This window comes from Spirulina sp. 06S082, assembly GCF_034932145.1.
Taxonomy (GTDB): Bacteria; Cyanobacteriota; Cyanobacteriia; order Cyanobacteriales; family Spirulinaceae; genus CCY15215.
Map to the genome: position 1 here is coordinate 1 of NZ_JAYGHV010000001.1, position 55857 is coordinate 55857.

Annotated in this window: 51 protein-coding genes and 3 pseudogenes; 19 read left to right on the forward strand and 35 right to left on the reverse strand. The window is 43.3% G+C overall.

Annotated elements, in window-relative coordinates:
* Positions 1-26: 26 nt before the first annotated feature.
* Together acsF and VB714_RS00010 are read right to left on the reverse strand one after the other, a co-directional pair.
* Positions 27-1103 carry a magnesium-protoporphyrin IX monomethyl ester (oxidative) cyclase gene (gene acsF, locus VB714_RS00005; protein WP_323219906.1) on the reverse strand — a complete coding sequence of 359 codons (1077 nt, stop codon included), beginning with the start codon at positions 1101-1103 and terminating at the stop codon, positions 27-29.
* Between the two features lie 22 nt (positions 1104-1125).
* Positions 1126-1356 (reverse strand): hypothetical protein, encoded by a 231-nt coding sequence (locus tag VB714_RS00010; RefSeq protein ID WP_323219908.1) that lies wholly within the window; start codon positions 1354-1356, stop codon positions 1126-1128.
* On the opposite strand from VB714_RS00010, the gene VB714_RS00015 reads away from it, so the two are divergent.
* Positions 1356-1886 carry a TM2 domain-containing protein gene (locus VB714_RS00015; RefSeq protein WP_323219910.1) on the forward strand — a complete coding sequence of 177 codons (531 nt, stop codon included), beginning with the start codon at positions 1356-1358 and terminating at the stop codon, positions 1884-1886. The genes VB714_RS00010 and VB714_RS00015 overlap by 1 nt on opposite strands.
* 72 nt (positions 1887-1958) lie before the next feature.
* Here the strand turns inward: VB714_RS00015 and VB714_RS00020 are convergent, their stop codons facing one another.
* The 5 genes from VB714_RS00020 to VB714_RS00040 form a co-directional block, all read right to left on the reverse strand.
* Positions 1959-2381, reverse strand: a complete 423-nt coding sequence (locus tag VB714_RS00020) for a DUF2996 domain-containing protein (protein WP_323219912.1) — start codon at positions 2379-2381, stop codon at positions 1959-1961.
* A gap of 155 nt (positions 2382-2536) precedes the next feature.
* Positions 2537-2932, reverse strand: coding sequence for a DNA sulfur modification protein DndE (gene dndE / locus VB714_RS00025; protein WP_323219913.1), 396 nt, complete (start codon positions 2930-2932; stop codon positions 2537-2539).
* A 10-nt stretch (positions 2933-2942) separates the two neighbouring features.
* Entirely contained in the window at positions 2943-3422 is a 480-nt protein-coding gene (locus tag VB714_RS00030) for a CRR6 family NdhI maturation factor (protein ID WP_323219915.1), read from the reverse strand.
* A gap of 2 nt (positions 3423-3424) precedes the next feature.
* Positions 3425-3661, reverse strand: a complete 237-nt coding sequence (locus tag VB714_RS00035; protein ID WP_323219917.1) for a hypothetical protein — start codon at positions 3659-3661, stop codon at positions 3425-3427.
* Between the two features lie 12 nt (positions 3662-3673).
* Positions 3674-4822: a hypothetical protein gene (locus VB714_RS00040; protein WP_323219919.1), complete on the reverse strand. Its 1149-nt coding sequence runs from the start codon at positions 4820-4822 to the stop codon at positions 3674-3676.
* Between the two features lie 206 nt (positions 4823-5028).
* Here VB714_RS00040 and VB714_RS00045 point away from each other — a divergent pair, with 206 nt between their 5' ends.
* On the forward strand, positions 5029-5535 hold the full coding sequence (locus VB714_RS00045) for a Fur family transcriptional regulator (protein ID WP_323219921.1): 507 nt from the start codon (positions 5029-5031) through the stop codon (positions 5533-5535).
* A 104-nt stretch (positions 5536-5639) separates the two neighbouring features.
* Here the strand turns inward: VB714_RS00045 and VB714_RS00050 are convergent, their stop codons facing one another.
* The 3 genes from VB714_RS00050 to VB714_RS00060 all read right to left on the reverse strand — a co-directional run bounded on the left by VB714_RS00050 (position 5640) and on the right by VB714_RS00060 (position 7717).
* The gene (locus VB714_RS00050; protein ID WP_323219922.1) at positions 5640-6077 is read right to left on the reverse strand and encodes a hypothetical protein; all 438 of its coding nucleotides are present in this window, start codon (positions 6075-6077) and stop codon (positions 5640-5642) included.
* Between the two features lie 17 nt (positions 6078-6094).
* Entirely contained in the window at positions 6095-6634 is a 540-nt protein-coding gene (locus VB714_RS00055) for a hypothetical protein (protein ID WP_323219924.1), read from the reverse strand.
* A gap of 156 nt (positions 6635-6790) precedes the next feature.
* Positions 6791-7717 carry a phosphorylase gene (locus tag VB714_RS00060; RefSeq protein ID WP_323219926.1) on the reverse strand — a complete coding sequence of 309 codons (927 nt, stop codon included), beginning with the start codon at positions 7715-7717 and terminating at the stop codon, positions 6791-6793.
* Between the two features lie 131 nt (positions 7718-7848).
* Here VB714_RS00060 and VB714_RS00065 point away from each other — a divergent pair, with 131 nt between their 5' ends.
* Positions 7849-8238 carry a RidA family protein gene (locus VB714_RS00065; RefSeq protein WP_323219927.1) on the forward strand — a complete coding sequence of 130 codons (390 nt, stop codon included), beginning with the start codon at positions 7849-7851 and terminating at the stop codon, positions 8236-8238.
* Between the two features lie 121 nt (positions 8239-8359).
* Here the strand turns inward: VB714_RS00065 and VB714_RS00070 are convergent, their stop codons facing one another.
* The 10 genes from VB714_RS00070 to VB714_RS00115 all read right to left on the reverse strand — a co-directional run bounded on the left by VB714_RS00070 (position 8360) and on the right by VB714_RS00115 (position 23886).
* On the reverse strand, positions 8360-10015 hold the full coding sequence (locus VB714_RS00070) for a mechanosensitive ion channel (RefSeq protein ID WP_323219929.1): 1656 nt from the start codon (positions 10013-10015) through the stop codon (positions 8360-8362).
* A 128-nt stretch (positions 10016-10143) separates the two neighbouring features.
* Positions 10144-10785 (reverse strand): methyltransferase domain-containing protein, encoded by a 642-nt coding sequence (locus VB714_RS00075; protein ID WP_416309565.1) that lies wholly within the window; start codon positions 10783-10785, stop codon positions 10144-10146.
* 66 nt (positions 10786-10851) lie between these two features.
* On the reverse strand, positions 10852-11304 hold the full coding sequence (ndk, locus tag VB714_RS00080) for a nucleoside-diphosphate kinase (protein ID WP_323219932.1): 453 nt from the start codon (positions 11302-11304) through the stop codon (positions 10852-10854).
* Between the two features lie 92 nt (positions 11305-11396).
* Positions 11397-11723, reverse strand: a complete 327-nt coding sequence (locus VB714_RS00085; RefSeq protein ID WP_323219934.1) for a Nif11-like leader peptide family natural product precursor — start codon at positions 11721-11723, stop codon at positions 11397-11399.
* Positions 11724-11936: 213 nt separating this feature from the next.
* The gene (locus tag VB714_RS00090) at positions 11937-13157 is read right to left on the reverse strand and encodes a sensor histidine kinase (RefSeq protein WP_323219936.1); all 1221 of its coding nucleotides are present in this window, start codon (positions 13155-13157) and stop codon (positions 11937-11939) included.
* Positions 13147-15909 carry an ATP-binding protein gene (locus tag VB714_RS00095; protein WP_323219938.1) on the reverse strand — a complete coding sequence of 921 codons (2763 nt, stop codon included), beginning with the start codon at positions 15907-15909 and terminating at the stop codon, positions 13147-13149. The genes VB714_RS00090 and VB714_RS00095 overlap by 11 nt, the downstream gene beginning before the upstream one ends.
* A gap of 88 nt (positions 15910-15997) precedes the next feature.
* Positions 15998-18238 carry an ATP-binding protein gene (locus tag VB714_RS00100; RefSeq protein WP_323219940.1) on the reverse strand — a complete coding sequence of 747 codons (2241 nt, stop codon included), beginning with the start codon at positions 18236-18238 and terminating at the stop codon, positions 15998-16000.
* Complete coding sequence (locus tag VB714_RS00105; protein ID WP_323219941.1) at positions 18232-18636, reverse strand: hypothetical protein; 405 nt, start codon at positions 18634-18636, stop codon at positions 18232-18234. Before VB714_RS00105 ends, VB714_RS00100 begins: the two co-directional genes overlap by 7 nt.
* Positions 18637-18782: 146 nt before the next feature.
* Entirely contained in the window at positions 18783-23378 is a 4596-nt protein-coding gene (locus VB714_RS00110) for an ATP-binding protein (protein WP_323219943.1), read from the reverse strand.
* A 172-nt stretch (positions 23379-23550) separates the two neighbouring features.
* On the reverse strand, positions 23551-23886 hold the full coding sequence (locus tag VB714_RS00115) for a HAMP domain-containing sensor histidine kinase (protein WP_323219945.1): 336 nt from the start codon (positions 23884-23886) through the stop codon (positions 23551-23553).
* Positions 23887-23972: 86 nt separating this feature from the next.
* On the opposite strand from VB714_RS00115, the gene VB714_RS00120 reads away from it, so the two are divergent.
* Positions 23973-24701 carry a hypothetical protein gene (locus VB714_RS00120; RefSeq protein ID WP_323219947.1) on the forward strand — a complete coding sequence of 243 codons (729 nt, stop codon included), beginning with the start codon at positions 23973-23975 and terminating at the stop codon, positions 24699-24701.
* A 231-nt stretch (positions 24702-24932) separates the two neighbouring features.
* Here the strand turns inward: VB714_RS00120 and VB714_RS00125 are convergent, their stop codons facing one another.
* Positions 24933-26069 (reverse strand): CHAT domain-containing protein, encoded by a 1137-nt coding sequence (locus VB714_RS00125; RefSeq protein WP_323219949.1) that lies wholly within the window; start codon positions 26067-26069, stop codon positions 24933-24935.
* A 182-nt stretch (positions 26070-26251) separates the two neighbouring features.
* Between VB714_RS00125 and VB714_RS00130 the strand changes: the two genes are divergently transcribed.
* From VB714_RS00130 to VB714_RS00150, 5 genes are all read left to right on the forward strand, one after another.
* Positions 26252-26377: a hypothetical protein gene (locus VB714_RS00130; protein ID WP_323219951.1), complete on the forward strand. Its 126-nt coding sequence runs from the start codon at positions 26252-26254 to the stop codon at positions 26375-26377.
* A complete protein-coding gene (locus tag VB714_RS00135) occupies positions 26371-27030 on the forward strand; it encodes a hypothetical protein (protein WP_323219953.1) in 660 nt (219 codons plus the stop codon). Before VB714_RS00130 ends, VB714_RS00135 begins: the two co-directional genes overlap by 7 nt.
* A gap of 12 nt (positions 27031-27042) precedes the next feature.
* Entirely contained in the window at positions 27043-28215 is a 1173-nt protein-coding gene (locus VB714_RS00140) for an AAA family ATPase (protein WP_323219956.1), read from the forward strand.
* Between the two features lie 115 nt (positions 28216-28330).
* Positions 28331-28951, forward strand: coding sequence for a Uma2 family endonuclease (locus VB714_RS00145; protein WP_323219958.1), 621 nt, complete (start codon positions 28331-28333; stop codon positions 28949-28951).
* Positions 28952-28958: 7 nt separating this feature from the next.
* Positions 28959-30272, forward strand: coding sequence for a DUF2201 family putative metallopeptidase (locus VB714_RS00150; RefSeq protein WP_323219960.1), 1314 nt, complete (start codon positions 28959-28961; stop codon positions 30270-30272).
* 103 nt (positions 30273-30375) lie between these two features.
* Here VB714_RS00150 and dut read toward each other — a convergent pair whose 3' ends face one another.
* From dut to VB714_RS00165, 3 genes are all read right to left on the reverse strand, one after another.
* Entirely contained in the window at positions 30376-30831 is a 456-nt protein-coding gene (gene dut / locus VB714_RS00155) for a dUTP diphosphatase (protein ID WP_323219962.1), read from the reverse strand.
* A 62-nt stretch (positions 30832-30893) separates the two neighbouring features.
* Positions 30894-31691 (reverse strand): dCTP deaminase domain-containing protein, encoded by a 798-nt coding sequence (locus tag VB714_RS00160; protein WP_323219964.1) that lies wholly within the window; start codon positions 31689-31691, stop codon positions 30894-30896.
* A gap of 254 nt (positions 31692-31945) precedes the next feature.
* The gene (locus VB714_RS00165; protein ID WP_323219966.1) at positions 31946-32164 is read right to left on the reverse strand and encodes a hypothetical protein; all 219 of its coding nucleotides are present in this window, start codon (positions 32162-32164) and stop codon (positions 31946-31948) included.
* Between the two features lie 34 nt (positions 32165-32198).
* Here VB714_RS00165 and VB714_RS00170 point away from each other — a divergent pair, with 34 nt between their 5' ends.
* The 6 genes from VB714_RS00170 to VB714_RS00195 are packed head-to-tail and all read left to right on the forward strand — an operon-like array spanning position 32199 to position 34488.
* On the forward strand, positions 32199-32600 hold the full coding sequence (locus VB714_RS00170) for an addiction module protein (RefSeq protein WP_323219968.1): 402 nt from the start codon (positions 32199-32201) through the stop codon (positions 32598-32600).
* Between the two features lie 54 nt (positions 32601-32654).
* Positions 32655-33245 (forward strand): Uma2 family endonuclease, encoded by a 591-nt coding sequence (locus VB714_RS00175; RefSeq protein ID WP_323219970.1) that lies wholly within the window; start codon positions 32655-32657, stop codon positions 33243-33245.
* Positions 33246-33280: 35 nt separating this feature from the next.
* On the forward strand, positions 33281-33463 hold the full coding sequence (locus tag VB714_RS00180; RefSeq protein WP_416309564.1) for a DUF5615 family PIN-like protein: 183 nt from the start codon (positions 33281-33283) through the stop codon (positions 33461-33463).
* 26 nt (positions 33464-33489) lie between these two features.
* On the forward strand, positions 33490-33648 hold the full coding sequence (locus tag VB714_RS00185) for a hypothetical protein (RefSeq protein WP_323219972.1): 159 nt from the start codon (positions 33490-33492) through the stop codon (positions 33646-33648).
* 34 nt (positions 33649-33682) lie between these two features.
* Entirely contained in the window at positions 33683-34279 is a 597-nt protein-coding gene (locus VB714_RS00190; RefSeq protein WP_323219975.1) for a Uma2 family endonuclease, read from the forward strand.
* A gap of 47 nt (positions 34280-34326) precedes the next feature.
* Entirely contained in the window at positions 34327-34488 is a 162-nt protein-coding gene (locus VB714_RS00195; RefSeq protein ID WP_323219977.1) for a hypothetical protein, read from the forward strand.
* On the opposite strand, the gene VB714_RS00200 is transcribed toward VB714_RS00195, so the two are convergent.
* The 4 genes and pseudogenes from VB714_RS00200 to VB714_RS00215 form a co-directional block, all read right to left on the reverse strand.
* On the reverse strand, positions 34463-35737 hold the full coding sequence (locus tag VB714_RS00200) for a sensor histidine kinase (protein WP_323219979.1): 1275 nt from the start codon (positions 35735-35737) through the stop codon (positions 34463-34465). The two genes, VB714_RS00195 and VB714_RS00200, sit on opposite strands and share 26 nt — an antisense overlap.
* Positions 35738-35743: 6 nt before the next feature.
* Positions 35744-38479 carry an ATP-binding protein gene (locus VB714_RS00205; protein WP_323219981.1) on the reverse strand — a complete coding sequence of 912 codons (2736 nt, stop codon included), beginning with the start codon at positions 38477-38479 and terminating at the stop codon, positions 35744-35746.
* 173 nt (positions 38480-38652) lie between these two features.
* A pseudogene (locus VB714_RS00210) lies at positions 38653-38817 on the reverse strand (ATP-binding protein); the annotation flags it as partial.
* A gap of 34 nt (positions 38818-38851) precedes the next feature.
* Positions 38852-42757 carry an NACHT domain-containing protein gene (locus tag VB714_RS00215; RefSeq protein WP_323219986.1) on the reverse strand — a complete coding sequence of 1302 codons (3906 nt, stop codon included), beginning with the start codon at positions 42755-42757 and terminating at the stop codon, positions 38852-38854.
* 122 nt (positions 42758-42879) lie between these two features.
* Between VB714_RS00215 and VB714_RS00220 the strand changes: the two genes are divergently transcribed.
* Complete coding sequence (locus VB714_RS00220) at positions 42880-43125, forward strand: hypothetical protein (protein WP_323219988.1); 246 nt, start codon at positions 42880-42882, stop codon at positions 43123-43125.
* On the opposite strand, the pseudogene VB714_RS00225 reads toward VB714_RS00220, so the two are convergent.
* Positions 43103-48523: pseudogene (locus tag VB714_RS00225) on the reverse strand (AAA family ATPase). The gene VB714_RS00220 and the pseudogene VB714_RS00225 sit on opposite strands and share 23 nt — an antisense overlap.
* A gap of 248 nt (positions 48524-48771) precedes the next feature.
* Positions 48772-48939, reverse strand: a pseudogene (locus VB714_RS00235) (ATP-binding protein); the annotation flags it as partial.
* 63 nt (positions 48940-49002) lie between these two features.
* Here VB714_RS00235 and VB714_RS00240 point away from each other — a divergent pair.
* Positions 49003-49953 carry a class I SAM-dependent methyltransferase gene (locus VB714_RS00240; protein ID WP_323219996.1) on the forward strand — a complete coding sequence of 317 codons (951 nt, stop codon included), beginning with the start codon at positions 49003-49005 and terminating at the stop codon, positions 49951-49953.
* Here the strand turns inward: VB714_RS00240 and VB714_RS00245 are convergent.
* From VB714_RS00245 to VB714_RS00260, 4 genes are all read right to left on the reverse strand, one after another.
* Positions 49947-50150: a hypothetical protein gene (locus VB714_RS00245; RefSeq protein ID WP_323219998.1), complete on the reverse strand. Its 204-nt coding sequence runs from the start codon at positions 50148-50150 to the stop codon at positions 49947-49949. The genes VB714_RS00240 and VB714_RS00245 overlap by 7 nt on opposite strands.
* 251 nt (positions 50151-50401) lie before the next feature.
* A complete protein-coding gene (locus VB714_RS00250) occupies positions 50402-50605 on the reverse strand; it encodes a hypothetical protein (RefSeq protein ID WP_323220000.1) in 204 nt (67 codons plus the stop codon).
* Positions 50598-50780: a hypothetical protein gene (locus tag VB714_RS00255; RefSeq protein ID WP_323220002.1), complete on the reverse strand. Its 183-nt coding sequence runs from the start codon at positions 50778-50780 to the stop codon at positions 50598-50600. Before VB714_RS00255 ends, VB714_RS00250 begins: the two co-directional genes overlap by 8 nt.
* Positions 50752-51420 carry a hypothetical protein gene (locus VB714_RS00260; protein ID WP_323220004.1) on the reverse strand — a complete coding sequence of 223 codons (669 nt, stop codon included), beginning with the start codon at positions 51418-51420 and terminating at the stop codon, positions 50752-50754. Before VB714_RS00260 ends, VB714_RS00255 begins: the two co-directional genes overlap by 29 nt.
* 219 nt (positions 51421-51639) lie before the next feature.
* Between VB714_RS00260 and VB714_RS00265 the strand changes: the two genes are divergently transcribed.
* On the forward strand, positions 51640-53091 hold the full coding sequence (locus VB714_RS00265) for a dihydrolipoyl dehydrogenase family protein (protein ID WP_416309566.1): 1452 nt from the start codon (positions 51640-51642) through the stop codon (positions 53089-53091).
* Between the two features lie 116 nt (positions 53092-53207).
* Here VB714_RS00265 and nfi read toward each other — a convergent pair whose 3' ends face one another.
* Positions 53208-53864 (reverse strand): deoxyribonuclease V, encoded by a 657-nt coding sequence (gene nfi, locus VB714_RS00270; RefSeq protein ID WP_323220008.1) that lies wholly within the window; start codon positions 53862-53864, stop codon positions 53208-53210.
* A gap of 136 nt (positions 53865-54000) precedes the next feature.
* On the opposite strand from nfi, the gene VB714_RS00275 reads away from it, so the two are divergent.
* On the forward strand, positions 54001-55857 hold a 1857-nt coding region (locus tag VB714_RS00275; RefSeq protein ID WP_323220010.1), incomplete at its 3' end, for a glycoside hydrolase family 10 protein.

A 55857-nucleotide genomic window follows, 5' to 3' on the forward strand; every position in this document is an offset into this window, starting at 1 on the left:
AATCTAGGAAATGAGGAAGACTTGTTTTAGCGTACTGTGCCTTCTAATTGAGTCACTTCAATTGGTTTCATCAGGAACAGTTTTAAGAATTGTACGCCATTGGAAAGATAATGAGGCAATTTTTGCAAGAATTTAATCGGTGCAAAAGTATTGGAATTTGCAATTTCCGTTAGTTTTTCGTTGGTTTTAATGCAGGTTTCCAAAGACTCATAAAATGTGGGATTTTCAACATCAATCACGATGGGGAAAACTCGTCCTGCGGTATCGTTGGTCTTATCGATCACGTAACTGTCGTATTCCCGCGCATCCAAGCCGATCGCGGCATAAAAGTCAGATCGTTGAATATCATTGAGATACATGGTAGCGAAGACAGACAAGAGGAAGAAACGACACCATAATTTCGCTTTCCAATCATTGAGGATATCCGGTTGCGCCCGCATAATAGCATCGAAGAAGTCCCCGTGACGGTTTTCATCTTGACACCAGTTTTCAAAGAAGCGGAAAATCGGATAAATGCGATCTTCAGGATGCTGCTCTAAGTGACGATAAATTGTGATATAGCGCCAGTAGCCGATTTTCTCGGAGAGATAAGTGGCGTAGAAAATAAACTTGGGTTGGAAGAAAGTATATTTCCGACTCTTTGTGAGGAATCCTAAGTCAAGAGAGAGATTAAAATCGCTCATGGCTTTGTTTAAAAAGCCCGCATGACGCGCTTCATCTCGAGACATGAGGTTAAAGCATTCTGCTAAGACGGGGTTTTTTCCTTTTAAGCGCCGTCCTAATTCTTTGTAAAGTAAGAAACCGGAAAATTCTGCGGTACAAGAACGCTCTAAAAACTCGATAAATACGCGACGTTTATCGCCAGTAATACTATCCCAAGATTGGTCGAATTCTTCATCCCGGACAAAGTGAGTTTTATTATAATCGGCGCGGAATTCTTCGAGAATGGCGCGAAGTTCGTCTTCGTTGACGGAAATATCCATCTTCGCCACCGCTTCAAAGTCGGTGGTATAGAAGCGAGGGGTTAAAATAGTTTCTTTAGAAGGGACTTTGACCCCCGGACGAATCTCGGCAAATGCTGGTTTTTCGGCGGTACTGACCATAATTTTCGTTAGAGTTTTCGTTTTAGCGGTTTTTATGAACGGCGATCGCTTTCGCGGTTAGTAGGAATTGAGAAAACCACCGTTTGAAGTTGCTCTCTAGTTTACAACGTCTTAGAGAGTGTTTCTGTCTTCCCATATTAAGAGTTACAACAGGTTTGTAATATTGTGTAACAATTTCAGCAGGATGGGGAATGCGATCGCGATCGCTTGTAGTTCTGTCTGAATGGCAAAGTATTTCGCTAAGATAGAACAATGAAAAGTAGTTTAGTTGGTCGTGCTAGTGAGGTTATGAATAGCAAGCATGTTGAGCGTCTTCTCGTTTCTTATGTGTTGATGGCGGGAGGTTTGTGCGGTTTGTGCGGGCTTCATCGCTTCTACAATGGGAAAATTGGTACGGGACTTCTTTGGTTCTTTACTTTGGGCATTTTTGGAATTGGTCAGTTTATCGACATCTTTTTCGTCCCCAATATGGTAGAGGAATACGAAGGGAAGTTACTCATTAAACAGGGTGTGTCCCCTTATGGAAGCCCCAGTCAATATCCTAGGGCTACTGCAACTGCGGTTGAACTTCCCAAGGTTCCAGAAGAAAAGTTGATGTTGCGAGTCTTAAAATCTGCACGCGATCGCGGTGGGCAAATTACGGTTACTCAAGCGGTGTTAGATACGGGGGCTGATTTTCCAGAAGTTGAGCTTGTTCTCAAGGAAATGGTAAAACAAGGGTACGCCCATATTGATAACGATCCGGTTAAGGGAACCGTAGTTTACGATTTTGTTGAATTATAAAAGTGCGATCGCGATCGAACCAGACTTATAACAATAATGTTCGGGCGATCGGGCGATCGCTTTTTTTTGGCTTTAATTTCGCCCCAGCCATTTTTCGCCGTTAATGCGCTGTAAGGTATATAAAACCATCAAATCGAGGGTGATTTTCCGCTCGTCAATCATAAACGATTCGAGGGTGCTGGGGTTTGCACCGTGAGTTGCTGAGGAAAAGCCTTTATTTCCCTTCAGGTCTTCATCAAAATAATAAAGGTTAAATTGGCGGGTTCCTTGTTGCCATGTCCCTTCAATTTGCCAGCAATCTTCCCCAGAGTCAAATCCAGCTAGGGAAACTGGTTTTTTCGTGAAGGCAATTTTCATATCGGAAAGACCAGCTTTACCAAATGCTTCCTGTAAAGTTGGCGTAAAATGCTGCTCCATAAACTCGGTAAAGGGTTTATCTTCAAGAGCAGGGGGTTTGGCTTTTTTCTTAGCTGCGGGTTTGGTTTCTTCTGCCATGTTGCGCCCTCGGAATCCTTGCTTGAGACGTTTGCTCTCTTACTTTACAGGGTTTGGCTTATCGGTTCAAGGGAAAGGCAATTTTTTCTAGGGAGTTTTAAGGTTATAAGCGCGATCGCCTTCTTGTTTGAGTTCATCAGATGACAACAAAAGACTCATTTTGAGATTTGAGATAGGGGAATTGCAATTAAATCCTCAATAGTTTTTAAGCTAGGATTTCCCGCTAGATAACCAATACCGCGATGTAGGTGCAGGCGAAATTGTTCGGTTAAAATGGTTTTATTCGTTTCTAAACCATCTTGATAACAGCGCTGTTTGAGGGCAATAATTAGAACATCTGAGAGTTCCCCCCCAAAGACGCGCCAAGTTAATTCAACATTACTATCGGCTGGAATAGGAACGGGAGAAGGTTTACTGGGTTCTGCAAGAGATAAACAAAAAGCCCAACGACAAAGAATATTCCATTGCTCAATTTTGGTATAGCGTTTGATTTTAGAAAGTTGCTCTTTTGCTGTTTGAGAGAGTCTAAATCGTTCGATGGGAGATTCCATATTTTAATGATTAATTATGCTTAAACAGGTCAAAGAAACTATCATCAAGATTGTAACCGACAGTCATCCACATAGATTTTAATTTTTCTTGGGCTGGAATGCCGCGATCGCGCAACCAATCAGAAATAATAAAGGTTTTTTGCGCGATCGCTATTTCTAAAGCCTCGGGATTATATTGTATGCCATCAGTACGATGGAACTGATGGGGAACCAGCATCGCAATATAGCGAGGGAGTTCGCTTTTCCAATCTAACAGAAAAGGAAGCCAAGGATAGCGGGTATCCAAGCGTAAAAACCACAAGCGAATTTCAGGAATTTCCGACAATTCTCGGGGATCGGTTTCTTCCCTCGGATAGTCGATCTCAAAAGTAATTAATGATTCTGGGAAAGATGTTTTGATATCTAACAAGATTTTTTCAACGATCGCACTTGCGGGGGAGAGATCGAGTTTGTGAAGGCGATCGACATCTAACTTGATTTGATGATTCATATTTACTCTTCTAGTTTTTCAAAGACAACCCCATCAATTATTTCATAACCCCACCGCGAATTGCGAGATGCAAGGTGTTTTGCTGCATCAATTTCTCCCAAACGACAGAGTTCCGTTAATTGTGTATATCCTCTTTGCTTTTCCTGCTCTAAATTTGCTTGTATTTGTTGTTTTCGTTCTGCGGATGAGAGTTTGGGGGGATTTGATTGGGTAAAATTAACCTGGAATAGTTTTTTCATTTTTTGACTCCTTTAAAAAGGATAAATATCAACTATTTTTCCGTCAACTATTTTATAGCCCCATTCTGGATGTATAGCAATTTGTCTGCTAATAAAAGTTCGACCGATAGGAGTATTATAGGCTTTTTGGAGAATAGGTAATGAGGGAGAATGCGGTTCTTTTTTAGATGCTTTTGCAGATTGAAGGGAGTCAGTTTCAGAAGAAGATGCGTTTAAAGTATGGCGATCGCGAATCGATAATAGTTTTTCGACAACTTGTTGCTTATTCACTCCATCTTTGACACTAAAAGAGGGGGGGAGATAAGGAGTTTGTACCCCCGATTTTTGAGCCTTTATTGCTTCATCTGCAAAGCGATCGCTTTTTCTTAAGAAACCTTCCCACCAACTTTTAGCGCGATCGATGTCTCTAAGTTCGCGATTTGCTCTTGCAGTAGCAGCATCAATAGGTTCTCCTTTATGAATATAATACTGTATTATTTCTTCAATGAATGCCGGATAAGGAACACCAGGTTTAATTTCCCATTCTTGTTGTATTTTTTGACTCGATCCTAAAGGTTGTCCGGCGATAAATTCTTCCCAAAAGGGAGAGATGATTCCTTTTGTAATTCCATCAACAATTTTAAAAACATAGGCCATGGGATTATCGAAGCCTTGAATCTTACAATATTCTAATAACGCTTTTTGAAAGTCTTCAAATTGTTCTTGAGAATGCCAAGGACCGCGAAGAAGTTTTTGATTGATCGGAAAAAAACGATCTCTCAATCTGTTTTCCAAAGCAGAATTAGCCAGACTTTCATCATCACTAGAATTGGTTGCTATTGTTGGTTCTGAAAAAATAAACTTTGCAAATATTTCTAATTTATCTGAAAATTGTTGCAGATCCAAAGATAAATTCAAGGAATTATCAATCATTCTTTCTTTCACTAGATTTCTAGCTTTTAATTGCTTTCTAGCTGTTCGTTGTTCCTCTAAAGATAGTCCAGTATCCCGTTCAATATCTTGATGATTAATACCAATCCATTCCAGAGATTCACTTTGTTCTAATAAATAGCCTAAAAATATCCCCGCAGCAATTCCTCCCGCAATTTTCGCTAGTTTAGGATAGTAAGAACAAGGTTTTCCTAATTTTTCTGTTGCGATTTTTAACTGTTGTCCTGACATGAAAAATAAGATATTTAGCTCTAATTAAACTTAGTAATTCTTAAGATAGAGTGCGATCGCCTTTTGCATCTCTCTCTAGGTAGACATTTGTACAGGTTTTAAGTTAAAGTGGTAACGACTATGAATTAGGGCGATCGCCTCAGATGCGCGATCGCTTTGAAAGAGTTAGCTTTCTGCAATACTAGGATATCGGAAAATCAATACCAATGACCGAAATCAAGCCCTCAACAAGTCCTCTTTGTCCAACAGAGCAAAGTCTACTTAAACCCATTTCTTCCCTAGCAGAGGCTTATAATCGCTGTCAAACCTTGGGAATGCGTTTGAGTCGCCAGCGTAAGTACATCTTAGAGTTATTATGGACTATTGAGGAACATCTTGCAGCACGGGAAATTTACGATCGCCTCAACCAACAAGGCAAAGAAATTGGCTATACTTCTGTTTATCAAAACCTAGAAGCGCTTTCGAGTCAAGGGATTATTGAATGTGTAGAACGTTGCGATGGGAGACTGTATGGGAATAACAACGAGATACACAGTCATGTTAACTGTTTGGATACCCGACAAATTATCGATGTTCATGTTCAATTACCTCCTGAAATTATTGAACAAATAGAAGCACAAACAGGGGTTCAAATTAGTGAATATCGCGTTGATTTTTACGGGTATCGAGGCGATCGCCAAGAACAAGATAGATTAGGACTTACGCAAAAATGATGTTAAGAGAAGGAGATTTGAGTTGCTGGTGAAGGTAATCATCAAGTAATCCATGCTTAAACGGAATTTGCCACGGGTCACGAAATTCAAATCGAGTTAGCAAGTTAACCACTTCCTTTTCTCTGCTGCTTGAGTTTTTCCACCCTCTCTCGATTTCCTCCCTTTGCCAATGCGATCGCTTCCCTTGTTTTCTCCTCTCGCACTGCTTTCTCGTCGCTTTCTATCGCCGCTTCGAGGATATTCTGAATCTCCGGCCTTGGTGTTTTAAAATGTTCTAATAAGAAAGCCTTTGCATCGGCAATGGTTGCGTCGGTTTGAACTTGCGATCGCAAAAAATCTTGCACTTCCTCAATGCGATCGGCGGTTTTGGGACCGTATCGCAGTAAGTTGCGGAAGTAATGAGGGCGATCGCCATAGCGCCCGACTCCAAAATCGCCGCCACAAGCGTCCTCGGCTTCGAGAAGTTCTTTGATTACCTCGGGGTCCCTTGGGTTTTTGCAGTAGCGATCGAACAGAGATTCTGTTGTTGTTTGGGTTGTCATCACTTTCTCCTTTTTTTTCATTCTAAGCGACCGAACTCGAAATAAATCAAGTTATCGAAATCCGGATCGCTGCCAAGTTCTAGCATTCTGGCTTTGCGATAGAATTCAATGGCATTGGGGAGCGAGTGCAGTCCAACACGCCCCGAATATCCTAAAGCCGTGCTGCGTTGCCGAGCAAATCTTAGCATACTCAAGCCTACAAACTTATAACGTTGCATTCTCAATCTTCCTCGATTCCAAGGAGCGCTGACGATGAATTTCACGTAGATAATGCGCTCTTGTTCATCAAACCAAGAACGGTATCCCAAGGTTTCGATCGCGATGAAACCTTGAGCAATATTATCGCATTCGAGGGCGTACACCTCAAAATCATCATATTTACGGGATAGACGCTTTTTGAGGGCTAAATCTAAATCTTTATCCTCCTCGCTTAATTCCGTCAATTGCGGAACCCAAATCTCCTCAAAATCCCGAAGGTGTCGGTCTTGAATTTCGAGAATTGTTGCTTCGATGAGGCATTTTTCTTCAGTGTTAAAAATTTCTACAACTTCTCTCATTTTACATCAAATTGTCTCCTGTTGTCTCTTGATTTTTCTATTTTTTCACGCTCATTGGTGATTTTTATTACTTTTTGAACGATGGGTATGAAATTAAATTTGCCGATGTACTTATTTTAATACTGGTGGCGCTTGGGCGATCGGTCTTTAGCTCAATTAAAAGGAAACATTTTTCAATATTTTTAAGGGAGTTAATTTTTTGAGTAAACTAAGTTGCTCGGTATCGCGCACAAAAAACGTCCCAGCAAAACCGAGAGAATTAACACCAATGGATTGAAATTCCCCCTGCGATCGCGCCACAATTAAGAGCCATTCTCTTGTCGCCAAAAGATTATAAGCATGGGTTTGTTGTCCCCGCTCTTCCCCATTATGAAATATACCGATTTTATTTAATAAATCTTGATATAAATTCAGCGTTCTTTGTGATTTATCCCAAATCGAAAGATTATCTTTAAAATCAAATCTCATTATAGCATGATTAAAAGAAAAAGAATCAATTTTCCCTATCTTTTCTTGCCATTTAACTGTAGAGATTAACGGCGAGATGGGCATATTTTCTCCTGCCGGAATGAGAGGAAAAGGAACAATTTGTAAATGCTTGTGCATCTGACTTGCTCCGGCTTTCTCTCCCCCATTATAGAAGGCTAAACCATCAATTTCTGTTAAACAAGCCCACATCGCTGTAAAATCTTCTAGAGTCAACCATGTTTCTTGATGTTCAAATTCTCGAGTAACAATGAGAAGATGGCGATCCACGACATTAAACTTATTGAATAAACATAAATGCGTTGTGGAAATATCAGTCACAAAAAGTTCTGATTCGTAAGGTAGAAAAGGATTAAAAACTTTTCCGGTTGATTTGGTTTTATTTTCTTTTTGTTGTCGATCTTTTTCTTTACGCTGAAGATTTAAAGATATTCTCACGAGAAAATTAATCCCCGCTTGCTCGATAAATTCGTATTCCGTGGGGATAGATTGTAATGCGCCTGAAGCGATCGCACTTTGGGTTCGTTCCGTCGTTTTCTGCCATAATGTACCGGGTTCGAGCAGAAGTTTTTGAGTATTGGCTTGTCCCCTTGTCATGCAAAAAACCTCCGATGAGTTGCCACAATGCTAGATTTACCATTTAATGCGATCGCGAAAATATTAAAATTTGTAAAATCACCTTCACCTACTCCTACAATGAAATTTATCTCTTGTAATTTACAGAAACAATGACCAAAAAGATTATTAAAACTCCCGCAGCACCGGCTCCCGTCGGTCCTTATAACCAGGCGATCGCCGCAACAGGACAAATGATTTTTGTGGCGGGGCAAATTTCCCTCGATCCCGAAACAGGAGAAATTGTTGGTACAGGAGATATTGCTCAACAAACTCATCAAGTCCTGAAAAATATCGATGCAATTCTCCAAGCCGCCGAAGCCAGTTTAGAAAATGTAGTGAAAACTTCGATTTTTTTAACAAATTTAGATGATTTTGCCACGATGAATCGAGTCTATGGAGAATATTTTAACGAAGAAACAGCCCCGGCTCGTGCCACAGTGGAAGTATCTCGTTTACCTAAAGGGGTGTTAGTTGAAATTGAATGTATTGCTATTGTTTAAAAGAGAGTCAAAAATCGCACTCGCCACTCCAACAAAATTAGGGAGGGAAAGTGCGATCGATCGGGTTATTAAGCAAAGATTATTAAACAAATCAAGGGGAGAATAAAACCCTATTTATCAGCTAATCATTCTTTTTGAAATCATCGATCCAGCTTCGGATTTGTTCCGCCGCAATATCTCGGCCGCCCCAACCAAAGGCGATCGCGATCGCCACAGCAATACCGCCTAATAGCAAGCCAAAAGCCAAATTGACAATATCACTGGCAATCCCGATTTGGCGCAAGGACATCGCCGAAACGAGGGCAATGACGGCGATCCTGGCAGCATGACCGACAATGCGTGCCTGACGGTTGCCAGAACTAGAAATTAAATTAAAAGCCCAATTCGCCAAATATAAACCCACGGCGAAAATAATCATCGCCACTAAAACTTGGCCGCCAACTTGCATTGTTCCCTGGACGAACTCCGTCAGAGCAGGGATTTGCAAAATATCCACTGCTGCTAAAGTAGCAACCAGCATAATCGCAATTAACACAACTGTCCCAGCCAATTCCGAAGGGGTGCGGGTGGGAATTTTCGTTTCGGGAGTTTCCGGGGTTTCCGAAGGGGTTGCACCTTCAACATCTGCGGTCGTCGTCGCTACAATACCCGATAAACCCAACCACTGTAAAACATTATTAAAGCCAAATCCCACTAACAAACTCGTGACCAACTCGGACACATAATTGCCCCCCAAATAAGCCAAAACGAGAATTAAGGCGGCGGTAAAGACTTGAGGTAAAATAACGAGAACTTGCTCTAACATGGCGATCGCAGGTTCGGAAATCGCATCGATCTGTAAAGCATTCAGTGCCGAAATAGAAACAGGAATCAAAACCAATACATAGACAACTGTTCCTAAAACCCAAGAGAGAGAGCGTTGTTCCCCGATTCCTGTCAAGCCAAAACGAGCGCCCAAGCGATCGGCTCCCGAAGCAGCCAGTAAATTCGTAACAATCCGACGAATTACTTGCGCGATCGACCACCCCACAAAAGCAATTAAGATTCCCGCTAAAATATTAGGGAGAATTGCCAGAATTTGATTGAGTAAATCCTGAACGGGTTCGAGAGTTCCCTCTAATTGCAAGGTGCTGAGGATCGAAGGCAGAAACAGGAGAAAAATAAACCAGTAAAGAGTATTACCAATTGTGTCTGAAAGGGAAAATTGAGGGGTTGGAGTTTCTCCTACTTGCTGTCCCAAACGCTCGTCAAGATTTACCGTTCGCAATGTTCGCGTCACGATCAATTTAACCAAAGTTGCTAACAGCCAAGCCAACCCCACAAGAATTGCTGCACCGCCAATCTGAGGTAGAAAGCCCGTCACAGACTCGAGCAGAACTCGCAAGGGTTGGGAAACCTGTTGCAATTTCAAGGTTTCTAATGCGGCAATTACCGTAAAGAGAATCACTAACCAATAAGCTATCTCTGCTATCCATTGCTCAATGGGAACAGTAGAATCGCCTGGTTGACCGGTGATCCAAGAGGCAATTTTGTTGTCGATGTCAGTTCGCTTTAGCAATCCGTAAATCATTTTACGAATGATTCCCGCAACAATCCAACCCACAAGAAGGATCAAGATCGCCTGTACGAGTCCGATCGCCGACGTTCCCAAGTTTTGACCGACACTGCTTAAAATCTCTTCCACCCAAGATGGTTTTGGGGGAAGTTGTATCAGAAGGGGAACATTCTCGATCGCCAAAGTTGTTTCTAATAGAGGTGTCATAAGATATGCAATCATTTTGTTATACCTTGAGGTATACAGTAAATAACTTGAAACTTCAAACTTCGATTGGGATAAGTTGTTCTCGTCTTTCTCATCCTTAAGGAAGAGTTAGGCTGTGGGATTTGTTAATAATCAATAACGATTTACTGTTTAGAGGCGATCGCCGCATAAAAAGGGTCGGAGCCTCCCATTCCTAGCATTTGCAGAAAACTGCCCAATTCGGAGCGATGGGCGATAATTTCTGGGTCGCTAAAACCGGGAACCGACTGAAAATAACTTTGCACCAGATCGAGACGGCTGTTTTCTGTCCCTTCTCGCCAAACGGCGATCGCCTTCTCATAAAACATCCGGTTAGAAAAACTGATAATGGCGATACCACCAGGCTTTAAAATGCGATGAATTTCCGTAAATATCGCCTCGGGATATTGGATATATTGAACAGAAACGCAATTGAGAACCGCAGCAAATTCATTATCGGGGAGTGGGAATTTGGGGTTTTCATTAATATCTTGGATAAAGTAGCGATCGAGACGAGGATTTTTAGCCAATTCTTCCTCATTCATGCCGTGACCCTCAACATGGGCAAATTCCATCTCATCGGGTAGATGAGACACCCAACTGCTCATCATATCGAAAATACGGCTATTGGGTTCGAGGCGTTCTCGATAAAGATTCGTTAACCGTGCTAAAAAATACTTGTCCGCGTGGGTGACAAAACGAGGAAATGTATAAAAGAAAGTATCTTCCGTGCGATCGAGTTTGCTGCGTTGTTCTGGACTAAGCATGGGAATATCGGTTTTAGGTTGTGGGGATGTAGGATGTAACACCCACACCCCCTTCCCCTAAAATTATTACTTCTCGTAGAGCCAAGATTTCGTATGAGACTCCCAAGACACTAATTCATCTTCTGGAAACCATAACGCGATTTCTCGTTGAGCCGTTTCGATCGCATCGGAACCATGAATGAGATTTCGTCCTACATCAATGCCATAATCGCCGCGAATCGTGCCAGGATCGGAGGCTAAAGGATTGGTTGCGCCGATGATTTTGCGAGCAGAAGCAACAACGCCATCTCCTTCCCAAACCATTGCTACAACAGGGCTTGAAGTGATGAATTTCACTAATCCCGCAAAAAAAGGACGCTCTTTATGAACGTCATAATGTTGTTCTGCCAGTTCCTGAGAAACGGCAACTAATTTCATCCCAACCAAAGTGAAGCCTTTAGTTTCAAATCGCTTGACAATTTCGCCAATTAAACCGCGCTGTACGCCGTCAGGTTTAATCATAATGAAGGTGCGTTCCAATATACCCTCCCGTTCGTGAACAAATTAATACAAAGGTCAGATTAGCTTAGAACGGGGACAATAAAACAAAGAACATGAGAGCAAAACTTACATTAGATGAAACGCTTAATTGTGTCATAGCGATCGTCCAGGGGATCGTCTGAAAATTTCCTCAGGTGTTTTTCCCACTGATTGAGCCAGTCTGGTAAGGTTTCCTTTCCAGCTTGGTGTCGTTCGATTGCCCGTTGAAATTCCGTGTAAAATTGATAGAACCTTACATAGTTATCAAGATCCGCACCGCTAAGGTCGTAGCCGCACTCTTGGGCAACATTAGCAAATCCCTGACGATTTGCGGGACAAGGGGCTTTGAGTTTATTTTGAATTGATGGATCGTCACAGACTTTCTGAAAAAAGTCAAGTACCCTTTCTCGCTGAGACATTGGCCGCACACTTGTATCTGAACTAGAGTTAAATTTAATCGTAATGAAAGTCAATTGTTACATACTCGCCCATACGACGGCAAGCAATTCGATCTGGGAATTTGAAATTTATTAAGAAAAATATCAAGTTTCGATTTTTGTGGCAATATTGTGATAGGGATATGGCGAGGAAAAACCAATGGCAATATTATCTGGATTGACACGATGCGATCGCTAGAGGGGCAAAAAAATAATAAATTCTGTGCCTGTGCCTAATTCTGAGCGACAAGCGATCGCGCCGCCGTGTTTTTCTGTTACGATTTGATGTGCGATCGCTAATCCTAAACCCGTCCCTTTTCCCGTTGATTTCGTCGTAAAAAATTGCTCGAATATTCGCGGTTGAATTTCCTCCGGTATGCCTACGCCATTATCTTGAATGTGAATGCCAATAAACTTTTCTCCATTTCTCATTTCTATTGCAGTAGAAATGATTAATTGCGGTGGTTCTAGATTGTCCTTAACATTGTCTTGTTCATGCCAATATTTGGCATCGATCGCTTCGAGAGCATTCACCAGTAAATTCATAAAAACCTGATTCAATTGAGCGGGATTGCAATAAATTAATGGTAATTCTCCGTAGTTTTTATCGATTTTAATGCGTTCGCGATAGGAGTTCGCTTGCAAGCGATAAGACAATAATGTTAGTGTATTGTTCAAATCTTCATGAATATCTGAGGTTTTCCATTCGGATTCATCGAGCTTGGAAAAAGAACGCAAGGAAACCACAATACCTTTAATCCGCTCGGTTCCCGTTTTCATCGACTCCAACAAAGCGAAATAATCTTTTTTGAGAAAGGCTAAATCGATTTGTTCTCGCCAATCTGTAATCGCCTGCGGCGGATCGGGATATTGATTTTCGTATAGTTCTAAAAGATGCAACATATCTTGATGATATTGAGCGGCGTGTTTGAGATTGCCATAGATAAAATTAATGGGATTGTTAACTTCATGGGCAATTCCCGCAACCAACTCGCCTAATGTCGAGAGTTTGGATTCTTGGATTAATTGTAGTTGTGCTTTTTTGAGATTGATGTGAACTTGAATTCGTGCCAAAAGTTCGGCACAATCGAAAGGTTTGGTAATATAATCGACTCCCCCGATTTGCAGCCCCTTGACTTTATTGATGGTATCCGAGAGCGCCGTGATAAAAATAACGGGAATGTGTTGGGTATTGGGAGCAGCTTTGAGACGGCGACAGGTTTCAAAACCATCGATACCGGGCATTTGGATATCCAGAAGAACTAAATCGGGTTGATAGCGTTGCAAGCGTTTGAGAGCGCGTTCGCCATCAATAGCCGTCGCAACGGTGTATCCCGCATTGCGTAAGGTTTCGCCAATCACTTGTAAATTGGCGGGGGTATCGTCAACGGCTAAAATTTGTCCCTTATTTGACATTGTCGTTCTCCGGGTTTAAGTTCGCTCGGTTTAAATGTTGTTGCAATAACTCTTCAATTTCTTCTATTTTAAACTCTCGGGCAAGTTCGAGAAGAGGAGTGGCAAACTTTTGATAGCGACTATCCCACTGGGCAATTTTATCGCAAATTCCATCGGAATCGGCTTGACAGGCGATCTCCAGCAACGCTTCAAGTTCTTCAACGGGAGGAACGGACATATCATTCCTTTCTGCCCCTTGTCCATTTTCGTCTGATTCTTCCCGTTCTTCGTAAAGCCATTCCAAATCCAGACATTCGGAAATAATCGCAAATAGCTCTTTCGCATCGACAGGTTTAGCTAAGAAGTGATCGCCGCCTCCGTCAAAAGCCTTTTGTTGGTCGGCTTGGGATACAGATGCGGAAGAAACCACAATCTGATAATGTTGTAAATCCGACTCAGTGCGAATGCGTTGAATGAATTCAAAGCCATCCATTACGGGCATTGCTAGGTCAGTAATGACTAAATCTGGCTGGTGCTCCCGCAGGACTTTTAACCCCTCTTCCCCATTTTCTGCCTCAAAGGTTTTTAGTCCAAGGGGTTCGAGGAGGTTGGAGACCACGGCGCGATTTTCCCAACGGTCATCGACAATCAGGATGATACGGCGTTCTCCTTCATAGCCGATAATGCGATCGCTTCCTTCCATCTCTCTCTGTTGTTTTACCCAATCTTTGACTAAAGGGAGTTTAAGAGTGAAAGAAAACTCACTCCCTTGACCCATTTCGCTTTTAACTTCGATCTCTCCTCCCATAAGATTGACAATACGTTGAGAGATAGCCAGTCCCAATCCAGTACCTTCAGATTGTTTTTGTACATCACCTAACTGCTCGAAGGCTTCAAATAGTTTGGCTATATCTTCTTTAGCGATCCCCACTCCCGTATCTCTTGCTTGAAAGAGCAACATTGCCTCGGTTTCAGATAAATCTACCACGTCTACCGAGAAGATTACTGAGCCGCGATCGGTAAATTTGATGGCATTTCCCAGCAGATTGAGCAAAACCTGTCGCAGTCGCTTTTCATCAGCAGACACCCCGACTGGGAGACGAGAACTGGTTTGATAGATAAATTTCAGTCCTTTGACTTCGGCGCGGACTTTGCACATTTCCACGACACTTTGCAACAAAGAGGGCAAATGCAGGGGTTTCTGCACTAACTCTAGTTTGCGTGCTTCGATTTTCGAGAGGTCTAAAACATCATTAATCAGACCGAGTAAGTGAGTTCCGCATTGATGAATGATGTTGATTCCATCTCGTTGTTTTTGGGTGGGGAGTTCGGTGCGTGCTAAAATTTGGGCATAGCCGAGAATACCGTTGAGGGGCGTTCGTAGTTCGTGACTCATACTGGCGAGAAAGTCGCTTTTCGCTTCGTTAGCATAATCAGCTTGTTCTTTGGCCAGAGCAAGTTCAGATGTACGTTCTTGCACTTTCTGCTCGAGGGTTGTAAAAGAAGTCTGTAACTGTTTGGCCATACTATTGAATGCTAGAGCCAGTTGACCCACTTCGTCAGTTCGATTGAGGGATACCGTTTGTTCCCATTGTCCGGCTGCTATGTTTTGTGCGGCCAAGCTCAGTTTGAGCAGGGGTTTTGTGACCCAACGCGCTGTTAAAATTCCGACTCCTGCTGCGATCGCTAAGGCCAGCAGACATAACAATATCGTAATCCGTCTCTGAGCATTGATCTCTGCCATGAAATCTGATTCAGGCACGGTAATAAAGATCAACCAATCAATTCCACGTTCATCCTGAAAAGGAATCACTTGAGCAAACTGTTTTTGCTTCTCGAGAACAAAGTTGAAGTTCTGAACTGTTTGCATCTCCTCAAAATTGACAATCTGAGTTTGTGCTTCTACAAAAGCAGTACGAATCAAAGGGGAGGAACTATCGATCGCCATTGATAAACTACTATCATCCGTTGAATCTGACAAAGAACTCGAAAGGACTTCTCCCGTGCGTTGAGTAATAAAAATTTCCCCAGACTGACCGATCGCGAGACTTTCGAGCAGTTTGGCAAATTCTTCAAAGAACAATATATCTGCACTTAAAACTCCTAAAAGTTTCCCTTGTTTATCGTATACGGGAAGAACTGCCGAACAGATGGGGGTTTTAAGAGCAAATTCACTATAAATTTCACTCCAAACGGCTTTTTTGGCCTCAACTGCCGCTTTATACCAAGGCCGAACTGTTGCATCAAAAGGGCCGAAATTTTCGACGAGGGTTGTGGGTTTGTCAAACGGGTCAAGGTTATAAATCAGGTAATCATTTTTAACAAAACCGGGGGTTAGCGCAAGTCTTGATTTCTGGTTGTGAAACTGTTCGGCAACGATTATTCCCCCTTGAGGATTGCCCAAATACACATAAACAATATTGGGAAACTGTCGAACTTGTTGGAGAAAATGACGACCGAGCATTTCTAGATCGTCGATTTGCAGTAAACCCAAATTAATCAGATTGAGATTGGTTTGATTAATTTGATGGGGAATGTCTAATTTGGCTTGGAGATTATCTTGGATGCGATCGCCTACTTCACCCATTAATTGATTGGCCAGTGCTTCTACTGCTTTTTGACCATTACGGACAGCCAGCCAACCCGTTACCCCCACGGCTGCAAAAATTTGCAGGACAAACGGAATCACTAATACTAGAAATAAGGATGAATGCTGTTGCTTCTGATTGAACTTTTTCAAGGAAGTTGGCTTATTTGAATGACTTAGATTCATGAGAAAAGTATCCTCAAAGTTAGTTGGAATTTGATAGACTGCATTCCGATAATTCACTAATCATACAAAGAAAATATCCATTAATTCTCTAGGTTAAATGTTGTTGCAATAACTCTTCAATTTCTTCTATTTTAAACTCTCGGGCAAGTTCGAGAAGAGGAGTAGCAAACTTTTGATAGCGACTATCCCACTGGGCAATTTTATCGCAGATTTCATCCGGATCGGCTCGGTGGGCGATCGCGAGTAGGGCTTCGAGGTCTTTGGTGGGAGGAATGGGTATATCGTCCTTGTTTGTCCCGCGTCCATTCCCGTCCGATGCCGATGCTTCTCGCTCTTTGTAAAGCCATTCTAAATCCAGACAGTCCGCGAGTAGGGCAAAAAGAGCTTTAGCATCGACGGGTTTGGCCAAGAAGCGATCGCCGCCACCATCGAGGGATTTTTGTTGGTCGGCTTGGGATACGGATGCAGAGGAAACCACGATCTTATAATGTTGTAAGTCTTCCGCCGCGCGAATGCGTTTAATGAATTCAAAGCCATCCATCACAGGCATTGCGAGGTCAGTAATCACTAAATCCGGTTGCCGCCCCCGCAGGATTTTTAACCCTTCTTCCCCATTTTCTGCCTCAACGACCGTTAATCCAAGGGGTTCGAGGAGGTTGGAGACAACGGCGCGATTTTCCCAACGGTCATCGACGATCGCGATAGTACGGCGTTCTCCTTCATAGCCGATCATGCGATCGCTGTCTTGGAGTCCGCCTTGTTGTTGCGCCCAATCATCCACCAAGGGAAGTTCGAGGGTGAAGAAGAACTCGCTACCTCGACCCAGTTCGCTTTTAACTTCGATCTCGCCTCCCATGAAGCTGACAATGCGTTGAGAGATGGCCAGTCCCAGTCCCGTCCCTTCTCCTTGTTTTTGGACATCCCCCACCTGCTCGAAGGCTTCAAACAGTTTCGCGATATCTTCTTTGGCGATCCCCACCCCCGTATCCCTTGCTTGAAAGAGTAGCGTTGCCTTCGTCTCGGATAAATCCACCACATCCACCGAGAGTGTCACCGAACCGCGATCGGTAAATTTGATAGCATTCCCGAGCAGATTGAGCAAGACCTGTCGCAGTCGCTTTTCGTCGGCAGACACGCCTTCGGGAAGGCGAGAACTCCCTTGATAGATAAATTCCAGTCCTTTCGCTTCGGCACGGACTTTGCACATTTCCACCACGCTTTGCAACAAGGAGGGGAGATGAAGGGGTTTCGGCACTAACTCCAATTTGCGAGCTTCAATTTTAGAGAGATCCAAGACATCATTAATCAAGCCGAGCAAGTGGGTGCCGCATTGGTGAATGATATTGACCCCATCGCGCTGTTTTTTGGTAGGGAGTTGGGTGCGAGCCAAAATTTGCGCGTAGCCGAGAATGCCGTTGAGGGGCGTTCGCAGTTCGTGGCTCATGCTGGCGAAAAAGTCACTCTTGGCGCGATCGGCTTCTTCGGCAATTTCTTTGGCTTGCTGTAATTCTACCGTGCGTTCGGCGACGCGATCTTCGAGTTCGGTGAAGGAAGATTTGAGTTGCGCCGCCATTTGGTTGAACGATCGCCCTAACTTTTCCAGTTCGTCAATGCCTCCCACCTCAACGTTGCGATTGAGTTCTCCTTTGGAGATCGCTTCGCTGGCTTCCTGTAGTTCGAGAATGGGTCGGGTAATCCAACGCGAGGTATACAGTCCCAAAATGATCGCAACGCCTAAAGCCGCCAGACAGAGCAGAATGGTGGTGCGGGTATTGGCATTAATTTGGGCGGTAAAGTCCGATTCTGGAATGGCAACGACAACCAACCAATCTAACCCGTATTCGTCCTGCCAGGGCTTGACGGCGACGTAATGGCGTTCTCCATCAATAGTAAGGTCGAAATCTCCTGCGGTTTTAATCGATGGGAGTTCTCCAAAATGCTGCTTCATTCCCTCAGCGATCGCCCCCAGGACTGGCTCGGGATAATCGAAAACGCTATAGCGCTCGTATTTCTCATTCACGATGGACTGTTTGTTAGAACTGCCGATCAAAAGACCATCTCGCTCGAGGACGAAGAGTTGAGCGGAGGGACTGAGTTCGATTTCCTGTAAGAACTTGCTGACATCGGCAAGGAGCAAGTCGATATTCATCACTCCAAGCAGTTCGCGATCGCCGCCAAACAACGGTACGCCAACGGAAATGGGGATATAACCTTCAAAGTCTTCCAAGACAAAAACATCGCTCCAAACCGTTTTGCCGGCTTTGGCTGCATCGATATACACGCCAGCCGTTTTGGGATCGAAGTCTGTCACATCGAGAAGTTCTACCATATTGCCCTGTTCATCGGCACGATGGGTATAGTCTTTAATATCCCCCCCGGATGTTGTGTAATAACGATATCGTAGCCTTTGAACCAGCGCCCTGCCCCCGCTCCCGTGTTATCTTGCAGGTAATAACCCGTAAAGCTAAACTGCGGGAACACTTGTGATTGTTTCCAAAAATAGCGTCCGGTGCTTTCGATATCCCTCAGATCGAGCAATCCTCGTTCGATGGCATCCAAATTCAGTTGTAGGATTTGATGGGGCAAAGCTAAATAGCTGTCGAGGCGGCGATCGACGCGGGAGACTGCTTCTCTTTGCAGGCGTTTGGCAAGGTCGTTGACGGCTTTTTGACCATTGCGAAGGGAGAGGTAGCCCGTTAGTCCAACTGCTGCGAAAATTTGTAACACGAATGGAATAACCAGTACCAATCGCAAAGGTACGCGATGGATAAATCGGTTAAGCAAGGGAGGAGAATGCGAACTTTCAGATAGTTTCTTCACCGACATTAATTAAAAATTAAAAGTGTTTGGTTTTGGCGTTGCAATCGTGTGCGCTAAGATCCTAGCAAAAAAATTTGCACTTGCCAAAGTTGCGTTTCGGGGGATACTATAAAATTCAGTATATATGCGGCTTGGGAACAGAGGAGATTGAGGATTTCGGCGCGATCGCTTGTAAAGGCTCCAGCACATTGATTATTTTCTAGATAAAGAATCCCAATCAGTTGACCGCGAGCAACTAAGGGGAGACATAAAACCGATTGAGGTTGATGCTTTTGGATGTAAATATCTCCCCCATAAACAGTTTCCTGCCTGGCATTTTCCAATAGTAATAGTTTGCGGCGGCGCTTGACTTGATTAATGATGCTCAACGGTACAGCATTACTGGTTTCCACTGGTATCGGATTCATGGGGAGGCTACCTTCTGTTGTCCCTCGGGCATTGAGCATTAAAACTTGCTCTTGGAAGAGCATCAATGCCACCGTTTCGGCCCCCGCATTTTCCCGAACAACCTGCATTAAATTGGCGATCGCTCCCTCCAGTTCGATTTCTTCGGAAAGCAGCCGAGAGGCTTTCATTAATGAGGCTAAGTCTAATATTTCTCCGACTCCCGTGGTCGTTTGGGAAATTGTTCCCATTGTGGGAGTCGCAAAGGTGCTACTCGCAGTCAAGCCCAGTTTTTTCTGTTCGAGAATAGGGGAGAGGAGTTGAGGATAACGGGTTTCTAAGTCTTCAACCTTGGCTTTTGCTCCCCAACGTGCGTAACCGTAGTACGCTTCCTGCATATATAAGCCCGCTATTTTCTCTTTCCCGTTCGGACTTCGGTGTTGCTCAGTCGAGGGTTGAGCGCAGTCGAAACCCCAGTCTAGGTAGAATTTGGCAGCCAGTTCATTGGCCAAGGCTTCTTCTTGGATGTATTCATTGACTTTTGCTCCGGCTATGGCGCGATCGTAAAGTTCCATAGCCTCTAATTTTTGTCCAAGAACTCGACATTTTTCCGCCTCCACTAAGTCAACTTTATGTTGATGATTCATTGGGGCATAATGCGCCCAATGTTGTTGCAATTTGGTTTGGTTTTGGTCTACCTTTTCCAATCCATCTAATGTTGGCTCTGACTGCAAATTTAAAGAAGCTAAAATAATCAAAGAATCGTAGAAATAAAACCCAGGTTCTGCCACAGTTCCTAGACCAGCCATAAAATAACGTTCAACCTCAACAGCATAGTTTTTCGCAGTCTCAAATTCCTCGAATAAGTAGCACAGCATTAACTTATAGGACGAAAAAATATAGAGTCCAAATAAGTCGCGAGATTCAAGGAGTTGGGGTAGCAATTCTGTTTCTTTAAAAGCCTCTCCAGACAACAAAGTAGGCTGTTCACTCCTGCCGAGTAAATTTAAAATTCCTTGCCAATAAATCCGACAGTAATTAGCCGTTGTCAATTGCTTGAATTGCAGTAATCCATTATAATAAGCACGGGTTTCTTTTTCCAATGTTATTAAAGGCTGACCGCACCAAAAAGAACTGAGACAAAAGTTATGAGCATTATGTCCGGCCATGTCCCGATCGCCAACTGCGAGTGCCGTTGTATATCCTTCTTGCAGAAGGGACAAACAGTCTTTCACAGGGGATTTGCGATATAAAATAAATATCCCCATGATGGCTAAAACTGCCGGTTTAACTGCTTTAGCCTCTGGTTGGGACACGATTTGGAGTGCCAACTGACCGAACTTTACCCCAGCATCCACATCTTGCAAAGGGTTACAAGCAATAAAACCATAACCAACATAGCAAAAAGCGGAAGCCGGGGTATTACCGTATTGAATGGATATTTTGACCGACAAAGCAATTAGTAATGGATGCAAAGGAGATCCTACAAAATAAGCGGCTGGCGTGATACTATTAGCAATCTGGATAATAGAAATTTTTTCCTCATCCGTTGCGATCGGGAGGTTTACCAAGTCTTCAATATCGCGATCGCCAATTAAGTTAACAATCTCAGCAATAGCCTGCTGAATATCGTTAGGGGTAGGAGTTTCAGGAAAGGTGACTCCCAATTGTTGCAAAAGTTCTTGAGCAATGGCAATAGCTTCAGTTAAATTGTTTTGGGCGAAATTAGACTGAATTTTAATCCGATAAGCATTGACTTGTTCGAGTAATGAATGAGCCTGTTTGATGACTGTTTCCACAAACTGTGCCATTGCTTCAAAGTCACCACAGAGTAAAGCCAATTCAGCCGCTAAATCATGAAATGCAAGCGCCATTTCATATTGCCGTAGCCAAGCCTCTTCTCCAAGTAAGAATAACCCCCTGCTGGCATAGTCAAAACCTGCTTGATAAGCGGTAGCATTTCTGGCTTTACGACAAGCAATGAGATTCAATTGGGCGAATTCGTCTCGTTCTGTTTGTTCGGTAATTAATGCCGTTCCATAATTTAATTGATTGACTAGAGTAAAGATACGCTCTTCTTGGGATTCTGGTGATATCCTTTGCAGCAGGAGTTGTCCGATTTGATAATGGGCAATGGCACGTTCAGCTTCAGGAATGAGGCAATAAGCAGCTTGTTGAACGCGATCGTGGAGGAATTTATATTGGGGTAATTGGGAATGGGTCAGAGGGAATTGGGAGTGAGTGTTGGGGTTGCTTTCTTGATAAAACTTATAGGCTTGGCTTTGAGGTAAAATCAAGCCTTCTTTTAATGCTTCCCATAAATCCATCGCCGTTGCTTCGGGAGATTTATCGCTGACAATAGCTAAGGTTTCTAAATCAAATTGATTGCCAATACAAGCCGCTAGTTTTAGCACTTCTTGGGTTTCTTTTGACAATTTTTGCAAGCGTCCTGCCATGAATTCAACCACATCATCCGTCAGTGCCAATTCTCGCACCTGCGCCAGATCGCATTGCCAGTATCTCGCCTCAATATTGAACTCAATCAAACCATCCTCGTGTAATCCTTTCAGAAATTGAGTGGCAAAAAAGGGATTTCCTTGGGTTTTCTGAAAGATTAAATCAGTCAACGGTTGGGCGAGGTTTAAATCGCAACTGAGGGTATCACTTACCCATTGATTAAGATCGAGTTTTCCTAAAGGTTGCAAAACAATTTCTTCGAGAATTGCTTGTTTCTTTTTGATCTCTTCTAGGGTTAATATCAGGGGATGGGCGGGAAAGACTTCATTATCTCGATAAGCGCCGATAGTGAGGAGATATTGACTATCTGACTCACTCATTAAAACTTGAATTAACTTTAAAGAAGCTGCATCTGCCCATTGTAAATCATCTAGGAAAATTGTGAGGGGGTGTTCTTTGGTCGCGAAGATGCTGACAAATTTTTCAAACAACAAATTAAAGCGATTTTGTGCTGCATTCCCTGACAATTCTGGAACAGGTGGTTGTTCTCCGATAATGTTTTCGAGTTCCGGAATAACTTGAATAATAACTTGTCCACTTTCTCCCAAAGCGGTGAGAATTTTATCTTTCCATCGTTGTAATTGTAGGTCGTTTTCGCCTAATAGTTGCCCCATTAAATCTCGAAAGGCTTGCACAAAGGCAGAAAAGGGAATATCGCGGTTGAATTGGTCGAATTTTCCTTTGATAAAGTAGCCTCGTTTGGCAACGATCGGTTTATGCACTTCGTTGACGACGGCGGTTTTTCCTACCCCGGAATAGCCCGCAACGAGGAACATTTCGCTTTTTCCTTGACTCACTCGATGGAACGCATCGAGTAGGCTTTGGACTTCTTTTTCTCGTCCGTAGAGTTTTTCTGGGATGAGAAAGCGATCGCAGATATCCTGCTCTCCTAAAATAAAGGGTTTAATTTCTCCAGTTTCTTGCCATTGAGAAAGACATTTTTCGAGATCGCATTTCAATCCCAAAGCACTCTGGTAGCGATCTTCTGCATTCTTCGCCATCAGTTTCATCACGATATCCGAAAGCACTTCTGGAATTAGATTACTGGTGACAGGTACGGGTATTTTCGCAATGTGACAGTGAATTAATTCCATCGGATCGTCACTTGTAAAAGGCAGCTTTCCCGTTAAGAGTTGGTAAAAGGTGACACCGAGGGAATAAAAATCACTGCGATAGTCAACTCCTCGGTTCATGCGTCCGGTTTGTTCCGGAGAAATATAAGCGAGGGTTCCTTCTAAAACATTGGGTATTTGTAGGGTTTGGGTTTCTTTGGGTAATAATGAGGAAATACTGAAATCAATAATTTTAACTTGTTTAGTTTGCGGATGAATCAGTATATTTGCGGGTTTGATATCTTTATGAATAAGACGATTTTGATGCAGGTTATGAAGAATTTCCGCGAGTTGAATGGCAATCGGGAGAAACTCGACAACGGTATAATTATCCTCTTTGGCTTCCTGTAAAGCCATTCCCTCAAAATCTTCCATAATGAGGAGGTGGCGGTTCTCGTAGCGTTCTAGGGCATAGGGTTTGATGATGCCTTCAATGTTGAGATTACGGGTGATGGCATACTGGTTGCGAAACTGAACTAATTCGTGAAAGGAAGGATATTCATTTCGCATTAGTTTCAGAATGACGGGTTTGGCATCGTCATTGCACTGTCCGCGATAGACGAGGGTGCGATCGCTTTCGTGGATAAGTTCTTCGAGGTGATAGTTCAAAAGTTGAGGAAAACTAACCGACATCATGGCTTTTTTCTTGAAAAATCTGAGGATGTATATTTAATTTTAAACAAAGCATTGTGAAAAACTTGTGAGATTCTTCTTCTCAGTAACAAATTGAAACAAAAAAAAGTTAAGTTTTATGAAGCAAAACTTAATTCAAAATGTTAAAAGCAATTAAGCAAATTGTTAGTAACTCTTAATGCAAAGGTAGGGAAATTATAAATTCTGTTCCCTGAACGAGTTTCGAGTGACATTTGGTCGAACCGCCATGCTTTTCAGTGATGATCTGGTGCGCGATCGCCATGTCCAAACCCGTCCCTTTCCCCACATTTTTAGTCGTGAATCCTTGCTCAAATATTTGCTCTTTCACGTCCTCGCTCATGCCCATACCATTATCAGTAATACGGACAATTACACTCTTTTTATCTTCGCTTAATTCAGTGGCGATGGTAATGCAATTGGGATGCTTTTCTATCTCAACAAAAGTTTTGGCGTTGGCGAATGCGATCGCAGCCCGTTTGCATGGATGCAATTAGTTTCGGAAAGTCTTCGGCAATAAAATCTAAATCGGCATTGCTGTAGTATGAAACTTCAAACTGTAAATTGCAAATTAATATTATGTCGATCGCATCACGAAGTTTACAAAAGCTCCTCCGGGAGAATATATCAGGGGAGAAACCCCTCAGTGTTGACCCCGAACAGTCTAGGGAACTAGCTGAAGACTTGTTGGCGCTCCTCGAGCCTCTCGCTGGCGCAAAGCGGAATAATAATTGTCACCATTACAGTCGTTTCCGAGGGGGGTCAAACACAGACCAGCCCCCCAGCAACGACCTCTGTTGCTGTATTCTGCTCGAAGAACCAGGCGATCGCTGGTATCGAAATGAAACCCATTTACATTTGCTCAGGAGTCCAGAGCAACAGCTTTGGGTAGACTTAGGGTACGAGCGATCGCCCGCCCCCGTTTCAGATATTAGTGAGGTGGTTGCCCTAGTCCACGCATTTTTTCACAGGGTCGATCGGCAAAAAGCTCAGGCTGCCAAGCGCCAAAAACAGAAAGATTTGAAAGTGCAAGCTATCTTGGCTCAGGTGCGTAAAATTGCTAAGGAAGATCGATTTGACTTTGCCACCGAAGTTGATACCGTGAAGCTCAAGCTGATTATTCGTCTGTCTGAAGACGGCGACTACTTTGCGATTTTGATTCCCTTTAGCCAGTTCAAGGACGTGCTACCCAAATTGCGAACTGCAATTCGGGCTCTGCGCGAAACTTACGACACTGGTGTTCGCTTTAAAACCAATCTCAAGCGGGGCTATGGCCGTTCTAACTGGATTCGTCATGAGGATTTGTAGAATAGACTCTCCAATAATTCAGAAAAACCCAGTTAAGTTCGTGGTGCAGCAGGTGCAACCAGCCTTGGGAACGGTTGGAAAAGCTGTGGGGCGATCGCAGCTTCTACAGCCCTAGCCCAGAGCATTTCCATTTTTATTGATCACATAAAATATATAACTTATGCGACTCAACCAAAGATACTAAAATATTCCGGTGCAGAGGGATTGTTAGACAGTGAACTATCATGTCAATTATTGCTTTGTGATTAGAACTGGTGTCAGATGTTCAGGTATAGCCTGCATTCTAATTTGAATACATCCAAATTTATATGACTCCTCAATTGTCCGTCCTGCTCCTAGTGCTTGATAAAAGCCTATCGTAAAAGCAATAGCTGCTTTATCTCCGATCTCTTGGTTCATTCCTACAACATAGTCAATATGTTGGGCGATTGCTTGTGCCTGAGCTTCAGAGTAACAAGCATTAAGTAAAACACAATTTACTTGACTAGAAAATTGCTCAAACAATGCTGCTAGGGCATCAGGCTGAACTAATTGAGTTAAACCTGTTTGATCTTCAAAGCACAATGACCCTTTAGAAGTACCATGCCCTGAGAAATGAATGATCTGCGGCTGTATATCTAACAAGGCTTGAGTTAAATCTGCTGGTCGTAAAGATAGTTGCGGTAGCTCCAATTTAACTTTTTCGCGCAGTTGACTAATTCTAATCTTTTCCTGAATTTCACGAAATTCCTGCCCCAAACGTAAACGAGAAGCATCAGTAGGATCAGCCGCAGCAAATAAGATCGAAGTTGATGTCATATTTTTACCCCCTAGAGGATGTGATGATACACTCTTTTCTATAGCATTAGTTATAGTTCTCTTCAAATGATCGCCTACTTTATCATACGGAATGATGTTCTGACTGCAAAAAATTTCTGACAATGTGTCTGTCAGCCTTCGTGTATCATCCATTTCTATACAGGTTTCAATGACATACTTCATTTTGTTTGGGAAGCCATTGAAAGATTTACAAGTAAACCCAGCAAAAAATATTGGTTCAAGATCAGATTGCGTATCTAAAGAAAAGAAAACAAATGTTGGATCAAGTTTGACAGGAATACCCATTGATTTGAATTCATTTCTCATGTATCTCCAGTGTTCATCCGGTATTATGTTTCCTGCGTCTATGAGAGGCGTAAAGATATGAAAGCTGCGACCACTGAAAGATGAAATTTGATTGTGATTGCCTTTAAAATACTCAACAAATTCGTTATCCATTGAGGAGAAGAATGAAATCATAAACTTCGAGTCTTCAAGGCTCAAACTTTCCGCGCTCATAAACTTTACAACATCATCAATCCATTTCTCTGTTGGGTGAATATGCCACATAGTAAGCCTTTAATTTAGCCTCAAGAAAAACTATCTAGAATATTTATTAACCTTTCTGTCTAACACCCCCATACGGCGGATTAGGTAGAAATATTTCAGTCTGATCCCCCAATTTGGGGTGATTAGCTGGAATTAATTCAGTATAACCAACTTTTCTAGGAGCGATCGCCCATCCCATTGTAATGAAGGTCAATATCCAACAGGGACACCCTCAAAGCCATAGTGCGCGATCGCTCACCCCCGTTTCAGATATACTGATTACAAAAACACCAGTTAAGTTAAAAGCTGCTGGAGTAGAGCAATGCTAAAACCTTCAATTCTTGACCCTGCCGCCAGTTACAGCTTTAGCCAATATGCCGCCCTACCCTTTGACATCGCCGATATTCTAGCTGAATTCGGGGTGGCGTTCCAATCGGCTTCTCTCCAACTCCCAGAACAGCAGCCCCTAGACCCCACCCCACTGATCCATGAGTTGACGGAAAATTTGGCGTTAGTGGATCCCACCTCAGAAATTGCCCGTCGAGAATCGCTCATTTTTCCAGTGCTGAAAACCGTATGCAAGTTTATCCAATCGCCTCTCAAGATTGAGTATTCGATCCAAGTTAGCAACCAACTCAAGGGCAATGTGGATTACTTTATTCCCGCGCCTCAAAACTTCGTCATTATTGAAGCGAAAAATGCCGATCTTGGCAAAGGATTTACTCAACTGGCGGTGGAACTGATTGCCCTAGATCGGTGGATTCAAACTCCTGTAGATTGTTTCTACGGAGCAGTGACTACAGGAGATACTTGGAAATTTGGTCTGTTCCATCGCCAGCAAAAGTTGATTCAAAAAGACATCAATACCTACGGTGTACCCAACGATCTGGCCAAAGTTCTCGCGATTCTGTTTGGTATTACGCTACAAACCCCCAGTACAAATTGCATAACAGAGGAAAATATTGTCAAGGTAGAAGAATAAAGGTAGAAGAAAATGATTCGTATTGATGCCCGCGAACTTTATCAAGTTCTAGAACTAACCCCACCAGAGCAAAATATCCTCTTAGTGGGCAAGCATGGTATTGGCAAATCGGAAATGATTAGCCATTTCTACCGTCAGCGTCAGAACCTACCCGTCATCCCCTTCTTTTTGGGTCAGATGAGCGATCCGGGGGATTTGATTGGCTTGCTCCATAAAGATGAGACAACGGGGCGATCGGTGTTTTTACCTCCCTACTGGTGGCCCGATCGCGATCGCCCGGTGGTACTCTTCCTCGATGAGCTTAACCGGGCCCGACCGGAGATTTTACAGGCAGTTCAAGACCTGACTCTCAACAAAACCCTAGCTGGTAAATCTCTACCCCCTGGCAGTATTGTCATTGCTGCGGTGAATGGAGGGGAAGAATATCAACTAACGGAGCTAGATCCGGCTCTAGTGTCGCGGTTCAATGTCTATGAGTTTGTGCCGACGGTGGAAGATTGGCTGCTTTGGGCTGCCAAGCAGGATATCGATTCGCGGGTGCTGACATTTATCCAACAGCATCCAGAGTATCTCGATGGGGATAATCCCGATGCGGATACGGCGATCGCCACTGCTGGACTGATCAAAACCCCCGATCGCCGTGCTTGGGTCAAAGTTGCGGATTTTCTTCGCAACCATAAGCAGGACGATCCCCCCCTGCCCCCCCTTAATAAGGGGGGAGTTAAGAAGGACGCTCCCCCCCCGCCCCCCCTTAATAAGGCAGGAGGTGAGTTGGAGGATATTCACTTCAAACTAATTGCCGGGATGGTGGGGACTCGTGCCAGTATCGCCTTTCGCCAAAGCCTCGCTAACCAACGGGGTCTGAGTCCCGAGCAACTCCTCCTGCAATATTCTAAGCATTCCAAACATCTCAAAGACTTGGAGATTCAGGACTTTGCCAGTTTGAACGAACGGGTGTTACTCTGGCTGAATGCCGGACATTGCCCGGAAAATAAAGCGGATAATGCCCGCAAGAATCTGTTGAAATATCTCCAATATCTCCAGAAAGCCAAACAACAGGAGGCGATCGCCCATTTTTCCTCTCTGGTTCAAGGTCCCAAGTTTAGCGATGCTATGGGGTTTGTTGCTGAATCGATGGATCTGATTGATTTCCTGTCGGAGTATTTGGAGGCGATCGAGGTGTAAACCCGAAAATCTTTCTCTCGTGCTAATCTTGTAGAAGTTTCATTCAATACCCATCCGGCGATTTTTCAATACCCGCCAAACCCTTTGTTGTCTTAATCTCTCATCCCAAATAACTATGATTGCAACTCTAACCAAACCCCTATCGTTCGATGAATTTGTGGACTGGTATCCGGAAAACGCGATCGATAAATACGAACTACGCAATGGAGCGATCGTCAAAATGCCTTTAGGAACTGGAGAACATTCTAGTATTATCGGTTTTTTAACCATAAAACTTGGAATTCAAATCGAGAATTACGAATTACCTTACGGAATTCCAGGGGATTGCTTGCTCAAACCGATCGATGACAAATCCGGCTACCAACCTGACATTATTGTTCTCAATAAAGCGCAACTGGCTGAGGAACTCCGTTGGCAGAAAGAATCGATTATTACCCAGGGGAATTCTGTAGGACTGGCGATCGAGGTTGTCAGTACAAACTGGCAAGATGATTATCTCAGGAAGGTCGGGGAATACGAACTGATGGGGATACCCGAATACTGGATTGTGGATTATCTGGGTTTAGGGGGTCGGCGGTTTATCGGCAATCCCAAACAACCGACTCTCTCTGTTTACCAACTGGTGGATGGGGAGTATCAGGTAACGCTGTTTACGGGAAACGAGAGGATTGAGTCTTTGGCTTTCCCGGAATTGCAACTGAGCGCCGCAGAGATTTTTGCAGCCAAAACTATTTAACTGCGAGATGAAGATAAAACCGATCGCCCGTCACCGCATTGCTCGGATTGTGGAAAAGTGGCTGCTGGTCGAGCCATTGTTGCTGGCCGTCTGGACGAGTCACGCTTTGGTCTCGGAGCCACGCATTCAAACCATTCGCGTGCAACGAGGTCGGATTGAGTACAATCCGGATTTTATCGGGCAGTTGAGCGATCGCCACCTAGAAGCCACCCTGCGCTTTGAGGCATTACGGATTCTCCTCAAACACCCCTACAGTCGCCGCCAAGCGCACTCGGCAATTAGCTATGCTGCCAGTAATTTAACGCTTCAGGAATATCTGCAAACGGATTTACCGTTTCCTCGGGCGCGGGATGTTTTTGGCGATACGTGCTCCGCACAGGCAAGCCAACGCGCCTATGACCAACAATTCTTTGAGTTCTACTACCACAAGCTACTCGACCAACAGCCAGACATTACAATAGCATCCGGCGTAGGGACAGCAGGGACGGGTACAGCCTCAGATGTAGAAGGGTTTGGAGCGTCTGGAGAGGGTCAATCTGACTCGTCCGATGGGGAATCCGAGCCAACTGCAAACTCTAGCGATCGCCCCTCGGATCTCCTAGAAGTCTATACCGACGCAAACCTGAGCGGTGTGGAAAATACCGACCAATGGGATCGAGATGAATTGTTGAGCGATCGTCTGGACGATCTGGTGAGAATGGCACAAGCCAATGACAGTTGGGGCAGCATTGGGGGCAAGTTGCGGGAACAAATCTTGGCGAATCTGCACCCGAAGCTGGACTATCGGGCAGTTTTACGCAAGTTTCGCACCTCTATCCTCAGCCAACAGCGACGACTCACTCGGATGAAACCGAATCGCCGCTATGGGTTCGCCTATATGGGCAGTCGTCGTGACTTTACTACCCGGTTGCTGTTTGCCATTGATGTGAGCGGCTCTATGGGAACCAAAGAACTACAGCAGGGGTTTTCCGTGGTGAATCGCTTTTTTAATTACGGTGTGCCGGCGATCGATGTGATTCAATTTGATACTGAGATTACCACCGATGTGATGACGTTCCGCCGTGCTAAAAGTGAGGTGAAGTTAACGGGACGAGGCGGGACGAATTTTGACCCTGTTTTGGCGTATCTGGACGAACATAGGGAGTATGATGGCCTGATTATTTACACGGATGGTTATGCCCCCAGTCCTAAGCCACCTCAGAATCGGCGTACTCGCATTCTGTGGTTGTTTGTGAGTGAGAAGAATTACCGGAGTTGTTATCCTAAGTTACAGCATTTAGGGCAGGGGGCTTATATTAAGCCCACATTCCGCAGTTTCTAATGTAGCACAGATGTAACATTAGAAACTGCGGAATTGTTGAGGACAGAAAAGAACCTACATGACAGGATGTAGAGGAGTAGAGTAAATTGAAGTGGGTTAAAGTTTATCTTGTGGCATTTATCGATACACTTACTCCTGTTGAACCAAAGCCCCCCGATCCTCTTTTTGTGTCAGTTAGTTGACTAACTTCTTGAATTTTAACGCGAATTATTGGGACAATAACCATTTGAGCAATTTTCATTCCTCGACTAACTCGAAAAGTGTCTTTGCCATGATTGATCAAAATAACACCAATCTCACCTCTATATCCTTCATCAATTGTTCCGGGAGTATTAAGAATTGTAATGTTATGCTTTAATGCCAAACCACTTCTAGGACGAATTTGTGCTTCTGTATTGGGAGGTAATTCAATGGCAATTCCCGTATGAATTAATCGAGTTTCTCTGGTAGGAATTTCTATATCTTCGACAGAAATTAGATCCATCCCCGAATCATTTTCATGTTCGTATTGGGGCATTAGTGCTGTACCATTAAGTTTGCGAATTTTTAGTAATGCCATTGTTCTTTTTGGGAAATCAGTGAATTCGATAGAAGTGGTATTCATTATATTAGATTTTACAGCTATTTGTTTCTGCGTTGAAGATCGGTTGAGACTTGTACCATCAAGGCACTAAAGCAAGCAATTTGGGCTTTATTAGCTAGTTCATCATTTATATCGAATATATGGAATAACACTGTCGTCAAGAAAATTAATACATAAATTACATAGGGTATTCCCCAAGACCACTGTTTCTTCTTTTTTTCTTGTTGCTCATTCGCTTTTTCACGAAGTTCTTGAACATCAGACAATTCGTTCATTTTTTCTTCTAGCAGTTCTCGTTTTTTTCTAAAACCTTCATAAAACCAGTCCTTCTCATTCTTAGTAAGTTCTGGTAAAATATCGGGTCTGCCTGGCCGATTGTCATGATGGACAGATGAGGGAGTCTTAACATACCTAAAAACTAGACTAACAAAAGTATCTTTTTCGGGTTCTAATTCAATATTTTGAGGATTATGGTTGTGCAAAGCAATAACTGAAACTCCCAAATATGTAGGATCAAGTGTAGTACTAATATGCCCTAATCCTTTTGAAACTTGCTTAACCTTAGAATGATACGTTCCAGAGATTTTTTCGTTTACATAAACCGTTTCATTGGTAACAATTAAAACAGTTGAATTACTTGGAATAATTATTTTCTGTTCATCTGGATTGTAAGCCGATTCCCATGTATCATTAGCATTAGCAGGTATTTTATAAGCGATCTTACTAACTGTTAAATTATAACTTGCTCCCTTGAGATTTTCCTTTTGAAAAGGGTAGATAAGAATATTACCTTTGAGAATTTCGCTTTTAATGTCAACATCGCTTAAAGTAGACATAAATTATCCGATTCGCTGCTAGTCAAGTCTTCATTCCTGATTGTACATCAAATTTTCCTTGAGTGACAAAGATATTTCTGCTTTTTGCAATTCCGTTCCTAAATAGAGCGCGTGTTCGATCTCTAAACCCGGAGATCGCCGATCTTGTAGGTTAGGTTAACTTTACTCGTAACCCAACACCCCAATATCCGAAAAGCGATCGCACGACCATGCCAAGATTGCGATCGCAAATTTTGTAGGAAAATCTTTGAGAATCAATCATCTTGCGATCGCTGTTTGGTTTCCAAAAGATTCATTAAAACATTGGCAGCCTCAGAGCAGTTGTAGGGCGACCAAACGGGATATTCTTGGTTAGCAACAAAGAAGTTTGTATCTTCTTCTTTCATCAGTTCTGTTGCCAGAAACTGCATCAGTCGCACCTTATCAAGTTTTGGCAATGTTTGGATTTGTGACATGAGTTCGGCCAATAGCATTTGAGAATCTCCTCGTTTGAGGTTCAATGGAGAGTTGGAGAGTGTTGACTTAAATTTTGCAAAGGAAAGGCGATCGCTAACATCTGTTTATTTTACAATGGGGACGCGATCGCTTTCTATACTTCCATCAAAGACAGTGCGATCGCTATTTTTTGGTAGAATAGCGATCGCTAGTCGTTTTTATTGCAGGAGTATAGTTATGGAGCGATCGACAGCCCTACAACAAGCCAAAGCATTGAGTATTGACGATCGCATCTGGTTAGTTGGAGCTATATGGGACAGCATTAGTGCTGAACCAGAGCAGCTCGAGTTAACAGAAGCACAGCAGCAAGAACTATCCCGTCGTCTCGCAGATCGTCAAATTAATCCTCAATCAGTGGTTTCTTGGGAGGACATTAGAGCTTCAGCACTTTATCGAGCAGGAATACCACAATAAGTTTGCCAATTAGTCTTTAGCTAAAATATAAACATATTTTTTGGGTAATATGCCATGACGCAAGGTACTGCCAGAGTTGTCCCCCGCTTAACACCACAGGAATATTTGGAATGGGAAATCCAGCAACCACTACGCTACGAATATTTTAAGGGGGAAGTGTTTGCGATGGCGGGGGGGACACTTCCCCATGCAGATATTGCCCTAAATTTGGCAACCCTCCTGCGAGAACCGTTACGGGGACGCTGCAAGGTGCGTAACTCTGATGCCAAGGTGGGCATTACTGACGAGGGACCGTTTACCTATCCAGACCTTAGTATTAGCTGCGACGATCGCGATCGCACTGCCCGACAATTCATCCGCTATCCCTGCGTTATTATTGAGGTGCTTTCTCCAAGTACGGAGGCTTACGACCGAGGTGGTAAGTTCGCCCTGTACCGTCGCCTCCCAACGCTACAAGAATATGTTTTAGTGAGTTCTGAAACCAAAACGGTTGAGATTTTTCGGCGGGATGCTGTTGGAGAGTGGCGATTCATTCCCTACAGTGAAGGCGATACGATTGAGTTGATGAGTTTGGGAGTCACGTTATCGCTAAATGCTATTTATGAAGATGTTGTTTTAGAGTTAGAGGATGAAGGGAGCGGTTAAAAGGTAGCACTGCCGATCGGCATAAATCTATTGGTATGAAAGCGACAATCGATCCCTACGTTTGGGATTATGCAAAGGAAAATGATTTAATAATTGTCTCAAAAGATGCTGATATGCACGATCTAAGTTTAGTATTGGGAAATCCACCGAAAGTGATTTGGGTTCGCCTTGGGAACTGTTCGACATTACAAGTTGAAAATTTGCTGCGTCGGGAGTAAAGGCGCGATCGCATTATTTTACGAAGATGAGACTTTATCCCTGCTTGCTTTGTCGTGATGTGCTAGGTGTTTACCTACTGCGATCGCTTGCTATATTTTCCTCAAAGACAGAAGCGAGATCGCCATTTTTTGGTAAAACACAGATCGCTACTCTGTTCCGCCAACGCATCCTATTGGCTAATTGATGTCATAATCAAAGTCTAGGATAACATTCTTGTTATGACTGCAACACCGATTCAATCTTTAACTCTCGAAGCCTTCCTCAAACTTCCCTATATAGAGGAATCACCGGCATGGGAATACACGCCAGCAGGAGAGCATACCGGACAAGCAAGACAAAAATCAATGCCTCAAACTCAACACAGTCGATTACAATTCAAGCTGTGCGAAGCCATTAATAAAATTAGTGAAGGTCAAGAGATTGCTTGTGCTTTTCCCGAATTACGATGCACTTTTGGCGATCGTTCTCTCGTCCCCGATATTTCTGTATTGCGTTGGAATCGAATTCCCATGACACCAGAAGGCGATCTCATCAATAAGTTTAATTCATTTCCCGATTGGACCATTGAAATTCTCTCACCCGACCAATCTTCTAACCGCGTTGCAGCTAATATTTTACATTGTTTAAAACATGGGAGTGAATTGGGGTGGTCGATCGATCCGCGCGATCGCTCTATTCTTGTTTTTCGACCCAAACAAGAACCCGTTATTTTTGCTCGAAGCGATCGCTTACCCGTCCTAGCCGGTATCGATCTCGAAACGAGTCCCACCCAAATATTTGATTGGTTAAAAATGAAGCGGATCGCAACCCACTAAAAGATTGAGGGGATCTCTCATCCCCAATCCACTTTAATGAGAAGGTGTTGCGATTGTTGACAAGCGTGCGATCGCAGGCATTTTGCGAGTGCGATCTCACTAGGTATACTTCCATCAAAAACAATGCGATCGATGCGATCGCCTCTCCCCATCAAAATAGTAGAAACAGAAGCGCGATCGCCCTTAACTCGCAGGCAGAGAAATGGTAAATTCCGTCCCTTTCCCCAGTTGAGAATGACAAGCGATCGCACCCCCATGTTTTTCAGTAATGATTTGATGGGCGATCGCCATGCCTAAACCGGTTCCTTTTCCCACTCCTTTTGTCGTAAATCCTTGTTCAAACATTTTTGCTTGCACCTCTTCTGGCATTCCTATCCCATTATCAACAATTCGGACAAGTACATTTTGCCGATCTTTACTTAATTCCGTACTAATGGTAATATAATTGGGAGCTTTTGTTATCTGTTCAAATGTTTTCCCTACATTACTTTCATCTAAAGCATCGATCGCATTGGCAATAATATTCATAAACACTTGATTGAGTTGACCGGGAAAACACTGCACCTCGGGAATATTTTCATAGTCCCTAATAATTTCTATTTCCGGTCGTTGCTCGTTGGCTTGAGTGCGATGTTTGAGAATGAATAAAGTGCTATCAATGCCTTCGTGAATATTAAAGGTGGTTTTGCGATCGCGATCCTCGCGGGAAAAAGTTCGCAAACTATTACTAATCTCGCAAATGCGATCGACTCCCACATTCATTGAGGCAAGTAATTTGGGCAAATCTTGACAAATAAATTCGAGATCGATCTCCTCCATTTCCTCTTGTATGGTTTCATCATTTTCAGGACATTTTGCCAACAACAAATTAATAAAATTTAGCAAATCCTGCACGTAATTTTCTGCGGGTTTGAGATTACCCTTGAGGAAATTAGTGGGATTATTAATTTCGTGGGCGACTCCCGCTATTAAGTTGCCCAATGCAGACATTTTTTCACTCTGAATCAATTGCAGTTGGGAGGATTGTAACTCAACTGTTTTTTGCTGAATTTGCTGTTCGAGATTTTGCGTCAAGCGATAGAGTTTGAGATGAGTTCTTACTCTCGCTAACACTTCTACTTCCTGAAATGGCTTGGTAATATAATCAACCGCCCCCAATTCTAGGGCTTTGACTTTACTCTCAGCATCCGCCAAAGCCGTCATAAAAATAACGGGAATATTGGCGTTGAGAGGGTTGGCTTTGAGGTGTTGGCAAGTTTCAAAACCATCCATTCCAGGCATCATGATATCTAATAAGATCAAATCCGGTCTTTCTCGTTCGATTTGTTGCAGCGCCCGGGTGCCACTGGTGGCGATCGCCACATCAAATCCAGCATCGCTTAAGGTTTGGCAGATGACATCCAAATTAGTGGGAACATCATCAACAATGAGAATTAAGCCTGTTAGCAAATCGTTCATTACTTTTTACACTTTTGTAGGATCGCTGGTAGCAATGTGAGCTTGAATAAGGTCTTCAATCTTTTCAATTTGGAATTGTTTGGCGAGATTCAATATTTCTGAGATAAAGGACTGATAGCGATCGCTTTGTTGTCCGATTTCCGCAGCAACCTCTTCTAATTGCTTGAGTCGTCCCTTCTGGGCTAATTCTAACAGTTGTTGTAAGGTTTCCAGAGGAGGGTAAACGAAATTGTTGTTAGCGTCCCGAGGCTCAGAGGAGACATGGCTAGAGGTTTCCTCTAACTGCCAAGTGAGTTGGAGATGTTGCGCCAAGAGATTAAATAATTCCTCAACTTGTACGGGTTTAGCCAGAAAATCATCCCCCCCAGAGTCCAAACTTCTTTGGCGATCGGCTTCTGTTACTGATGCGGAAGAAACGATAACTTTTAACCCTTGCCAGCGATCGTCATGGCGCAGGCGATCGATGAATGCAAACCCATCCATAACGGGCATGGCTAAATCTGTGATGATTAAATCAGGAAGGTTGAGTTGTAATTTTTCTAACCCTCCTTGCCCGTTTTCCGCTTCAGTGACAACAAAACCTAACGGTTCGAGTAAATTGACGATGATAGCACGGTTTTCCCAGCGATCGTCCACAATCAGGATCTGACGCTTTTCTCCTTCATAACCGACGATATTATTCGCCAGCAGAGTTTGTTTCCGACTCCAATCTTGCGCTAAGGGAAACTCAACTTCAAAAAAGAATTCGCTACCTTTTCCCAATTGACTCTTAACTTGAATTTCCCCTCCCATTAACTGAATAATGCGGTTGCTAATGGCGAGTCCCAGCCCTGTCCCTTCGGCTTGACGAGTTTTATCTCCTACTTGCTCAAAGGCTTGGAATAGCTGGCTTTGATGCTCTGGGGCAATGCCTACTCCTGTATCGATGACGGCAAAACGGAGTTGTGTGGCGCGATCGCTGGCGGATAATTGTTTGACCTGCAATATTACCTCACCGCCATCGGTAAATTTAATGGCATTACCCAAAAGATTAATTAAAACCTGACGCAGGCGTTTTTCATCGGCTTCAATGCCCATCGGTAAGTTTGCATCGGGTTGGTAATGAAAATCAAGTCCTTTTTGTTGGGCGCGAATTTGGCAAATTTCCACCACTCCTTGCAGTAAAGCGGGCAAATACAAGGCTTTGGGAGAGAGTTCGAGTTTACGCGCCTCGATTTTGGAAAGATCCAAGATGTCATTAATCAAATTGAGCAAATGGGAGCCGCATTGATGAATGATGTTAATGCCGTGGCGTTCTTTTTCCGGTAAAGTTTTCGATCGCCCTAAAATTTGAGCATAGCCGAGAATACCATTGAGGGGCGTTCTGAGTTCGTGGCTCATATTGGCGAGGAATTCGCTTTTGGCTTGGTTAGCACCGTCTGCTTCTTCTTTGGCTTGTTGGAGTTCAAGCGTTCGTTCTGCGACGCGATCTTCGAGTTGAGTGAAGGAGGTTTTCAATTGTGCCGCCATTTGGGTAAACGATCGCGCTAATCCTTCTAATTCTCTAATTCCCTGACCTTTGACCTCGCGATCGAGGTCTCCAGAGGCGATCGCTTTGCTGGCTTGCTGTAAGTTGAAGATTGGCCGGGTAATCCAGCGAGAAGTATAGAATCCTAACAGAGTCGCCACTACTAAAGCCCCCAAACAGAGCAAAATCGTGGTGCGGGTATTGGCATTAATTTGCGCCATGAAATCCGACTCAGGGACGACGATCGCCACCAACCAATCAATGCCTTTCTCGTCTTGGAAAGGAACAACCCGGAGAAATTGGCGATCGCCATCTAGTAAAAACTCAGCCGCTAAGGGGCGATCGATCTGACTCAATTCGCCAAACTCACCTTTTAAATACTGTGCGGCTTGCTTGAGGGTGAGGTCTTCACTGTCGAGAATATTGAGGCGTTCGGCGTTATCATCGACAATTTTATAAGGCTTTTCTAAATTAGAACTGGCGATAATCTGCCCATTCCGCTCCAGTAAGACAATACGACCAGATGGACTCACCTCGATACTTTGCAGAAATTCACCAATGTCCGAGAGAATCAAATCGACTCCAACAGCACCGATTAAGCGATCGCTTTCATCATACAGGGGACGACCCGCCGCCAGGGCCATATTTCCCGATGTCCCACTCCACAGATAAACCTGACTCCATACTGGCTGACCTTTTTTAACAGATTCGCTATACCAGCCTTCTTTGTGAGGAGAGATAATATAATCGGCAGTTTCCTTTGTCCAATTGCCTTGTTTATCTCTAAAATGATGATGGAGTTTACCATCTGTATTTGGCGAATATTCGTCAACTAAAGGGCGATCGTCGTTGACATATCCGGCTCCTGCAAATTCTCCTGTGGTTAATGAATAATTGATAAATCCCACGTCAAAAGAGTCGAGTTGACTCCAAAAAAACTTGCCAATCTTGACAAGTTCTAGAGGTTGGAATAATCCTTGCTCGATCGCATTGGCATTGATATCATTAAGTTGATATGCAGCCTGTAAATAATCGTTAAGGTGTTGGGTGACAAGTTGATTGGTTTTACTCATCAATTGGTCAGCCAAATCTGTAACGGCTTGCTGACCATTTTTAAAAGATAAATATCCCGTCAGTCCCACGGCGGCAAAAATTTGCAACACGAATGGCACAATGAGAATGGCTCGTAGAGGTACGCGGCCAAGGCGATCGCCTTTTCTCCTTAATAAAGACATTCTGCAAGAGTCCTCCATTCTAATTTTCTTTATTTATAACATTAATTTTCTGAAATTATAGAATTCATTAATTTATTCCACGTTCTCATGTTTAGTTATGCTTCAAAATTGCGAAAGAGTGGTGAAGGTAAACAAAAAATCAACCCCAAAAACTGCTTCTCGCTCACAATTAGCTAAATGATAGGTAAATCAATCTGAAATTCAGTTTCCCAACCAATTTTGGATTGCACTTCGATACTGCCGCCATGTTTTTCTGTTACGATTTGACGAGCGATCGCCATCCCCAAACCCGTTCCTTTTCCGACACCTTTCGTGGTAAAAAAGGGATCGAAAACTCGCTCTATCCCATGTTTCAGGCGGAAATCCTGTTTTTTACATCTCTTCTAACCATGTTTCAATGGCAGAGATGAGACGGGGTTGATAGGGAGGAAAGCCTTTTAAGGGCAGGTCTAGGGGGTCTTCGGTGAGAAATGCGATCGCTACGGTGTCGGTGAGTTGTTGGCAAAAGGTGAGTAACTCTGGGGTCGGATGTTGGCATTGGGTGAGGAGAAGGGCGCGTTGGGAAAACTGCTGGCTGAGTTGCAGGCGATCGAGGTAGCGAGTGAGTTGGCCGGGGGTGGACACTTCGGGATATATTTCTTTGAGTTGCAAGGGTTTCCAGATCAGTTTGCACAGTTTGAGGGCGATTTCGCTTTCGCGGGTTTCTTGGGTGAGGGTTTGGGCGTCGAGGATGAGGATGGGCGGGTTTTGGAGGGCTTCGGGGAGGTTGGGCGGGGTGAGGGTTGTTTGGCTGTTATGGGGTGTTTGATCGCTGATTTCGGGATGGGATGTGGTAGGGGGATTGTGCCATGCGCGATAAAATTTGGGATAGGGGAGTTTTTCGGCACAGTTCCAGATGAGTTTATAGCATTCATGGAATCGGTCAAAGTTGTTTTGGTAAACTTCATCGCAGAGGTTGTCTTTTAAGGCGTAAACCACTTCTTTATATTGTTTGGGCGTGGTTAAAACTTTCTCAAGGCTCTGACTTGCCCAGCTAAGATCGAGTTGATCCTGAGCAGTTTTGATAAAGTTGACCAAAGAATTAATATCTTTAGTCTTTATTGGGGCTTGATACTCCATAACCTCTACACCAAAAGCCTGAAAACATATCGAAGCAGAATTTGTTGCACTACAGCGAATAGCTTGAGGATGTCCTGGATCAATTTTTCCCAAATTTATAGCGGCTCTTATTTTAGTTTCTTCAGAGTTCGTTGTTTCTATAACCTTGCACAAAGCAGCAATAGATTGAAGATTTTCTGGATCGCTTTCGTTCAAATTCATAGCGGTTTGTATTAAAGTTTCTTCAGAGTTTGTTGTTTGTATAATTTTGAGCAGAGCCGGAATAACTTTCGGATTTTTTGGATCGATAGTTTTTAAAGTCTCAACTACCCACCTAAAGATATTTTCATGTTCGGTATTGTCGAGAAGTTCTGACAACCCACTAATCGCTTCAGAATTTCCAGAAGCAATTTTTTGTAAACTGTAAGCTATCCACTTACGAGTAATTTCATTGTCAGTAGTGCCGAGAAGTTTAATTAATCCACTAATTGCTTGAGAATTTCCTCGCCCAATTTTCCTGAAAATTTCATCCACATGGCATAGAATGTCTTCATTGTCAGTAGTGTGGAGAAGTTTGAGCAATCCACTGATTGCTTGAGGATTTTCTAAACCGACTTGTTGTAAACTCAAAGCTGCCCACCTACGAGTCTCTTTCTGGTCTGTATTTTTTAGAATATCGAGTAAACCATTGATTGCTTCAGAATTTCCTCGTCCAATTCCATTTAAAATCTGCGTTAACCGTGAGAGAATATCTCGTTGTGAGCAATTTTTAGCAATTTCAATAATTTCTAAAATCGCCAATTTTTGAATTTCAAATATCACTTTTTCTGCCTGATTTTGAATTGGACTGATAAAATCCAAGAAATTTTTAGCTTCACTATTAAAATAACCAAGTCGCCACTTTAATATCTGCCGAACAATCTGAGTGGTGATAGAACAAGTCTTAAATTCATTAATCGTAGCAGCAGCTAGAAAATAGGCTTGATATTCATAAAATCCTCTATCTACGTTCTTAAAATTCCACTCTCCACACCCATCATCAAACTCAACCAACGCCTGAATAAACCTCTCTTTCTCCTCATCCTCAACATCCTCACGCCCCAACCACAACAAAATCACCTGCTTCCACTGCTTCTCAAAAATCCGATACCGTCTTCCCTCCACCGGGCGATCGCAATGCTCTTTCGGTAAAAAATAATCCCAATCCTCCACCGCTAAAGCCGCAAAATACTCCTGAAACGTGGCATGATAAAAAGCATAGACCGGATATTCCGGTTCATCCGCATCTCGTCCTACCTCATTCAACCACCCCAACTGCAACGCCTTCTCAAACAAGGATGGGGATAAATATTGATGCACTAAGCGATCGCTCAACCGAAACCTTGTCCTTTCTCCGTCTAAGGCTGCTTTCGCCAACTTCCCTAGGCTTTTATTTAACGCCTTCTTTTCTTTGTCTGTCACGGGAAACTCTTTCTGTTTCCACTCATAGATATAGTCCACAAACCGTTGATATAACTTCGCCTTCGTGTCCGGTAAATTCCCCTCTCGCAGTTCCCAAACCGCACATAATAACGTTAAGCGGAGAGGATTGCGAGAAGAGTCCTTAATGCTTTCCTTTCCGGGAGTTTGCAGGGCTGACCATAAGTTCTGTTTGGGGGGGGTACGCTGAAACCACCGTTGAATAAACCCCTGCATCTGTTCATCCTGAAACGGTTGGGTGAGATAGGTTTTAAACCCCTGTAACTGCACCGGGTTTCCTTGCCAAACATTCAACCGACAAGAGACAATACACCGGGATTTTGTCACCCAACCTTGGAGAGAAAAAGACTCTCTCGCCTTAGCACTCATCTCATCCAAGCCATCCAAGAGTAACCAGACTGCACCCTGCTCAAATTTCTGCTCCCAGTCCGCCTTAAACCCCTCTCTCGCAAACTTTAGCGCCTGTTCGAGCCAAATTTTATCTAAATATTGGTTTAAGCCGCCCTCCCCGACATCTCCCAGAGACACCCAAATCGCGAGATCGTCCGTTGTTTGTAATAACCAAAAAGCTAACTTTTGTAATAAAGTGGTTTTTCCCGCCCCCGGTTCCCCAATAATAGCGATTTGTCGGCGATCGCTCTTCTTAACCTCTTCGAGAAATTCCCGATACTCAAAGCGTTTTTCGATCGCCTGTCGGGTGTAAAGTTGCGATCCGAGTTCGGCATTTTCTGCATCCTCTGGTTTTTCCGGTTTCCGACTGGGTTGAACTAAAGCCAGATCGATAAATAAATCATCTTGAAACAAATTGCGATTTAATTCTGGAGGGAAAAGGGAGTTACTGCTTAACTGAGTTTGTTGGGGTAACATATTGCGACAAACATTTTGCCATTCTGCGATCGCATATTCCACCTCAAAACCCGCAATCTCGTCCTTAACCAAGCCTTTCAGTTGTTCATACCCAGTTTGGTAACTCTCCACAATCAGAATAATACTCCCTTTTTCCAAGGCGATCGAGAGGGTTCTATCCCTGAAGCGGTGTTGCAAATTTTTGGTAATTTCTGCTTGTTTTCGTTGCGCCTTCTCAAATTTCCCCTTCAGTCCTAAAATACAGCATTTTAGAGTGTTTGGAGTGGGTTCGGGTTTGGGTTGAGGAAGTTTCCCAAACTTTTCTCTCCATGCGTCTCGAATAACGTCCAAATTTTCTTTTCTTGAAGCTGTTTGATGTTTAAGAAAGAGGGAAAACTGCCAAAATCCCTGATTTTTAGCTGATGGATGTTCTTGTAAAATCTCTAAATCTCGGAGACAATCTAGAGCGTTTTGGATCGTTACTTCTCTCGCTTTTTTCGAGATATTAATGTTGCAATAAGTTTCCAATAAAATCCCTAAATCTTTCTTAGTAATCCCCTTTTCTATCGGTTTACGCTGTCCATTACGCTGTTTTTGTTGTTCAACAGTTCCAGAAACCCTTAACTCATTTTCCTTCACCCACTCCAGTTTAAATTGAGCCTTGAGTTCTTTGTCTGGAGAAATCTCGATCTTCTCATCCGCAAGTGCAAGCAATGACGCAACGAAATCGAGACGATCTTGTAAATCATCAGTACTTTCACCATAGTTACGGCTTTTTTTAAAGAATTTCCCCGATTTTCCCACCATAACAGCACTCGTTCTCAGATTTTTGCTGGCTTGGGGAAACTTGCACAAACGGGAGATTTTCCCAAACCAGCTATGGCAATTATAGCAAAGATTTCAGGGATTTCTCTCTGAGTTTGCTTTGTGCAAAACCCAAAAAAACACTGACCTCAAAGATACTAAAGAGGTGAGTGATGGACAGCCAACAAGATAAAATCAAACAACGGGAAGCGCTAGAAAATGCCTATACCAATTTTGTCGAACCCCATGTCAATCAATCGATCGCGATCGATCCGCAACCGATCGCTTCTAATCCGGTTATTTTTAGCGGGTTTTGTTGTGCGTCGGGATGGTTGTTGATGACATTATGCTATTGTTTTGTGATGCGCTGGCGAGGGAATAAGAGATTAAAAAATATCAATCAATCGGCAAAGAAATAACAAATTCTGTGCCTTTGCCGAGTTCGGAATGACAAGCGATCGCGCCGCCATGTTTTTCTGTTACAATTTGATGAGCGATCGCCATGCCCAAACCAGTACCTTTACCCACTTCTTTAGTTGTAAATCCTTGCTCAAAAATGCGCTCTTTTATTTCATCAGAAATTCCCATCCCATTATCAGCAATTCTCACGATGATGCTCTGTTTATCTTCACTTAATTGGGTGCTAATCGTAATACGATTGGGATTGCTTTCTATCTCCGTGTAGGTTTTTTCTGCACTACTTTCTTCTACAGCGTCGATCGCATTGGCCAATAAGTTCATAAACACTTGATTGAGTTGTCCAGCATGGCATTTTACTTCTGGAATATCGCCATAATTTTTCACAATTTCAATGGCAGGGCGTTGCTCATTGGCTTTGAGGCGATATTTTAAAATTAAAATTGTGCTATCAATGCCTTCATGTAAATTAAATTCGGTTTTCGTATCGGTATCTGTGCGGGAAAAGGTTCGCAAGGATGTGCTAATATTGTGAATGCGATCGCAGCCTGATTGCATGGATGCAATGAGCTTGGGGAAGTCTTCGGCAATAAAATCGGGGTCGAGGTCTTGGATCTCTTCTATAATTGATTCGGGCAGAGACGTATTTTCTTGATAGAGAGAAAGGATTTCTAGTAAATCTTGTAAATGGTCTTGCGCTGCACTAACATTTCCGCCAATAAAACCAACGGGATTATTGATTTCGTGAGCGACTCCTGCTACTAAATTACCCAATGTTGCCATTTTTTCGTTTTGGACTAATTGCAATTGTGTATTTTGTAAATCGGTCAGTGCTTGTTGTGTTTGTTGGTAAAGCCGGGCATTGGTTAAGGATATTGCTGCTTGGGCGCAGAGGGCATCTAATAAGTCTATGCGATCGCTTGTAAAAGCATCTGCGGTGAGGCGATTTTCTAAATAGAGAATCCCGATTAAATGTCCTCGTTCAAGTAAAGGCATACACAGTAAACTTTGAGGAGAGAAGCGTCGTAAATAGCGATCGGCAGCAAACTGAGTTTGTGCGGTTTTTGCATCTAGAATAGCAGTTTCTGTGGTGCGTCGAACCGTGTTAATCAATCCTATGGGCAAGTCTGGATAATCATCTAGAGGAATCGATTGATGCAGGGAATCGAGTTTTAAATCGTTTTCTGTGTCAGTACGAGTCGCGATCGCTTCTAGTGTCAAGCCTTGTTCGTTAGTTAATAATAATGCGCCTTTAGTCGCTCCGGCATTTTCGAGAATAATCTTCATGAGTGTGGAAAGCAGGCGATCGATTTCGATTTCTCCTGATAGAGTGCGAGAGGCTTTCAACAGAGAAGAGAAATCGAGAATAGAGGAAATATTCGAGATTGTTGCGGTTTGGGTATGAGAATTGCTGACAATCTTAGAAATGCTTGTACCTGAAGTAAAAGAAGCGCGATCGCATTGCAAAATTGGTTTTAATAGTTCAGGGTAGTGTTCTTCTAAATGTTTGGTTTTCGCCTTTGCTCCCCATTGAGCATAGCAATAGTAGGCTTCTTGCATATATACTGCGGCAATTTTTTCTTTGCCCCAATCGAGATAGAATTTAGCGGCGAGTTCGTTAGCTAGAGCTTCTTCTTGAATGTATTTGTTTTCTTGGATGAGGGCAATGGCTGCGTCATAAAGCTCTAGGGCTTCTATCTTATGTCCCAAAACCCGGTATTTCTCTGCTTCTACCAATTGCCACTGATGCAAATAGTTCATGGGAGCGTGTTTTGCCCAAAGCTGCAACCGGGCTTGATTCTCCTGAATTCGTTGCTGTTGCGCTTCTGACTCAACAGAGGAATCGGACTCCGAGGCAAGGGCAATCAGGGAGTCATAAAAGTATAAGGCTGGGACAATTCTTCCTGCACCTGCCGCTATGTACTGTCTAGCTTGAACGATATCGGCGTTTGCCAGAGCAATGTCTCCTAGTAGAAACCTTAACATTGCTCTGCACATATAGAATGTAAATACCCGCATCATATCATTAGAAGCAAGAGCCTGAGAAACGAGATTTTCTTCCTTGGCAGCTTGTTCAAAAGAAAGATCGATTTTGTCTGGATTACCCAATAAGAATAGCGTTGTTTCCCAATAAATTGCACAATAGTTCGCCGTTGCGAGTTGATTGAAATCGACCAATTGCTGACGATAGGCACGGATTTGAAATTCTAATTCTGCTAAAGGTTGACCGCAACAGTAGGAACTCAAACAAAATCCATGAGCATTATAGCCAACATACTCTAAGTTGCCTGTTTCTAATCCGGCTTGATAGCCTGCCTGAAAAATGGGTAAAGTTTCTCGCAAATGATGCTGGTGATGGTGCAAAGATAATCCAATGATCGCAAAAGTTGCAGGGCGAATATTTTTGGCATTTGCTTCTGATGCCAAACGATAAGCTAATTGACCAAACTGTGTCGCTGCCGTCACATCTTGTAGTAGGTTGATGACCAGAGCGCCATAAATTCCATAGCTGAAGGCTGAAGTGGGGCTGTTGCCATACTGAAGTGATAAATTTACTTGTAGGGTGATGGACAGGGCATATAGGGGCGAACCGACTAGATAACAAGCTGATAGAATACTTGCGGCCACCTGCATTGTGGCAAGTTTTTCAGCATCTACCATTGCGGGCAGGTTAAATAAATCCTCAACGGGGCGATCGCCGATTAAAGTGTTAATTTCCTGCATTGCCTGCTGAATATCCTCCAAGGTAGGGCGATCGGGAAACTCAATACCTAATTCTTTGAGAATCAACTGAGCGATGGATATTGCTTCTAAAAACTTATTCTGTGATGTTAATACCTGAATTTTGACGATGTAAACCTGCACCTGTTCTAGAGGAGTCCTCGCACGATCGATCGTGGCTTCAATCCACTGATTCATCTGGTCAAATTCCCCACAGAGTGAAGCCACTTCTGCGCCGAGTTCGTGCAATTTTAAGGTCATCGGGTAATCTCGTTGCCAAGCTGTACTGCCGAGCAAATTCATGGCAATTTCAGCATACTTGCGAGCCACTTGATAGGCCGTTGCAACTCTAGCTTTTTGGCAAGCTAAGAGATTTAATTGTGCTAGGTCATCTCGTTCGGTTTGGTCTTCAATCAGTGCAATTCCATAATTCAACTGATTGACCAAAGTAAAGATTCGCTCTTCTCTAGCTTCAGGAGAAATTTGCTGAAGTAGTAATTGACCAATGCGATAGTGGGCGATCGCGCGTTTAGACTCGGGAATCAAAGAATAAGCTGCTTGTTGAACGCGATCGTGCAAAAACCGATAACTTACCGTGGTGGACTCAGTTGGGTTGGAGTCAATTTCACCTTGGAAAAATTTATAGGCTTCGCTAATAGGAATCACCATTCCTTCTTGCAGTGCATTCCAAATTTCCTTTGCCACTTCTTCCGAAGAAGATTCTCGTACAATTGCCAATGTTTTCAAATCAAACTGGTTGTCAATACAAGCCGCCAATTTCAACACCTCTTGCGTCGTTTCTGGTAACTTTTGCAACCGTCCCGCCATAAATTCCACTACATCATCAGTCAGAGCAGCATCTCGCACCTTCACCAAATCGCATTCCCAATATCTCAAATTGGCATTAAATACAATCAGTTCATCTTCATACAATCCTTTTAAGAATTGGGTGCTAAAAAACGGATTACCTCGGGTTTTTTGATAAATTAAATCTGTTAAGGGTTAGGCTATTTCAGAGGTACAACTGAGGGTGTCTGCGACCAACTGTTTAAGATGATGGGGGGACAAAGAAGTGAGAGTAATTGTATTAATAATTGCTTCTTGATTTTCTAATTCTCCTAAAGTTAAAAGGAAGGGATGAGTGGGAAAAACTTCGTTATCTCGATATGCCCCCAATAGTAACAAATAGCCGATCTCGTTATCTCCCATTAACACTTTCATTAAGTTTAATGATGCGGAATCTGCCCATTGTAAATCGTCTAAAAATATCGTTAAAGGATGCTCTTTTGTGGTGAAGACGGCGATAAATTTCTGAAACAGCAGGTTAAAGCGATTTTGGACAGCACTTCCGAATAATTCTGGGGGAGGGGGTTGTTTGCCAATAATGCTTTCAAGTTCGGGAATCACATCAATGAGAACTTGTCCATTTGTACCAACGGCTGCGAGAATTTTGGTTTTCCAATTGTCTAATTCAGCATCGGATTCGCTGAGGATTTGCCCCATTAAATTACGGAAGGCTTGCGTAAAGGCAGAGAAGGGAATATTGCGGTTAAATTGGTCGAATTTCCCTTTGATAAAGTAGCCTCGTTGTTTAACAATGGGTTTGTGAACTTCGTTGACTACTGCTGTTTTGCCAATCCCAGAAAATCCGGCAACCAGCATCATTTCGCTGTTTCCTGCCGCGACGCGATCGAAAGCATGGAGTAAAGTTTGTACTTCTTTTTCTCTTCCGTAGAGTTTTTCGGGGATGAGAAAGCGATCGCACAAATCCCGTTCTCCTAATGTAAAAGATTCTATTTTTTCACTTTCTTGCCATTGTTTTTGACATTTTTCCAGGTCGTATTTTAATCCCAAAGCACTCTGATAGCGGTCTTCGGCATTTTTTGCCATTAATTTCATTACGATATCTACTAAGGGAGTCGGGAGTCGATCTCCCCTGTCCCCCTTCAGAAGGGGGGTGGCGATCGCCGGGGGTATCTTGGTAATATGCCAGTGAATGAGTTCGAGGGGATCGTCACTTTCAAAAGGCGGTTTTCCCGTTAAGAGTTCATAAAAGGTCACTCCCAAAGAATAAAAATCACTGCGATAATCAATGCCTCGGTTCATTCTTCCAGTTTGTTCCGGGGAAAGATAGGCCAGAGTTCCTTCTAAAACGTTGGGAGCTTGAATGGTTTGAGTTTCTTTTGGCAATAGGCTAGAAATACTGAAGTCAATTAGTTTAACTTCTTGGGTTTGAGGATGAATCAGTATATTTGCGGGTTTTATATCTTTATGAATAATGCGGTTTTGGTGTAATTTGTGGAGAATCTCGGCGAGTTGAATGGCTAAGTTGAGAAATTGAGCAATGTCTAGGAGTTTTTCTTTGTCTTTCTTGCTGGCGATCGCCTCTTTTAAAGAAATTCCTCCCCAGTCTTCCATAATCAGAGCATAGCGGTTTTCGTAACGTTCTAGGGCGTAGGGTTTAACAATGCCTTCAATCGCCAGATTTTTGGTAATGGTATATTGATTGCGAAACTGGACTAATTCGTTAAAAGCAGGATATTCATTCCGCATTAATTTGATGATCGCTGGTTTTTCGTCATCGTTGTGCTGTCCGCGATAGACGAAGGTGCGATCGCTTTCGTGGATGAGTTCTTTGATTTTATAGTCGAATAATTGGGGCAAACTCACGGATATCATGGTTTTTCGAGATCGAGGTGTTTCCAGTCTAAGCAAACATTGTGAAAAACTTGTGAAGATGAGGCTGGGATTAACAATTTGAAACACAACAAGAGAAAAAGGCGATCGCTACAAATCTTATATCAAATCCGCATGAATACTATCATTAAAAATCTAGGGAGCGAGACGCTCCCACTACGATAATATTCAATAATTACAGTAGTGCGGGCATCTTGCCCGCTTGTTATACCCATTAACCGGATTTGATCTTAATTCAAAGGCAGAGAAATTATGAACTCTGTACCTTTGTTCAATTCTGAGGTACAAGCGATCGCGCCGCCATGTTTTTCTACCAAGATTTGATGGGCGATCGCCATGCCCAAACCCGTTCCTTTTCCTACTTCTTTAGTTGTAAATCCTTGCTCAAAAATGCGCTCTTTTATTTCATTAATGCAGCTTTCCATGAGACAATCAGAAATATATTTTTTCTCAACTAACCGATGACAAACAAACTCAAACCTGATTGGGCGGGTGAAGATATTCTCTCTCGATTTGTTAATCTCCTGATTCAGACTAAGCCTCTTTATAACATTATGAAAGGCCAAGCACGGCAAGTTCTCATCAAAACTGCCGAAAAAAACGGTATTCCTTGGCGCGAAACTTATCAGAAACTCGATCGCACTTCAGTTAAAAGCCTTCTTCCTGAAATCACAAATAAAAACCTCACCTATCCTGAATATTACCAAGTCCCTTTCCATGCTTACAATGAGGGAAATCTCTGTTGGGCTGCTGCTTTTGAGGCTGAATCTGCTACAAAAGCAATGGGTTTGCGCGTGTGGAAAGGAGAAAATTTAACTTGGCAAGAAGCGGAAAATCGGATGCGCGGCAACTTTCACAAAATTCTCGGTGAATATAGTCCTCCTATCGTTCGTGATGTTCTTGATGTCGGTTGTTCTGTGGGAATTTCTACTCTTACTTTACATCATTACTACAGTCAGCGACAACAAGACCCCGTGCGGACTATTGGTTTAGATTTATCTCCTTATATGCTCTCTGTCGCCAAGATTCGCGACGAAAAAGGCGAGATCGATCGCTGGATTCATGCTAATGCAGAAAATACCGGATTGAGCGATCGCAGTTTTGATATTATTAGCCTACAATTTGTCATTCACGAGTTACCCCGTTACGCCAGTAAAGCAATTTTTAAAGAAATGTTGCGAATTTTGCGACCGGGTGGCATTTTGAGCATTATCGATAATAACCCCAAATCTCCTGTGATTCAAAGTTTACCTCCAGCTTTATTTGTCTTGATGAAAAGCACCGAACCTTGGAGCGATGATTTCTATACTTTTGATGTAGAAGCTGCTTTAAAAGAAGCTGGTTTCGAGCATCGGATTACAACTCCTAGCGATCCGCGCCATCGCACGATTATTGCTGTCAAGCCTTATTGAGAGCTTACCAAAACTTTGCCTCGTTTGACTGCATAAATAAGGCGATCGATAACTCTTCTTTCTTCTTCGTTTAAATCTTCTTTAAGAGTTGCAGCCATTAAGCCGTAGCGATCGCTTAAGGTCAAAATGCCAGTATCGGCAACAGAAACAAGTATTTCAAAAATAGCACCAGGAAGAAGTTCAATTTTGTTAAACATGATTTTTTTTTGCTTTTCTTATCGACAATTACATTATCTCTCTTTTTTTTCGATCGTAGGGTGATACTCCTCTTGGAAAATAGGGGAATGCGATCGGGTTTCAAGATGATGGAAAATACAGAGATAATGCGATCTTTATAAGCGCTAAAGACGATCTCTATCACTGGGTCAATTGATAAGAAAATCCCCCGACATCTTGCCATGTCAGGGGAAAAAAGAGTGAGAGGAAGTCAAACTTGAAAAACTTGTATTTAGGCTGTAGCGAGTTGAATGCGTCCGCGTTTGATGGACTGTAAGAGGCGATTTACAACTCGTCTTTCTTCTTCTTCAAGGTTTTCATTCAAAGTTGCAGCCATCAAGCCGTAGCGATCGGAAAGAGTTAAAATGCCCGTTTCGGTAGCAGTAGCGAAAATTTCAGAGATAGCACCGGGGAGGAGAGCGAGTTGGTTAAACATGATTCTTTGCCTTGACTTCCTTATCTACATTTATATCATCCCTCTTTTTTCCTGGATGCGCGGTGATAGTCCTCGTAACAATCCTAGGAATGCGATCGGGGTTGGAGATGACGGAAAATACGGAGAGGGTGCGATCGCGATCGCCTTTATTCTTTTTGAGAAGCGCGATCGCCATTGTGGGGAACAGCTAAAATCCAAGCCAAAGCAATGCCTTTGATCGTACCACCCATTCCCCCACTCGCTCCAGCTAATATAAGCCAACCCGCCATTTCCAACGGGTTAGCGCTACCAAACAAAAATTTCATCGAATATAAAGCAAACCAACTGACACTCCCCATCCACCCGAAACCACTGGCCAGAATCCACCAATAGGCTCTTTTTCCAGCAGATTTAAGCACAAGCCATTGCAGAAAACCAAGGAACCCTCCCCCAAAAAAAGCACCGATAAAGAAATGCAGTCCAGAAGAAGGATTAAGCCGAAACAAAGATAAACTCCAGAAGGCTACAAATAAGCTCAAGAGTACCCCGATCGCCGTTACAGGAATCCACCAAACTGCATGGCGAATTCGCCGACGCAATATCGCCCATTGACTCACACCCAAGGGCAAAAAAGTCATCACGATCATTGCAAAAAATATGAATCTGGCGATCGGTGACTGAGAATCTAGAAATGGAATGAGAAATGCTAATCCCCAAATACCCCAACCTAAAGGAATTGATAGACTGGTCGCGAGAATCCATTGTATCCAAAGCGGAATTGGCTGTAATTTATGTCTCATTCCTATTTCTCCTGTTTTAATTGCTGTTTCTGTCATGGTAGGGGTTTGGTCTCCAAACCCTCGATCGTTTGGTCTCCAAACCCTCGATCGTTTGGTCTCCAAACCCTCGATCGCAAAGGAAGGTAAAACAATGGCGGTAAATTACGATATCGTCATCATAGGAGTTCTGGGGGTTTTCTGGGGGTTTGGGGTTTGGAAACCAAACCCCTACAAACCCCTGATGGCAAATTGACGATCGCAAAGGAAGGTAAAAAAATGGCAGTAAATTACGATATCGTCATCATAGGAGGCGGTTCTGGGGGTTTAGTGGTTGCTAGTGTCGCCGCTCAACTCAACGCTAAAGTGGCTTTGGTAGAAAAAGATAAACTGGGGGGAGACTGTCTCTGGTATGGTTGCGTTCCTAGTAAATCCTTAATTCATGCTGCCCGTGTTGCTTACGAAATCAAACAGAGTTCTCGTTTTGGCATTTATACCGATGCCCCGAAAATCAACTTTGAGGAAGCGACGGGATATGTGCAAAGCGTAATCGAGGCGATCGCACCTCACGACTCCCCAGAAAGATTTCGCGGGTTGGGAGTTGAGGTCATTTTTGGGTCGGGAAAGTTTATCGATCGGGAAACTTTTGAAGTAAACGGACAACAATTAAAGGCGCGATCGTTTGTCGTTTCAACGGGATCTCGCCCCGCAATTCCTCCCGTTGAAGGCTTAAAAGAAGCAGGTTTTTTAACTAACGAACAAGTTTTTTCTTTACAAGAATGTCCAGATTCCTTAATTGTCATTGGTGCCGGTCCCATTGGCTGCGAATTGGGACAATCTTTCCATCGTTTGGGAGCAAAAGTAACAATTATTGCCAGTCACGATAAAATCATGCCCAAGGAAGATCCAGAAGCCGCAGCAGTAGTTGAAGAACAATTAGAATCGGAAGGTATTCGCATTCTCAAAAATTCGCGGGCGAAGAAAGTTGAAATAATTAACGGCAAAAAATGCTTGTGGGCGGGTCCAAAAGAGGGAGAAGGAGAGAAAATTATTGCCGATGAAATTTTAGTTTCTGCGGGACGCATTCCTAATGTGGATAGCTTAAATTTAGAAGCGGCAGGGGTTCAATACGATCAAAAAGGCATCAAAGTCAGTGCAGATTTACGGACGACAAATCCACGTATTTTTGCTTGTGGCGATATTATTGGGGGCTATCAATTCACTCACGTTGCTGGTTATGAAGCAGTAGTTGCTGTTACTAATGCTCTGTTTTCTCCCATTACAAGACTATTCTCTACAAAAGCCAATTATCGTGTTATTCCTTGGGCAACATTTACCGAACCAGAACTAGCACGAGTGGGTTTAACAGAAAAACAGGCGCGCAATCGATATGGGGATGATGTTTATGTGTTAAAACAGCCTTTTGCTGGGGTAGATCGCGCTCAAGCGGAGAATGCGACCAAAGGTTTTGGTAAAATTATTACCCGCGCCAACGGGGAGATTTTAGGGGCGCATCTGGTGGGTTCTTCCGCAGGAGAATTAATCCATGAAGTTGTTCTGGCCATGGCTAATAAATTACCCGTGAAAGCACTGACAGGAATTCATATTTATCCAACTCTTTCAGAAGTGAATAGTAAAGCAGGATTGCTCTTAAATAAACAAAAGTTCGCTCAAAATGAAGGATTACAAAACAATTTAAGAAAGTTCTTTAATTTCCTGCGATCGCTTTAAAAATATTTAAAATAGCTAGATATTTTAAATAGTTAGGCGATCGGTTAATGCTCAAGATGATGAGATTTATTTTAGTCTCGCTTATAGTTTTTAGCCGAGGAGAGAGTGGCGATTACCTAAGAAGCGAGGCGATCGGCGAGGCGCGTTGTTTCGGGGAGACGATAGCGAGGGGCGCAGCGCAGGACATAATCGATCGCCGTGGGTAGACTAATTTTATGACCGATCGAAATGTAGAGGGGTTTAATATTGGTTTGCGATCGCAAGACTGCACCGATAATTTCGCCTTCATCTCGCAAGGGTTGCCAACTGCCTCGCTCTATGGGAATCTCTTCGTGTTGTCCAATAAAGCGTGTTTTAGCGACTCCAATGGTGGGAAGGTCAAGTAAGACCCCCAAATGGCAAGCCAAGCCAAAACGGCGCGGATGGGCATATCCTTGACCATCGCAGAGAATTAAATCGGGTATTGTGGTCAGTTGTCCGATCGCCTCAATTAGGGCGGGAATTTCGCGAAAGGAAAGAAATCCAGGGATGTAGGGAAAATTGGTGGGAATTCTAGCTGTGGCGCGATCGACGGGTTTTAAATCGGGAAAACTTAAAACCACAACGGCGGCCTTTGTGGTGGAGTCGTCTTTCTCAAATCCCGCGTCAACTCCAGCGACGTAGCGTATTTCTGTAAAGCTATCGCTTTTGATGACGCGATCGCGCAGATCTGCCTGTATTTGCTTTGCTTCTGCTTCCGTTGGCGACCAGTTATGCTCGATATTCAACTTCATTTTTCTATCAAAGAGTTTGTTACAATTCGTAACAATTAAGTTTTACTACACAATGATACGCTGACACGCTCAGATTCGTATGCTTTACTGAATTATTGAGAGTTTATCCACGAGTAGTGGTACGGAGATGTCGGCGTTGAACAATTATCTGAGCAAGAGTTTCAAGCGGGAAGATGGGAAAAGCCTATTTTATTCTTTTCGCTTTATCCATTTTTCTGGACGAGTCATTCCCTCTGTCTTTCTAACTTTAATACTGGGGCTATTTCCCGTCGAAGCATGGGCGCAGCGCGATCGCAATACTTCCCCTGTCCAAAATCGCTTTGGGGTGGTGAGAAGTCAAGAAAATGTTCGCCAGTGGTCTAGTATTAACCAACGCTTGCAACAGACAGGACTAGATTACTGTATCGTGGATCTCTCGGAGATTCGACCCGGCGGGACTTTTAATGTTCTTAATAGTGAAGTGGGGGTTTTACTCCTACCTAATTTAGAAACGCTGACGGGCGCTCACATTAATGCTCTCGATCTGTGGATGCGTCGAGGGGGAAAAGTGGTTGTTACGGGTCCAGCCGGACATTTATCGCAACCGCAGATTAAAACCCAATTGCGATCGCTTTTTGGTGCCTATTGGGGTTTTCCCCTTACGTCTCCTTCGACTTTACAAATTCAAACTGAAGATAATCCAGACACAGCAGGGTTTTCTCGTCTTTCTACCACCATACATGGGGGGGCGATTATTCCCACAGGAACAAATAGTCAAACCGTAGCAACTTGGCAAGCAGAAGGTGCGCCTCCTGCTGTGGTAATTACCGACCGATCGACCTTTTTAGGATGGCGTTGGGGCAATAATGAAGTTGCTTCGGCTGAAGCGGATAGTTTGTGGTTACAGGCTTCTCTCAATCGTTACGGGCGTTTTTCTCAAGCGACGAACTCCACAGGAGGTTCTTGTCGAGATGCTGAAACTATAGCTGTTCAACCGACTACCGATCCTTCTCCTCGTACAACTCCTCCTCGTACAACTCCCCCTCGTACAACTCCTCCTCGTACAACTCCCCCTCGTACAACTCCTCCTCGTACAACTCCTCCTACTTCTACCACTCCTGCCTCAACTCCTGCTGATTTGCGTGCGTTGCAGCAGGAGTTGGAACGCTTGCAGGGACGTTACGAAAGTGCATTACTGATTGTTGAAGCGAACAATCAAGATACAGCAATTTCTCTCAACGAGGCGATCGAACAAGCTGCCGATCGCCCCAGACAAACTCGCAATAATTCTTTCAATACTCAACTAGCCGAAGTTCGCGAACAGTTGCAAACTTTTAAAACCTTAATTCAACAGGGGGATTTCCCGCAAGCGAGGGCGCAGGGGCGCTATGTTCGGAGCTTGATTTGGGATCGCTATCCCACAAAAGCACAACTGCATTATCCGGAAACTCGTGCCATGTGGCTCGATCGCGGTACCATTGTGCGAACGCGATCGAAGCGGGAACTGGGACGAATTTTCGATCGCCTTGCCAATGCTGGTATTAATACGGTCTTTTTTGAAACAGTGAATGCCAGTTATACTATTTATCCCAGTCAGGTAGCCCCAGAGCAAAATCCTTTAATACAGGGCTGGGATCCCCTAGAAGCGGCGGTAGAACTGGCTCACGAACGGGGGATGGAACTCCACGCTTGGACGTGGATTTTTGCAGCAGCGAATCAACGTCACAATCAGATTTTAAGACAGCCTCAAAACTATCTCGGACCTGTTTTAACGCAACACCCCAACTGGGTGGGGACAGATGCCCAAGGAAATCCTTTTCAAGTGAACACGAAAAAAGCCTTTTTCGATCCCGCAAATCCAGAACTGCGGGCATATTTACTCAGGCTTTTGGATGAAATCGCAACAAAATATGATGTTGATGGTATTCAATTAGATTACATTCGCTATCCTTTCCAAGACCCAAATCGGGGTTTAAATTATGGGTTTGGTGCGGCTTCTCGGCAGGCATTTTAT

Coding starts and splice junctions, on each gene's coding strand:
- VB714_RS00035 (WP_323219917.1), bottom strand. CDS start 3,661: ATGAAAAAACTATTCCAGGTTAATTTTACCCAATCAAATCCCCCCAAA.
- VB714_RS00240 (WP_323219996.1), top strand. CDS start 49,003: ATGACAAACAAACTCAAACCTGATTGGGCGGGTGAAGATATTCTCTCT.
- VB714_RS00070 (WP_323219929.1), bottom strand. CDS start 10,015: ATGATTGCATATCTTATGACACCTCTATTAGAAACAACTTTGGCGATC.
- VB714_RS00165 (WP_323219966.1), bottom strand. CDS start 32,164: ATGCTATTGGCCGAACTCATGTCACAAATCCAAACATTGCCAAAACTT.
- VB714_RS00220 (WP_323219988.1), top strand. CDS start 42,880: ATGGACAGCCAACAAGATAAAATCAAACAACGGGAAGCGCTAGAAAAT.
- VB714_RS00075 (WP_416309565.1), bottom strand. CDS start 10,785: ATGCTTAGTCCAGAACAACGCAGCAAACTCGATCGCACGGAAGATACT.
- VB714_RS00055 (WP_323219924.1), bottom strand. CDS start 6,634: ATGAGAGAAGTTGTAGAAATTTTTAACACTGAAGAAAAATGCCTCATC.
- VB714_RS00160 (WP_323219964.1), bottom strand. CDS start 31,691: ATGTCTACTTTAAGCGATGTTGACATTAAAAGCGAAATTCTCAAAGGT.
- VB714_RS00110 (WP_323219943.1), bottom strand. CDS start 23,378: ATGATGTCGGTTAGTTTTCCTCAACTTTTGAACTATCACCTCGAAGAA.
- VB714_RS00260 (WP_323220004.1), bottom strand. CDS start 51,420: ATGACAGAAACAGCAATTAAAACAGGAGAAATAGGAATGAGACATAAA.
- VB714_RS00120 (WP_323219947.1), top strand. CDS start 23,973: ATGTCGATCGCATCACGAAGTTTACAAAAGCTCCTCCGGGAGAATATA.
- VB714_RS00175 (WP_323219970.1), top strand. CDS start 32,655: ATGACGCAAGGTACTGCCAGAGTTGTCCCCCGCTTAACACCACAGGAA.
- VB714_RS00050 (WP_323219922.1), bottom strand. CDS start 6,077: ATGACAACCCAAACAACAACAGAATCTCTGTTCGATCGCTACTGCAAA.
- VB714_RS00140 (WP_323219956.1), top strand. CDS start 27,043: ATGATTCGTATTGATGCCCGCGAACTTTATCAAGTTCTAGAACTAACC.
- VB714_RS00245 (WP_323219998.1), bottom strand. CDS start 50,150: ATGTTTAACAAAATTGAACTTCTTCCTGGTGCTATTTTTGAAATACTT.
- VB714_RS00060 (WP_323219926.1), bottom strand. CDS start 7,717: ATGACAAGGGGACAAGCCAATACTCAAAAACTTCTGCTCGAACCCGGT.
- acsF (WP_323219906.1), bottom strand. CDS start 1,103: ATGGTCAGTACCGCCGAAAAACCAGCATTTGCCGAGATTCGTCCGGGG.
- VB714_RS00190 (WP_323219975.1), top strand. CDS start 33,683: ATGACTGCAACACCGATTCAATCTTTAACTCTCGAAGCCTTCCTCAAA.
- VB714_RS00015 (WP_323219910.1), top strand. CDS start 1,356: ATGAAAAGTAGTTTAGTTGGTCGTGCTAGTGAGGTTATGAATAGCAAG.
- VB714_RS00030 (WP_323219915.1), bottom strand. CDS start 3,422: ATGAATCATCAAATCAAGTTAGATGTCGATCGCCTTCACAAACTCGAT.
- VB714_RS00090 (WP_323219936.1), bottom strand. CDS start 13,157: ATGTCAAATAAGGGACAAATTTTAGCCGTTGACGATACCCCCGCCAAT.
- VB714_RS00265 (WP_416309566.1), top strand. CDS start 51,640: ATGGCAGTAAATTACGATATCGTCATCATAGGAGGCGGTTCTGGGGGT.
- VB714_RS00255 (WP_323220002.1), bottom strand. CDS start 50,780: ATGGCGATCGCGCTTCTCAAAAAGAATAAAGGCGATCGCGATCGCACC.
- VB714_RS00095 (WP_323219938.1), bottom strand. CDS start 15,909: ATGAATCTAAGTCATTCAAATAAGCCAACTTCCTTGAAAAAGTTCAAT.
- VB714_RS00250 (WP_323220000.1), bottom strand. CDS start 50,605: ATGTTTAACCAACTCGCTCTCCTCCCCGGTGCTATCTCTGAAATTTTC.
- VB714_RS00145 (WP_323219958.1), top strand. CDS start 28,331: ATGATTGCAACTCTAACCAAACCCCTATCGTTCGATGAATTTGTGGAC.
- VB714_RS00130 (WP_323219951.1), top strand. CDS start 26,252: ATGAAGGTCAATATCCAACAGGGACACCCTCAAAGCCATAGTGCGCGA.
- VB714_RS00065 (WP_323219927.1), top strand. CDS start 7,849: ATGACCAAAAAGATTATTAAAACTCCCGCAGCACCGGCTCCCGTCGGT.
- dut (WP_323219962.1), bottom strand. CDS start 30,831: ATGGCATTACTAAAAATTCGCAAACTTAATGGTACAGCACTAATGCCC.
- VB714_RS00135 (WP_323219953.1), top strand. CDS start 26,371: ATGCTAAAACCTTCAATTCTTGACCCTGCCGCCAGTTACAGCTTTAGC.
- VB714_RS00205 (WP_323219981.1), bottom strand. CDS start 38,479: ATGTCTTTATTAAGGAGAAAAGGCGATCGCCTTGGCCGCGTACCTCTA.
- VB714_RS00200 (WP_323219979.1), bottom strand. CDS start 35,737: ATGAACGATTTGCTAACAGGCTTAATTCTCATTGTTGATGATGTTCCC.
- VB714_RS00040 (WP_323219919.1), bottom strand. CDS start 4,822: ATGTCAGGACAACAGTTAAAAATCGCAACAGAAAAATTAGGAAAACCT.
- VB714_RS00185 (WP_323219972.1), top strand. CDS start 33,490: ATGAGACTTTATCCCTGCTTGCTTTGTCGTGATGTGCTAGGTGTTTAC.
- VB714_RS00045 (WP_323219921.1), top strand. CDS start 5,029: ATGACCGAAATCAAGCCCTCAACAAGTCCTCTTTGTCCAACAGAGCAA.
- VB714_RS00125 (WP_323219949.1), bottom strand. CDS start 26,069: ATGTGGCATATTCACCCAACAGAGAAATGGATTGATGATGTTGTAAAG.
- dndE (WP_323219913.1), bottom strand. CDS start 2,932: ATGGAATCTCCCATCGAACGATTTAGACTCTCTCAAACAGCAAAAGAG.
- VB714_RS00020 (WP_323219912.1), bottom strand. CDS start 2,381: ATGGCAGAAGAAACCAAACCCGCAGCTAAGAAAAAAGCCAAACCCCCT.
- VB714_RS00085 (WP_323219934.1), bottom strand. CDS start 11,723: ATGTCTCAGCGAGAAAGGGTACTTGACTTTTTTCAGAAAGTCTGTGAC.
- VB714_RS00180 (WP_416309564.1), top strand. CDS start 33,281: ATGAAAGCGACAATCGATCCCTACGTTTGGGATTATGCAAAGGAAAAT.
- VB714_RS00100 (WP_323219940.1), bottom strand. CDS start 18,238: ATGGTAGAACTTCTCGATGTGACAGACTTCGATCCCAAAACGGCTGGC.
- nfi (WP_323220008.1), bottom strand. CDS start 53,864: ATGAAGTTGAATATCGAGCATAACTGGTCGCCAACGGAAGCAGAAGCA.
- VB714_RS00150 (WP_323219960.1), top strand. CDS start 28,959: ATGAAGATAAAACCGATCGCCCGTCACCGCATTGCTCGGATTGTGGAA.